Genomic DNA, 57,671 nt, shown 5'->3' on the forward strand with positions numbered 1-57,671 from the left:
GAAGCGCAGAGCCTGCAGCTCGCGAGCGCCGGCGGCATCGACAACCGCGGCGGAACGATGCGCCAGAGCAGCGGCGTGGGCTTGACCTTGACCGCGCCTGTCTTGAGCAACACCGCCGGCGGCCTGATCGGGGCCGAGCCAGTGCCTGAGACGCCCGTACAGCCGGGCACGGGGACCTCCGACTCGACGACGGCCGATGCCGACACGGGCACAGGCACCGGTACAAGCGCGAGCAGCGCGACCGGCACGGGCAGCAGCAGTGGGGGCGCGACAGCATCGCCCGGCTACGTGCCCGCACCCGGCCACATTACCGCCGCCGGCAGCATCCTCAACGAGGGAGGCCACATTTATGCGGGCGGTGCCGTCCAGCTCGACACCCCGCAGGTCAACAACAACGGCGGCACACTCAGCACGACCAGCCTCGCCGCGAGCGGCCCGAGCTTCAGCAACGCGGGCGGCACGCTCGACGTCGCCGGCAGCTTCAGCGCCCGGGTCGATCGCTTCGACAACACCGGCGGCACGGTGCGCGCCGCCAGCCTGCAGATCGCGAGTACGGGCGACCTGGTCAACCAGGATGGCCAGCTCGAGAGCCGCGGAGATGCGCACCTGAGCGCGGGCAGTGCGCTGAGCGCCCTCCGCGGCACGCTGCGCGCCGCCGGCGATGCCACGCTGCAGGGCGCGAGCGTCGATCTGTCCTCGAGCGCCACCATCGCGGCCAACATCGCGCTGAGTGCCACGCAGGACGACGTCCTCACCAGCGGCGCGACGATCGCCACGCCCGGCACCCTGAGCGTGACGGCTCGCAACCAGGACCGCCAGAGCCTCGTCAACCAGGGCGGCAAGCTCAACGCCGGGCAGTTGAACCTGAACGTCTCCAACCTCGCCAACACACAGGGCGGCGAGATCGTGCAGACCGGCACAGGCGCCATGAACCTCGTCACCAGCGGCACCATCGACAACAGCGGCGGACGCATCGCCACCAATGGCCAGGGCCTCACGCTTCGCGCCACCGGTATCGACAACCCGGGCGGCAAGATCGAACACGCAGGCGCGGGCACGCTCACCATCGCGGGCGGCAGCTACAGCGGCGCCCACGGCGAGATCATCGGCAGCGGCGCCTTGATCGCCGATGTCGCCGGCAGCTTCAACCAGGACGGCGGCAGCACCTCTGCGCGGCAGATCAACGTCCATGCGGCCAGCCTCAGCAACGATGCAGGACGTATCACGGCCGCGGAAGACCTGAGCGCCATCGTCACCGGTGCCGCCAGCAATCGGTCCGGCACCCTCGCCGCCAACGGCAATACCACGCTGAACGCCGCCAGCTTCGACAACAACGGCGGCACGGTGGCGGCGGTCAACGGCCAGCTGAACCTCGCCACCAACGGAACCACTACCAACATCGGCGGCAGCCTGCAGGCCGGCGGCGCCACGTCCCTGCGCAATGGGGGCCTGGACAACACGGTGGGCAAGGTCTTCGGCGACCGCGTGGAAATCGACACCCGCGGCCAGGCGCTGACCAACGCCCAGGGCACGATCGCCGGATTCGCCACCGTCAATGTGGCCTCCGGCGTGCTGAACAACAACGCCGGGCTGATCCAGTCCGGCGCGGCGATGGTGATCGACACCCACGGCGCCGGCTACGACAACCGCGGCGGCCAGACCCAGGCGGCAGGCGATCTGCGCATCGATGCCGGGACCGTCGACAACACGGGGGGCTTGGTCCGTTCCTCGGCCACCACCACCCTGAGCGTGAGCGCCGGCAGCCTGGCCAATACCGCGACCATGGGTTCGGACCAAGGCATCGAGGGCCGGCATGTCGCAATCTCGACACGCCATCTCGTCAATACATCTGGCGCGATCCGCGCCGATATCGATACAGCCATCACCAGCACCGGGCGCGTCGACAACATGTCGGGCCTGATCTCCGCAGGCGACACCCTGTCCATCGCCGACCCGAACGCGGCGACTCCTGCCGCCAAGACCCTGGCCGTCGAGAACACCGCCGGCACGCTGCTGGCCGGCAAGGCACTCGTGGTCGATGCCGGAGCGCTCACTTTGGGCGGCAAGCTCCTCTCCCAGGGCGACATGCACCTCGCGCTCGTGCAGAATGTGGTCATCGCCGCGGGCAGCGAAACCCTCGCCAATCGCGACTTGAGCCTCGACACCCATGGAGACATCAGTAACAAGGGCAAGCTCGCCGCCGGCAACGCCCTGTTGCTCGGGGCGCGCAACATCGACAACGCCGCCACGGGCGACCTCCGGGGCTCCACCACCCGCCTGAACGCGAGTGGCACCGTGACCAACCGCGGCATCATCGATGGCGCCGTCACGCGCATCGACGCGAATACGCTGACCAACATCGGCACGGGCCGAATCTACGGCGACAGGATCTCGATCGGCGCGGGCACCCTCAACAACCTCTCGGAGACTGGCAACGGCCTGGGCAGCGCCGCCACCCTCGCCGCGCGCGAACGCCTGGACATCGGCGCCCAGGCGATCAACAACCGCGACGCCGCGCTGATCTTCAGCGATGGCGATCTCGCCATCGGCGGCAGCCTGGATGCCAACGGGCGGGCGACTGGCGTAGCCGCCACCCTGAACAACCATGCCGCAACCATCGAAGCGACCGGCAACGCCGAGATCACGACCAACCTCCTGAACAACACCAACGGCGGCGTCACCTGGACCCTGCAACCCGGCACGCGCCAGCACATCGTCGAGTACGCGCTGCCCGGCGGCAGCCAGCGCTGGAAGGACAGCGAAGTCCTTTTCGGCGCCGGCGGCACCATCCAGTTTCCCGACACCGGCTGGAACAGCTGGACGGCCATTCCCGCCTCTGACCCGCTCCTGCCGGGCAGCAACGCGGGCGCCCGCTTGCTGGTGCCTTCGCCGGACTACCCGCTGGAGCGCTTTCGCAGCTACTACCTCCGGAGCCCCGCCAACAGCGCGGATCGCAGCCATCAGAACTGCACGGGCGGCAATGCCACTGTCTGCGAGACGACCGCCTCGCCTGGCGCCTGGTATGCGCGTACCGATACGATCTGGGCCACCTTCGGCCTCACCCCTCCCGAGCAGGACCTGCCGGCCGATTTCATCGGCCGGAAGCATCCCGACATCACGGTCGGCCAGGAGGGCATCACGGTCACGGTGGACGGCCCCTCGGGTCCGACCTCCATCCTCCAGCCCTTCGACCATCCGGTCACCCAGGCCGAATACGACCAGTGGCAGGCCTATCGTCAGGCCCACCAGAAGCTTGACGAGGCCACGGTCGCTTTCATCACCACCATGACCGGCGTCGTCAACGGCCCGACTGGCGAGTCCAAGCCGCCGCGCTTCTCTTCCCTCTACGACGCCTACGACTACACCGTCGCTTCCTCCCAGCCCGTGCTGCAGAGTTCCGCACCCGCGAAGATCCTCGCCGGCGGCGCGATGAAAATCCAGGTGGCCAGCGGCGTCAACGACATGAGCCAGATCCTCGCGGGCGGCGCGCTCATCGTCACCGGCGGGCAGATCGCCAATCGGGCCCTTACCGTCGACGCACCGACCGAGCAGACCGGCATTGCGATCCACAGCTACATCAAGGAGCACACCAGCAGCGATGACGAACGGCTCTACCAGATCGCACCCTACGACCTCACGACGCATTCGACCGTCACGCTGGCAGCGGCGCGCCAGGAGGGCTATGCGGCGGTCGCGGGAAGCGGTGCCGGAATCGGCACATTGACTGTGGGCCGGACCGGCGCGGCAGCACAAGGCAGCGGCGCCGTGCAGGCCGGCTCTCACACCAACGCGATCGTGCAGGTGCCCTCGGCGGCCGGTGGCGCTGCCGTCGCTGCCAGCAGGGCCTCCCTGGTCGTGCGCACCAGCGCGCCCGACCCCACACTGCCTGCTGCCAGCCTGTTCGCTAGCCGACCGGAGGCGGGCAGCCGCTACCTGGTCGAGACCGATCCGCGCTTTGCCAACCATCGGCAGTGGCTGTCCAGCGATTACTTGCTCGATAACCTCGGGCTTGACCCGAACATCACCCAGAAGCGCTTGGGCGATGGCTTCTACGAGCAGCGCCTGATTCGCGAGCAGGTGGCGCAGCTGACCGGCCATCGCTTTCTGGACGGCTTCCAGGACGATGACGCGCAGTACGCGGCGCTGATGAACGCTGGCGCGACCTTTGCCGGGCAATACGATTTGCGCGTGGGCATCGCGCTCACTGACGCGCAGATGGCGCAGCTCACCAGCGATATCGTCTGGCTGATCGAGCGGGAGGTGAGGCTGCCGGACGGCAGCACGCAGAGGGTCCTCGTGCCCCAGGTCTATGTGCGCGTGAAGGAGGACGACCTCGACGGTTCGGGGGCGTTGCTCGCCGGCAGCAGCCTGGACATGCGGCTCACGGGCGACCTGATCAACGCCGGCGGCACCATCGCCGGGCGCCGGCTGGTGAGGATTGACGCTGGCAACGTGAGCAATCTGGGCGGGCGCATTCACGGTGACGACGTCGGCATCCAGGCCCGGACCGATCTCGACAATATCGCCGGCGTGATCGACGCCCGAAGCAGTCTGGACCTGATGGCCGGTCGCGACCTCAATGTGCTGACCACCACGCGCGATTCGCGTAGCGGCGCCAGAGGGCTGCCGGGCCTGGATGCGGCCAGCGGCGTGAAGCTGGCTGCCGTCACCGTCGACCGCGTGGCGGGGTTGTACGTCACCGACCCTGGCGGCAGCCTCCTGGCCGAGGCCGGGCGCGACGTGAACCTTATCGGTGCCGAGGTCGACAGCGCGGGCGATGCGCGCCTGTCCGCCGGACGAGATATGAACATCGCTGCGGTCATCACCGGCCGCAGCGAGGACATCCGCTGGAGCGCCAGGAACTCGCGCCGGGAAACGCAGAGCCAGGAGACGGGGAGTACCGTCAGAGCCATCGGCAACGTGAGCCTGACCGCAGGGCGTGACCTGAGCGCGCGCGCTGCCACATTGCGTGCCGGTAAGAACTTGAGCCTCGATGCCGGCAACCAGCTGAGTCTGCTCGCCGGCGAGAACACCCTCTCGGCCGAGACGCACCACGCCTCCAAGGAGGGCATGGCCCAGTACAGCCTGGATGCCGACAGCCGGGTCACGGCGCTGTCGCGCACCACCCTGAATGCAGCGGATATCCGACTCGGCAGCGGCGCCGACATGACGCTCGGCGCCATCGAGGCCGACGCCAGGCGCCTGGACATGGAGGCCGGCGGGCAGCTCAACCTGCCGGTGCAGTCCACCACCCAAGCCGCAAGCCGCCGGGAGAACGACAGCGACGCGGCCTTCGCCTCGGCCTCGGGCAGCGGCATGGCGGACGAGACGAGCCGGTACAGCCGCTTCAACGTCCTGGCGTTGACGATCAAGGCCGCGGGCGGGGTGAACGCCCAGATCGGCCAGCGCGACAGCTTCGCCACGCTGGGACAGCAGCCGGGCATGGGCTGGGTGAACCAGCTCACGAGCGATCCCGCGTTGATCGACAGCACGGCCTGGCAGCGGGTGAAGGAGGCGCATGAGCGATGGGCGTATCACCAGAGCGGCATGGGGCCGGTGACCGCGGCGGTCGTCAGCCTGGTGGCGGGCGTGGCGACGGCGGGCGCGGGCACGGCGGCGGTGGGCTCGAGCTTCGCTGCCGCTTACCCGGCAACCACGGCGGCCGTGCAGGCGGGCATCACCAGCATGGCCAGCCAGGCCGCCGTGAGCCTCGCGAACAATGGCGGCGACATCGGCAGGGTGCTCCAGGAGCTCGGAAGCTCCGACGGCGTCAGGAGCATCGCCACATCGATCGTCACCGCGGAACTCATCCAGGGGCTGGGCACGTCAGGCGTGCTGCCGGCCCCTCTAGCGAATGCGACCAATGGCTCGGCGCTGTTCACGGACCAACTGCAGCGGCAGTTGATCGATGGGGCCGCGAGCGCGATGGTGCGCAGTGCGATCAACGGCACGAGCCTGGAAGGGGAGCTGCGCGATGGGCTGGCGAGTGCGCTGCTCAATACTGCGGCGGCGCAGGGCGCGTTCGAGATCGGCGAGAGCGGCCCGCAAGGCAGCCAGCGGCTCAACGCCTTCGCGGCCGAGGTGGCGCATGCGATCGTCGGGTGCGCGGTGGGGGCGGGGAGAACGGGCAGCGACGACGGGTGCGCCCCCGGCGCCCTGGGTGCGGTGGCGGGACACCTCGTGGCGCAGTACGTCAATCCGACGGGCGATCCGAGCCGTTCGGCACAGACTATCGAGGCATCGCGGCTCTTCGGCGGCATTGCGGCGGCCATTGCGGGCGGGGATGAGCGGGCCATCTACATCGCGACCGGGTCTGCGACCACTGCGGTGGAAAACAATGAACTATTGCACTTGGGTTCTCATGTTGCGGCAATGACAAGAAGCGGCTACACCTTGGAGCGTATTGCGCTTCCAGGATACGGTGATGCATACGTGGACCCGCGCTTGGCAACAGCCCTACAAGACTGGATTGATCAGGCAGCTGCGGCGGGCGTCAGCATTCATTTTAATAGCGCGTTTCGCATTTCCGGACAGCCTGTCGCTGGGGCGGTATATCCGCCCGCGGGCGGAAGCAGCCTTCACAATGCTGGCCTTGCGGTTGATATTAGATACGACAGACTCCAGGACATCCCCGGAGGCTTGACAGGCGACCAGCAAAGGGCAATTCTTCGATCAACGGCAGCCAGCGCAGGGTTGTCGTGGGGTGGAAATTTTGCAAATCCTGACAACGTCCATTTCTTTATAGACCCGTATGGGTCACCGAACCCCGGGAGAGGGAGTCTTATAAACATCCAGCAGGATGCTTATCAATATCTGAACCCCAAAAGATGAAATACAGTTGGCTTCTCGTTTTGATGCTCTTTGCCTTTTCTGCAGATGGCGCGCAGCGGGATTGGGGTAATCGCGTCTATTCAAATGTGCGGCTTCACGAAATGGAAGGCGATTTAACTGGATGGAGAATTCAGATCATTCAGTCCGAGAAAGAGGATTACGCATTGATTCAAGCCTTCGAAGGTGTTCCATCTTCTCCTTGTCTGGTTAGAATCGAATGGCAGGGGAATAAATTCAGATCGAGTCCTCCGCAGACATGTGATTTTCAATCTGAGATAAGAGGGAAGATTGAGAAAAATAGATTAATTATTGAGTTCCCAGCTGGTGTCCAAGGCGCACCCAATCAGAAAAAGGCAGTGCTGCCTCTTATCAGGTAGCCGAAATCTCCGTTCTCGATGCAAGGGCTGAGGCGCTGGTGCTGACATCCTGACTCCGCTGAGCTGGAAGGCGAATCGCGTGATCGCCTTCCAGCGCACGCCGACCCACTGCCCGCGGCAACAGGCGCACCGCGCAAGCAGGCGCGCTCAGTCGCCCGGCGCCAGCGTCATGCTGGTGCGCAACCCGCCGGTCGCCGAAGGCCCGACCCAAAGATCGAACTGGCCCGGCTCCACGGTCGGCGTCATTTGCTGCCCGATGAACGTCAGGTCGGCGCGCGTGAGCGTGAATTCGACCGTGGCCGTCTGCCCCGCGGGAATGCGCAGCTTGCGGAACCCCTTGAGCTCGCGCACCGGCCGCGTGACGCTGGCCGCCCGGTTGCCGATGTAGAGCTGCGCCACCTCCTCGGCGTCGCGCTGGCCGGTATTGGTGATGCGCGCGCGCACGGTCGTCTTGCCATTCCAGTCCATGCGTGCGGGACTGATCTCGAGCGCGTCGTAGCGCACTCGCGCATAGCCGAGGCCCTGGCCGAAGGCGAAGGCCGGGTCGTTGGTCGCGTCCAGGTAGCGCGCCTTGTAGAAGGTGGCCGGCGCGTCGGCAAGCTGCGGCCGGCCCGTGCGCTTGTGGGCGTAGTAGTAGGGCACCTGGCCGGGCGTCTGCGGAAAGCTCACTGGCAGCCGGCCGGAGGGATTGATGTCGCCGAAGAGCACGTCGGCGATGGCGGGCCCGGTCTGCGAACCGAGGAACCAGGTGACCAGGATCGCTCGCGCGTTGCGCACTGCGCCGCGCAGCGCCAGCGCGCGGCCATTGCGCAGCAACACCACCACCGGCTTGCCGGTGGCGGCCACGGCCTCGGCCAGCGCCTGCTGCGCGTCGGGAATCTCGATGTCGCTGCGCGAGCGCGCCTCGCCCGACATCTGCTCGTTCTCGCCGATGGACAGCAGCACCACGTCGGCCTCGCGCGCAGCCGCGACCGCCGCATCGATGCCGCCGGGGATGGGCGTCTCGACGTTGCTGCCGCGCACCACCGTCAGCAGGTCCGGCGAGGCCAGCGATTGGCGCACTGCCTGTTCGATGCCCATGGGCGCCTGCTGGCCGGGAAAGATGCGCCACGGGCCGAACAGGTCCTCGGTGCCGGCAAAGGGCCCGATCAGGGCGATGCGCTTGCCCGACTTCTGCAGGGGCAGCACGTCGTTGTCGTTGCGCAGCATGACGATCGCGCGGCCCGCCGCCTCGCGCGCGAGCCCCTGGTGCGCGGCGGCGTCGAAGCGCGGGCCGGGCGTGTCCTCGAGGCCGCGGAAGGGATGGTCGAAGAGTCCGAGGCGCTGCTTCACGCGCAGCACGCGCCGCACGGCATCGTCGAGCCGCGACATCGGCACCTCGCCCGATGCCACAAGGCCGGGCAGGTACTTCATGTACAGCCCGCTCTGCATGCTGACGTCGGTGCCGGCCATGAAGGCGCGCCTCGCGGCCTCGCGGCCATCGGCCGCAAAGCCGTGCGCGATCAGCTCCTCGTCGGCGGTGTAGTCCGAGACCACGAAGCCCTGGTAGTCCCATTCGTCGCGCAGCACGCCGGTCAGCAGCGCGCGGTTGGCATTGGAGGGAATGCCGCCGATCTCGTTGAAGGCGCTCATGATCGACAGCGCGCCGGCATCGATGGCCGCGCGGAAGGGCGGGAAGTACACCTCGCGCAGCGTGCGCTCCGAGAGATCGACGGCGTTGTAGTCCAGCCCGCCCTCGGCCGCGCCGTAACCGGCGAAGTGCTTGGGGGTGGCCAGCATCGCGTCGGCGCGCCCGAGCTCCGGACCCTGAAAGCCGCGCACGCGCGCGGCGGCGAACTGCCGGCCCAGGTAGACGTCTTCGCCCGCGCCCTCGATGCCGCGGCCCCAGCGTGCGTCGCGCGCGATGTCCACCATCGGCGCAAAGGTCCAGCGGAAGCCGTCGGCCGTGGCTTCGACCGCGGAGGCGTGCGCAGTGCGCTCGGCCAGCGCCGGCTCCCAGCTCGCGGCTTCGGCCAGCGGCACCGGAAAGACGGTGCGAAAGCCATGGATGATGTCCGCGCCGAAGATGAGCGGGATGCCCAGGCGCGATCCCTTCACCGCCGCCTGCTGGGCGCGGCGCTTGCCTTCGAGGCCCTCGTTGTTGAAGAGGCCCGTCACGCGGCCGGCGCGGATCTCCGCGAGCTGCTCCTCCTCGCTCTGGCGCGCGCCCTGCGGGTTGCCCACCGTGTCGACGGCGGCAGGGGCATAGAGGCTCAGCTGGCCCACCTTTTCCTCCACCGTCATGCGCGCGATCAGCGACTCGATGCGCGTGAGCGACACCGGGTCCAGCCCGCCGGGAGACTGACGGGTGGCGCAGGCGCTGAGAAGGGAGAGGAGAAGAAGGGCGAGGGCGAGGCGAGGGAATCTGCTGCTGCGAACGCTCATCGGCGCCATTGTCGCGCGGCCTGTTAATACACCCGCGCTTGCGTCGGGCTTCGCCGGGCCATTGCGTCAAATCAAAGTGACCCGGCGGTGTTTGATATGCGAACAGGTCTCTCGCCTCGGGGACAATGGGCGGATTCGACGAGGAGGTCCGCCCGATGTACATGCCGCTCCATTTCGATAGCCAGGATCGCGGCATCGCCGCGGAGCTGATGCGCGCCCATCCCTTCGCCAGCCTGATCTCGACCGACGACGAGGGCCTTCCCTTCGTCACGCACCTGCCGCTGGTGCTGGACGACCGGGGCGAAGAGGGCGGCTTTGCGCTATTGGGCCATTGCGCCAAGCCCAATCCCCAGTGGCGCTACCTGCAGGCGCGGCCCAGGGCCGTCGCGGCCTTTCTCGGGCCGCATGCCTACATGTCGCCGTCGGTCTACCCCGACCTGGCGCGCGTGCCGACCTGGAACTACCTGGCCGTGCACTGCACGGTCGAAGCACGGCTGATCGAAACGCCGGTCGAGAAGGATGCGCTGCTGAAGCGGCTGATCGGGGAGCACGAGCCGGCTTATGTGCAGCAGTGGCGCGACCTGGGGGAGGAATTCCAGCTCAAGATGCTCAACGGCATCGTCGGCTTCGAGCTGCAGGTGACGGCGCTGCAATGCAAGCTCAAGCTCAACCAGCACCGCCGCGAGGCGCATGGCGCGATGTACGCGCGCTACAGCGCGGGCACGCCGGACGAGCAGGCACTGGCCGTCTGGATGCAGCGGCTCGGCATGAAGACCGATGCGTCGCACGCGCAGGAGAATTGAACGATGCGCGCACTCGGTTTGATTGGACTGGTGCTCACCCTCGTGATCGTCGGCCTGATGGTCAGGAAGCAGATGGGCAGCATGGCGGGCGCCTCGGCCGCTGCCGATGGGCGCGCACCGGTGTCGCAGCCCCGGCAGGTCCAGCAGCAGTTCCAGCAATCGCTGGACGCCGCGATGCGGCAGCAGCGCCCGGTCCCCGATGATGCCCAATGACGAGCACTGGATGCGCCTCGCGCTGGCCGAGGCACGTGCAGCGGCAGAGGCCGGCGAGGTGCCCGTCGGCGCCGTGCTGGTAAAGGGGGGGCGGCTGGTCGCCACCGGGCGCAACGCCCCGGTCGCACTGCACGACCCCAGCGCGCATGCCGAGATGAATGCGTTGCGTGCCGGCGGCGCGGCGCTCGGCAACTATCGTCTCGACGGCTGCGAGCTCTACGTGACACTGGAGCCTTGCGCGATGTGCGCCGGCGCCATGCTTCACGCCCGGCTGTCGCGCGTGGTGTTCGGCGCCGCGGACCCAAAGACAGGCGCGGCAGGTTCGGTGCTCGACCTGTTCGCGCAGCGTGAGCTCAACCATCGCACGTTGGTACAGGGCGGGGTGCTGGCGGCCGACTGCCAGGACCTGCTGCAGGACTTTTTCAAGGGGCGGCGCAGCGCGGCGCGGGAGGCGGCCGAGCCGCTGCGCGACGATGCGCTGCGCACCCCGGCCGAGCGCTTCGAGGCGCTGGCCGACTACCCCTTCGAGCCGCACTACGTGAACGATCTGCCGAGTCAGCGCGGCTGGCGCATGCATTACCTCGACGAAGGGCGAGCCACGGCATCCCCGGCCTGCCTGTGCCTGCACGGGCCCGGTGAGTGGAGCTACTTTTTCCGGCATCTCGCGCGCGTGCCGGGATGGCGGGTGCTGGTGCCGGACCTGATCGGCTTCGGCCGCAGCGACAAGCCCAAGCGCGAGGCGGCGCATACGTGGGGCTGGCACCGCGACCTGCTGCTCGAATGGCTGGACCGGCTGCAGCCCGGGCCGCTCGTGCTGGTGCACAGCGCCGGGGCGATCCCGCTTGCCTCCCTGCTTGCGAGCGCGGCGCCCGCACGTTTCCAACGGGTGATGGAAGCGACCGATGCAGGCGAGGATGCAACCGTCGCTTGGCGCGCGCCCTTTCCCGATCGCGGCTACGAGGCCGCATTGCGGGCCCTGGGCGCCGTTCCATCGGGCGTCTCCGGTCCCAGCGCAGCGCAGGCGGCGCGGCTCGCGAAGGAGGCGATGGGATACTCCGGCCCGTGAAGAAGAAACACATCTACATCTATTCCCCCTCGAGCGCCGTGCGCGACAAGGCGGCCTTCCGGCGTGGCGTGAAGAGGCTGCAGGCGCTGGGCCACGAGGTCGAGGTCGACGAGGCCGCGCTAGACACCCATCAGCGCTTCGCCGGCGACGATGCCACCCGCCTCGCGGCCATCGGCCGGGCCGCTGCCAGCCGGGCCGACGTGGCCCTGATCTCGCGCGGCGGTTATGGCCTCACGCGCATCCTCGACGCCATCCCCTACAAAGCAGTCGCCAAGGCCATCGAGCGCGGTACCGAGTTCGTCGGCCTGAGCGACTTCACCGCGCTGCAGAGCGCGCTGCTGGCGAAGACGGGCGCCGTGAGCTGGCAGGGGCCCGCCGTGGGCGAGGACTTCGGTGCCGAGGATGGCCCAGACGACATCATGGAAGCCTGCTTCGACGACCTGCTGCATGGCCAGGGAGAAGGCAGCGGATGGCGCGTGCCCAAGCGCGATGCCGAATCGCTGTCCGGCTTTCGCGGCCTGCATGGCGCGACGCTGTGGGGCGGCAATCTCTGCGTGCTCGCGAGCCTGCTGGGCACGCCTTACTTTCCGGCGATCGACAAGGGCGTGCTCTTCCTGGAAGACGTGAACGAGCACCCGTACCGGGTCGAGCGCATGCTCGACCAGCTGCGCCATGCCGGCGTGCTGGCGCGCCAGAAGGCCGTGCTCCTCGGCCATTTCACCGGTGCGCGCAAGGTGCCGCACGACCGGGGCTTCGACATGCAGACGGTGGCCGCGCGGCTGCGCACGCTGATCAAGGCGCCGGTGCTCACCGGGCTCCCCTTCGGTCATGTGCCAACGAAGGTGCTGCTGCCTGTCGGGGCCCAGGTCGAGGTCGCGGCCGACGGGCGCGACGTCTTCATGGTGTGGGGCCACCGGCACGCCCACTGACCGTAGCGCCCAAGAAAAAGCCGCTGCACGGGGCAGCGGCTTCGACGGAGGGGAGGAGCCCTCAGGTGGTGATGCGGTGATGCGGCCGCGGCACCATCGCGCCGGGCAAGCCACCCTTGAACAGGCGGTTGATCTGGCGCATCTGGCGCCGGGCGGCCACCTCGCCGTCGACCGCGCTCAGCGCGGTCAGCACGTCCTGGCGCAGGTACCAGAGCGCTTCCATGTCGCCGGCAAACCGCACGCGCTGGGCCACGCGCTGGGCGGAATGGCCGCCATGGGTCTGCAGCAACGACAGCATGGCATTGCGAATCTGCCCCATCTGCCGGTCCGACGATCGGCGCAAGCTGACGAGCGGGGACGACAGAACTCGAATAAAACTTTGTAGTACGGCCATGTGACAAAGGCGGGTGCCAGGAGCCCAGAGGATTACAACGTTAAGCCTGTGCATCGTGCCAGACAAGACTCCGCGCAAACTTTCATGTTCAAAAACAACATACTTCACAAATATCTTCAAGCATCAGGCGAAGAAGTGATACGTAAGTTGTACTGCCAAGATTCCTTCGCTGTACAACATTGTTTCCGAATGAAAATGCGATGAGCTCGGCGCGGTGGAAGGCTTGGATTTGAATCCTCCTTGGGGCGTTTGAGCCTCGCCTTGCCATAATCCTTTGGGGCGAGCTACCAAAAACTGCACAAATGACCAGTCATCCCACTGTCGTTTTCGCTGATCTGACCGGGAGTACGCGGGTCTTCGAGGCCATGGGCAACGCCCGGGCCACGGAAACCGTGACCCGGCTGATCCAGTGGATCGGCGGCGTCTGCGAGGCTCACGGTGGGCGTGTTGTCAAATCGCTGGGTGATGGCGTGTTTGCAATATTTGGCAGCGGCTTCAACGCCACCCGGGCCGTGCTCGAGCTCCAGCGCAACCACCAGAAGCGACTGCAGACCTGGCCGGCGCCGCTGCGCATGGAGTTGCAGATCGGGGTCGCGAGCGGCGAGGTGGTGGAGGTCGATGGCGACTGCTATGGCGATGCCGTCAACCTGGCTTCTCGCCTCAGCGATCTGGCCGGTCCCAGCCAGATCTGGGCCACCGAATCGGTCATCGACCAATTGCAGGGTGGCGAGGTGCGGCATCGCAGCCTCGGCCCGATCAATATCCGAGGCAAGAACGAGATGCCGGTGGTCCATCGCATCGACTGGCAGGACGAGATCACCGAATTCCTCACCATGCCGGCCACGCTCGCGGTATCGGCGCGCCCGGTCGACTCCTCCTTCGGGCAGATCGAACTCGCCTGGCTCGATGTGCGCTCCATGTTCCGAGCCGCCGAGCTGCCCATCCACCTCGGGCGGGTGGACGAGGCGCAGTTCGTGGTCAACGATCCGCGCGTGTCGCGGCTGCATGCGCGCATCGAGGCCCGACACGGCAGCTGCGTGCTGGTCGACATCAGCACCTACGGGACCTGGGTTCGCTTCCACGGCACCGCCGGGGCCAGCGGCGAGATCGCCTTGCGGCGCGACGAATGCGTGCTGCATGGCAGCGGGGAAATCGGGCTGGGCGCGCCGCTAAGCGACTTCAGCGCGCCGACCATCTCCTTCAACACCACCGGCGGCAACGTTCTCCTTGCGCGGCGCGAAGCGCGCTGAGGCCGGGCGCGGTGGCCGATCGCCCGCCGCGCTGCGCTGATATTCCTTGGCAAGCCGGGCGGCTGCGTCCACCATCGCGGGTTCTGCCCTTCGCCGCCTTATGCTGCCGCCCTTCGATCCATGGCTGACGAGCCGCATCGCCCTCGATGCGGCCGCGGTCGCGCATGCCGGCGTGCAGGGGCTGGCCGAGCGGCAGTCGAGGCGGCTGGGCGAGCTCCTGCGCGCGGCCGTGCGCGGATCGGCCTTCTATCGCCGGCGCTTCCAAGGGCTCGACCTCGCCCGCGTCAAGCTGGACGAACTGCCGGCGGTGCGCAAGGCCGAACTGATGCACGCCTTCGACGACTGGGTCGTCGACCCGGCGTTGCGCCTCGATGCGCTGCGCCGCTTCACCGCCGACCGTTCCCGCATCGCCGATCCCTTCGCCGGCCGCTATGTGGTCTGGGAGAGCTCAGGCAGCAGCGGCGAGCCGGGCATCTTCGTGCAGGACGCCCATGCCATGGCGGTCTACGACGCCCTCGAGTACCTGCGCCGGCCGGCGGCGCGCTCGCTGGAGCGGCTGATGAACCCCTGGGGTCTGGGCCAGCGCTTCGTTTTCGTCGGAGCGACAGACGGGCATTTCGCGAGCACGGTCTCGATCGAGCGCCTGCGGCGGCTCAACCCGACGCTATCGCTGAGCCTGCGCAGCGTGTCTTTCCTGCAGTCCTCCGAGGCGCTGGCGGCACAGCTCGACGCCCTGCGTCCCACCGTCGTGGCCACCTATCCCAGCGTGGCGCTGCTGCTGGCCGAGGAGCGCCTGGCGGGCCGGCTGCATGCGGTACCGCAGGAGATATGGACCGGCGGCGAGGAGCTGTCGGCGACGCGGCGCGGCTTCGTGCAGCAGGCCCTGGGCTGCCCCGTGGTCGACAACTACGGCGCCTCCGAATTCCTGACCCTGGCCAGCGAATGCCGCCACGGCCGGCTTCATCTGAACAGCGACTGGGCGATCCTCGAATCGGTGGATGCCGAGGGGCGTGCGGTCCCGCCGGGCGAGCGCGGCGCCAGCTCGTTGCTGACCAACCTCGCCAATCATGTGCAGCCGCTGATCCGCTATGACCTGGGGGACCGCGTGCGGCAGGACCCCGATGCCTGCCCCTGCGGCTCCGCGCTGCCCGTGATCGAAGTGGAAGGCCGCAATGACGATGCCCTGCGTCTCGGCCGGCCGGGCGCACGCGCCGTGTACGTGCCTCCGCTGGCGGTGAGCACGATCCTGGAGGACGACGCCGGCCTCTTCGACTTCCAACTCGTGCAGCAGGGCCCCTGCGAGCTGTTGCTGCGCACGGGCCTGCAAGGCAAGGCGGCAGTCGACGGCCTGCGACGCGCGCGCCTCGCGCTGTCCGCCTACCTGCAGCACCTGGGGGCCGAAGGTGTGCATATTCACTGCAAGAGCGGCGAACGCGAATGCCGGGGCGCCAGCGGCAAGGTGCAGCGCGTGCTTGTAGAACCGACTTGAAGCGCCGGAGGGCTTCCACTAGGCTTCACCCTTCGACCGCCACAAGGCGCAGCGGCCTTGCGAGCTACTTCCATGACTCGAATTCCTTGGAGACCCTGCCATGTCCTACGCTTCCGCCGCCGACCTGTCGAGTGCGCCTTACGGCAGCTTCCAGCCGGTCCTCGACTGGCAGACCGCCATCATCCAGAGCTTGATGCAGGCACAGCAGATGCAGCTGCAAATGCTGGCGGCGTGGCAGCAGCCCTTCGCCACGGTCAATCGGGAGCTCTGGGACCAGTGGGTCTGCCGCTTCGGCGGTGGCGTGCCGCTGGACGGTTAGCCCCGCGCAATTGCCGGTTGCCCATTCGTCTCCCCGGGGTTAACACCTAGATCTCGCCCTGAAGTTCCGCGGGTTGCTTGCCGATAGACCTCATGATCAGGCCCCGCATCGGCGGCCGTCGAGGAACAAGCATGCGGAACATGAAGATCGCGACCCGCCTCGGGTGGGGTTTCGGGATCGTCCTGCTGTTGATGGCAGTGTCGATCACGATGGGGCTGGTGCGCCTGCGCGCGGTGGCCGAGATCCAGGGACGCGCCGGGGCCGCGCAGCAGGCGGCGCTGCAGGGCGGTATCCGGCAGATCGCGCAGGGTGCCGCAGCGCCGGACGCGGTGCAGAAGCAGCTTGCGGCCTTCGCCGAGCTGCAAGACCAGCAGGCCCGAGCCACGGCCGCAGAGACAGAGCAGGCCGTCGACGGCGCGCGCTGGCTCCTGCTCGGCCTGGGCCTGCTTGCGCTGGCCACCGGCATCGGGTGGACCGTCGGGCTGGTGAGAAGCATCGTCCGCCCGTTGGACGAGGCCATCTTCATCGCCGAGACGGTGGCGGCCGGCGACCTCAGCAAGGAATTCGAAACCGAGCGCGGCGGCGAGTTCGGCCGCCTGCTGCGGGGCATGGGCGAGATGGAGGACACGCTGACCGAGGTTGTGACGCGGATCAAGGAGTCGACCGATTCGATCGTCACGGCGTCCGGGCAAATTGCCGCGGGCAATCAGGACTTGTCCTCGCGCACCGAGGAGCAGGCCAGCGCGTTGCAGCAGACCGCGGCCTCGATGGAAGAGCTGACCTCCACCGTCAAGCAGAACGCCGACAACGCGCGTCAGGCCAACCAGCTGGCGCTGTCGGCCTCCGAGGTGGCGGTCAAGGGCGGCGATGTGGTCAGCCAGGTGGTGGACACCATGGCCTCGATCCACGCCTCGTCGAAGAAGATCGTCGACATCATCGGCGTGATCGACGGCATTGCCTTCCAGACCAACATCCTCGCGCTCAACGCGGCGGTGGAAGCCGCGCGCGCCGGCGAGCAGGGCCGGGGCTTCGCGGTGGTGGCCTCCGAAGTGCGCAACCTGGCCCAGCGCTCCGCGGCGGCGGCCAAGGAGATCAAGGGCCTGATCGACGATTCGGTGGGCAAGGTCGATGCCGGCACCACGCTGGTGGGCGAAGCGGGCAAGACCATGGAGGAGATCGTGGGCAGCATCCGCCGTGTGACCGACATCGTCGGGGAGATCAGCGCGGCGAGCCACGAGCAGACCCAGGGCATCGAGCAGATCAACCAGGCGATCACGCAGATGGACCAGGTCACGCAGCAGAACGCCGCGCTGGTGGAAGAGGCTGCCGCCGCGGCGCAATCGATGCAGGAGCAGGCCGGCAAGCTTTCCCAGGTGGTGGGCACCTTCAAGCTCGACGACGACGAAGCGCCGGCCGCGCCTGCGCCGGTCGTTCCGGTGCAGGTGCGCCCGGCTCCCCAGGTCGCTGCGCGCGCGAAGCCACCCGTCCGCCGCGCGATGGCCGCGGCGCCTCGCAAGGCAGCGGCGCTGCCTGTCGGGGGCGAGTGGGAGAGCTTCTAGGCACTTTCGACCGGCCAAGAAAAAACCCGCCGAAGCGGGTTAAGGACAGCCCTGATTGAGGGAGGAGGGAGGAGAAGAACGGGCTGCCGGTACGCAGTGTCTGACCCCCGCCTTAGGGGAAACTTAAGTTGGCATTCGTTGGCGATGCGGCGGCTCTACCCGCCTTCGGGCGGAAGTCGAGCAGCTTCATCGCCGCCGCGAGCGGCTGCCGGCACTTCCAGTAGCCCGTCCACGGGTCGGATGTCTGGAACGACAGGTGCTCGCGCGCCGTGCCGATGTTCCATTGGGCCCCGCTCTTGAGCTTCGGGATGTCCTCCCAGGCAACCGGCATGGAGACGCCCAGGCCGGGCCGGGCTCGCGCGGAGAAGGCGGCGACGGTCGTTGCGCCGTGTCCGTTGCGCAGGTAGTCGACGAAGAGCTTGCCGACCCGGTTGGCCGCGCCGCTGCGAGCCACGAAGCGCGAGGGGATGACGAGCGCCAGGTGCTGGGCGACAGCCAGCGAAAAGGCCTTGACGGTGTCGTAGTCGTAGCGCGCGGCAATGGGCACGACCACGTGCATCCCCTTGCCGCCGCTCGTCTTGACCCAGGCTTCGAGGCCCAGCTCCGTCAGCAGCGTCCTCACCAGCAGGGCGGCCTCCTGGACCTGCGGCCAGGCCGTGCCCTCGCCGGGGTCGAGGTCGAACACCATCCGATCGGGCCGGTCGATGGTCCTGGCCTTTGAATTCCAGGTGTGAAATTCGATGACGTTCATCTGGGCCGCGCCCAGCAGGGCCTGGGCCGTCGCCACCTCGAGCAGCGCCTGGTGGCCGGGCCACAGTGCCGGGTCGAGTTCGCGCACGCCGGGGATGCCGATCTTCTCCCCGTGCTTCTGGAAGAAGAGCTGGCCGCCCACGCCGTCCGGGCCGCGGACGAAGGAGCAGGGCCGGCCCGCCACGTGCGGCAGCATCCACTCGGCCACCGAGGCGTAGTAGCGCGCCAGGTCCAGCTTGGTGAGGCCGGTGCTCGGGTCGATGACGCGGTCCGCATTGCTGACCTGGATGTCGCCGATGACCGTCTTGCCTGGCGCGCGGATGGGCCCGCCGGCGGCGAACGGCCGGGCGCTCTCGCGCATCACTGTGGCCGCCGGCTTGTCGCTTCGCAGCGAGATGAAGGAGGCATGGCGGATCTGGCCGTCCGGCGTCCAGGCCGCGAACTCGACCTCCGCGACGAGGCGCGGCTCGACCCACTTCTCGCTGCCGAGGGTGCGCCGCGACCATCGCCCCGCCTCGGGTGCGCCGGCAGGGAAGGGCGGATGCGGCCGTTCGAGCCTTGCCAGCTTCTGTTTCATGTGCTGCGCTTCCTCGACGCTCCATCCGGTGCCCACGCTGCCCACCGACAGCAGCGTGCCATGGCCATCGTGGACGCCGAGCAGCAGGCTGCCGACGCGGTTCCGGTCCTCGCTGTTCTCGACATAGCCGCAGACCACGAATTCCTGGCGCAGCCTGCACTTGAGCTTCAGCCAGGTGTCCGTGCGCCGCGACGAATAGGGGGCGTCGCAGCGCTTGGCGATCACGCCTTCGAGATTCATGCGCGCGGCCGAATCGAGGATGGATGCCGGGTCGGCGTCGAAGTCGGCGCTGTAGCGCACGTGCTCGCTGCCACGCTCATCCAGCAGCGCCTGGAGCAGCTGGCGCCGCGCGACGAGCTCGACGCCGCGCAGGTCGTAGCCTTCGAAAAAGGGAAGGTCGAACAGGAAGTACACGATATCGGCCTTGGCCACCCGGCTCTCCAGCGCGTTCTGCAAGGCATTGAAGCTGGGCAGGCCGTCGCTGCCCAGGACCACGATCTCGCCGTCCAGCCAAGCGGACTTGAGCCCCAGCTCACCGACCTCGCGCACCAGGTCCGGCATCTTCGACGACCAGTCGTGGCCGTTGCGGGTAATGAGCGCCGGCTTGCCACCGTCGATGCGCGCCAGGAGCCGGTAGCCGTCGAACTTGATCTCGTAGAGCCAGCGGCCGCTGGCCGGCACCCCGGTGGCGAGCGTGGCGAGCTGGGGCGCGAGCCGCGCCGGCAAGGCGGCCTTGACGGCGCCGGGCACAGGCGCTTCCGCGGTGCTCTTCCGGGCCGTGGCGCGCCGCGCCTTCGCAGGCGGTGAAGTCTCCGGACCTCGCTCGGCAGGCGGCCTCAATGGCTTCGCGATGACGCTGTCCGGCAGCGCGCTGACGACGTCGTACTCGGACCTCGGCCGCGCAAAGGCATCGCGCTTCTTGAACAGGATCCAGGGCTCCTGCCGCTCGCCGCCCTTGGCGATCTTCACCAGTTCCCAGAGGCCTGCCATCTTCTGGCCGTGCAGGTGAAACACCAGCTTGCCCTTCGCCAGCCCCTCGCGGGGATCGCCCACCGGCTCCCAGCTGCCGCGGTCCCACACGATGATCGTGCCGGCGCCGTATTGCTTGGGCGGGATGGTGCCCTCGAACGAGGCGTAGGACAGCGGATGGTCCTCGACGTGGATGGCCATGCGCTTGTCCGTCGGGTCGTAGCTCGGGCCCTTCGGCACGGCCCAGGAGAGCAGGACGCCGTCGAGCTCCAGGCGGAAGTCGTAGTGCAGCCGGGTCGCGGCGTGCTTCTGGATGACGAAGGAAAGGGCCTGCGCGGCGGCCTCGGCACGCTGGCCGCGCGGCTCGGAAGTCTTCGAGAAGTCGCGCTTGGCCCAGTACCGGGCCAGGGGATCGGCTTCACGGGCAGGCATGGCGGCTGGCCGGGGCGCTCAATGGGTCAATCGCCGGTACGCATTGAGGTGGCGCAGTGCGCCGCGGGCATCGCCGAACAGCTCCTGCAGGCGGCCCAGGTTGTAGTGCGCATCGGCAAAATCCGGATCGAGCTGCAGGCTGCGCTCGTAGTTCAGCGCAGCGACCCGCAGGCGCCCGAGCTCCTCGAGCGCGATCGCGTGATTGAAGAACAGCAGCGCCGATGGCGGGCAGCGGGGCAGCGCCTCTTCATGGAGCTGGACGGCGTCTTCGTAGCGCTGCAGATCGCAAAGCAGCGCGCCGAGATTGACGTAGGCATCGACGTGTTCGGGCACCGCGGCGATCAGCGCGCGGTAGGCCGCTTCGGCGCCTGCCGGATCGGTGCGCTCCAGCGTCTCTGCGTGGGCGAACAGCCGCTGCGCGTCGGGATCGCCAGCCGTTGGAGCCGGGCTCGGCGCCAGGAAGGCCACGCTGCCGTCGACCGGCGCGACCTCGAAATCCAGCAGCAGTTGCCCCGAACCCGCTTCCCAGGTGCTGTGGCGATCGCGCACGGCCACGTCGGCACCCACGGCGGTGATGCGCATGCCTGTCAGCGGCAGCTCGCCCGGCAGCGTCTCGCGCAACCGGCGCAGCGAGCGGAGGATCTTGCGCGGCGGGATCTGCGCCTCCTGCAGGCCGTGGGCGGTGCGCAGCAGCATGAGGTCCTGGAAACTGAAGCGGAACTCGTTGCGCGCGCCGCGCGTCGGCGTGACGAAGCCGGCGCTCACGAGGCGCTGGATCGCGAGGCGCGAGATGCCGAGCATCTGCTGCACGCGCCGAATGGTGTACGGCGAAGCGGCACCGCCAGCGCTCATGAGGCGACGCTCCCGAGGCTTGTCGCTGGGTGTCCTGCGCGCATCCCCGCCCGAGCGAGGGGGCGATCGCCATCGGACGGGCGGGCGGCGCTCACCCTTTCCTGGCCCGCGCACGCACGGGCGTCGCGGCGGTTTCGTCGCTCTTGGCGGCCCGCTTGGCCGTCTTTCTTGCACCGGCCTCGAACATCGGGGAGACGTTCTCGCGGGTCGCCTTGGCGGCCGTCTTGCCGCCCGTGGCGGGCGTGGCAGGGGTGGCGGGGGTGGCGGGGGCCGCGCGCGGCTTCTTGCCGAGGCTGGCCTTGAGCGCATCCATCAGGTCGATGACCTGGCCGCCGCCGCCCGTTTCTTCGGCGCGGGCGGAGGCGACGATGTGCTTGCCGGCGATCTTTTCGTCGATCGCCGCGAGCACGCGTTTCTTTTCCTCGTCCTGGTACTGGCTCGGGTCGTAGGCGTCTTCCGAGATCTGATCGATCAGCTGAAGCGCGAGCTGCAGCTCGGCCTGGGAGACGCTGACCTTCTCGATGTCGAGCTCCTTCATCGAGCGCACCTCGTCGGCATAGAGAAGCTGCTGCAGGATCAGGCCATCTTCCGCGGGCCGGATCTGCACCACGTATTGCTTTGCCTTCCACGACCACTTCGCGAGGGCGCAGCGCCCGCTCTTGCGCATGGCTTCGGTGAGGAGGGCGTAGGGCTTGCCGCCGCGCTTGTCCGGCGCCAGGAAATACGCCTTGTCATAGTAGATGGGGTCGACGGCACTTTCGGGAATGAAGGCCGTGATCTCGACGACGTGGCTGCTGCCTTCTTCGAGCGCCTTGAGCTCGTCGGGCGTGAAGAGCACGAAGCGGTCCTTTTCGAATTCGTAGCCCTTCACCATCTCGGAGCGCGGCACCACGCGCTGGTCCTTCTCGGACACGTACTGCTGCTTGACGCGCGACCCGTCCTTGGCGAGAAGGTTGAACCTGACGGTGGCGGCGCTTTCGGTGGCCGAGTAGAGGCGCACCGGGATGGAGACCAACCCGAAACTCAGCGTCAGCGAGGCAATGGAACGTGCGGCCATGGTGTTGTCCTTCGCGCCCGGATGGCGGGTGACGCGGTCAGGGTGCCGCGACATCGCGAAATCCTATGCGCTGGCCGGCAGGCTGTCACGTAGGACGTTCCTGCGTCACGCGAGCGCAAGCGCGGATTCCGTGCCCGAGTTCGGCTGGCTACCGCAGCACGCGTCCGTCCGCGGTGATGCTGATCAGGTCGATGGTGCGTTGCGGATCGCGCAGGCCCGGCCGCAGGTTGATGCGAAAGCCGCCGACGTCGTAGTCGGTCATGCTCGCCATCACGCGCTGCAGGCTGGCCGCCGTGAAGGCGCGGCCCGCGCGGCGCACCGCCTCGCCGGCGGCCTTGGCGGCGATGAAGCCTTCGAGGCCTTCGTAGGAGGAGGTCTGGTCCGAATTGTCGACGGCCGCGAGGTATTCCTTGACGATCGGGATCGCCGGGGAGCGCGGCGAGGGCACGACCTGCGAGATCACGATGCCGCTGATGTCCTTGCCCAGCGTCGCGTAGAGCGGGTCGATGCCGACGATCGAGAAGGCCATGAAGCTTCCGGCGTAGCCGCTCTTGCGCAGCTTGCGGATGGCCTCGGCCGTGGTGCCCGAGAGCGACACCAGCACGATTGCCTGCGGAGAGGCCTTCAGCACGTCCGCCAGCGCGGCGTCGAGCTTGACGCCGGCGGCCGGCACCAGCACGCTGGCCACCATCGCGCCGAGCTTCTGTTCGCCCATGGCCTGCTGGACCGCGGCCAGGCCGGCGCGGCCCATGGCGTCGTCGTCGCCGACCAGTGCGATGCGGTTTTGCCCCACGGTCGCGCACTGGCGCACGATCTTGATGGCCTCGTCGGCCATGCTGGGGCGCACATGGAACACATTCGGATGGGCCGCCGTGCGCAGGTTGTCCGCGGCAGCGAAGGGCGCGAACAGCACCGTGCCCTGCTGGGCCGCGGCGTTGGCGCCGGCCTCGCTGCTGGCGGTGCCTACGAAGCCGAACAGCAGGTCGGCCTTGTCGTCGACCAGCAGCGTGCGCGCGTTGGCGGCAGCGCGCTGGGCGTCATAGCCGTCGTCGAGTTGCACCAGCTTGAGCTGGAGGCCGCTGGCCGCATTGGCGTCGTTGAACTGGGTCGCATAGAGCCGGCATCCGGCCGCGAAGGCCAGGCCGATCTCGCTGGCGGCGCCGGTCAGCGGGACCGACTGGCCGAGGATCACGGTGCGGGCCGCGGCGCGGGCGGTCTGCGACTGCGCGAGACTGCTGCCGGTCCATCCACTGCCCAGCAGCAGCGCCGCACCCGCCTTGCTCATCAAGAGCCTGCGTGACCGATCCATGGAAACCTTTCGATACATCGATCGCAAAATGTAGCAACTTCGATGCCTTTGTACGAAGGTAGTAAGTCACGCTCGACCCGGACTTGCGCGGGCCGCCGTGCCCGATTCCCGCAGCGCCTAGACGCGGCTGAACACGAGGTCCCACACGCCGTGGCCCAACTTGAGGCCCCGGTTCTCGAACTTGGTGAGCGGCCGGTAGTCCGGTTTGGGCACGTAGGCCGCGGCCGTGTTGCGCAGCAGCGGCTCCTGCGACAGCACTTCCAGCATCTGCTCGGCATAGGGCTGCCAATCGGTAGCGCAATGCAAGTAGCCGCCCGGTGCCAGCCGATCGGCCAGCTTGCGCACCAAGGGAGGCTGAATCAACCGGCGCTTGTTGTGCCGCTTCTTGTGCCAGGGATCGGGGAAGAACACATGGACGCCTGCCAGCATGCCGGGCCGCAGCATGTGGTCGAGCACGTCGACGGCGTCGTGCGCGCAGATGCGGATGTTGGCCAGCTGCTGCTCGCCGATGCGCTTGAGCAGTGCACCCACGCCTGGTTCGTGGACTTCGCAGCAGAGGAAATTGATCTCCGGCTTCAGCGCGGCGATGTGGGCGGTGGCCTCGCCCATGCCAAAGCCGATCTCCAGCACGGTGGGGGCGGCGCGGCCGAACGCGGCCTCGAGGTTCAGCGGCTCGGCCTGGTAGGGCAGCAGGAAGATCGGACCCAGCTCGGCGAAGGCGCGTGCCTGGCCATCGGTGGTGCGGCCCGGGCGCCGGACGAAGCTCTTCAGGCGGCGGTGCAGGGGGTGTGGCGGGGAATCGTCGGAGGACGGGTCCCCATCGTGCGTGGGGTCATTGGCGGGCAGGGTCATCACGGGCGCGGATTGTAAAGAGCGCGCCAGCCCTCGACCCATCCGCTCAAGGCCTCTGCGGGGGTCGACGCATTCGACGCAGGCAGGCCCAGCACCTGCGCGGCGGCATTCAGCGCGCGCACGGCAGCAGCGGGCGTGGCGGTGTCGATCGGTGCGGCGCCGTTCTGCTTCGACAGCTTTTCGCCATCACTGCCGAGGACCAGCGGCGTATGCAGGTAACGCGGTTGCGGCAGCCCCAGCGCGCGCTGCAGCAGGATCTGGCGCGCGGTGTTGTCGGCGAGATCCACGCCGCGCACCACGTCGGTCACGCCCTGGTCGGCATCGTCCACCACGACGGCCAGCTGGTAGGCCCAGGGGCCGTCGGCACGCTTGAGCACGAAGTCGCCGACCTCGTGCGCAACGTCCTGGTACTGGCAGCCGAGCCGGCGGTCGGACCAGCAGAGCCTCTTCGACGTGCGCGCCGCTTCGTATTGCTCGGCAGCGAAGCGCCAGGCCCGCGGCGGCTTGCCATGCAGGCCGTCGCGGCAGGTGCCCGGGTAGACGCGTTCGCCGTGCCGGTGGTGCGGCTCGCCGCGCTGGGCGAGTGCCTCGTCGATGTCCTTGCGCGAGCAGCCGCAGGGGTAGGCCAGCTGCAGGGCCTTCAGATGCTCGAGGGCGCGCGCGTAGAGCGCGCCGCGCTGCGTCTGCCAGACCGGCGGCACATCAGGCAGCAGGGAGCAATCGGCCAGCTGCGACAGGATGTGCTCGCCCATGCCGGGCAGGCAGCGCTCGGTGTCGGCGTCCTCGATGCGCACCAGCCAGCGCGCCTGCGAGCCGCGGGCGCGCACGTCGAGCCAACTCGCCAGCGCCGCGACCAGCGAACCGGCATGCAGGGGACCGGTGGGCGAGGGCGCGAATCGCCCGATGGCGTTCATGGCGCGCGCCTCCGCTTCAAGCCACCTTCAACGCCAGGGTGAGTCCGGACAAAAAGGCATCCTCCACGCGATGCCCCGTGCACCAGTCGCCGGCCACACCCAGGCGGGCCTTGGCGTCCCACAGGTGCGGCGCGCCGACCGGCACCTGCGTCTGCGCCTCCGGCCAGCAGCGCGCCTGCGCATGCGAAGGCGTCGCGCGGATGCCGGTGATCTCGGAGAAAGCGCGCAGCAACTTGGCCTCGACGCGCGCGGGGTCATCGCGCAGGTGCTCCTTGGACCAGGCGGGGCTGGCCTGCAGGGTCCAGCGCTCGATGCGTTCTCGTCCCGGCTTGGAGGACTCGCGCGCCAGCCAGGCCACCCGATGGTGGTTGCTGCGCGCGGCGTTCCACTGCGGACCCAGGTGCGAGAGCGTCGGCTGGTTGGCCTGCGGGAAGGCGATCATCAATGTCCAGCAGGGCGCGATGCGCACGGACTCGGTCCGTTCGCGCAGCATCGCCATCGGCGCGCTGCCATCGAGCAGGGCGCGGGCGCCGCCGGGGGGCACGGCCAGCAGGACGGCGTCGAAGCCCGAATACACGTGCTGTGCATCTTCCGCGCCCTCGGTGCGCAACTGCCAGCGCTTCGCATCGAGCGCATCGGGCTCGATGGACGTCACCCGGGTGCGGGTGATGAGGGCATCGCCGAGAGGCGCAGCCCAGTGCGCGACCAGCGCGTCCATGCCGGGCTGTGCCACCCAGTGCTGCTCCCGTCCGGGCAGGGCAGCCTCGGCCACGCGGCCATGGGCGTCGAGCACGCGCACGAGGTTGGCGCTCCAGGGACGGCAGCAGCCGTTCGCGGTCTCGAGGGCGCGTGCGAATCGCGGGTCGCGCACGGTGAAGTACTGGGTGCCGCTGTCGAAGCTGCCGAAGGGCGTGGACTCGCTCGCCATGCGCCCACCGGGCGCAGCCTCGCGCTCGAAGACGCTGACGCGATGCCCGGCCTGGACCAGGGTGCGGGCGCAGGCCACGCCGGCCATGCCTGCGCCGACGATGGCGTAGTGGCGCGGAGCGGAGGATCGGTGGCGGTCGGCGGGCGGGCGAAGCGTCATGGTGCTGTCTCGGGTCGGTGGTTGGCGGGGCAGGGTTGACTCTAACCGGCCCGGCGAGGCTGCTCTCGCGCCGGCTCGCTCATCGCCCACGATGGCGTTCCAGCAGGGCCCGGCGCGTGCCCTCGTGCTCGAACTGCGCGAGCCACCATTTCAGCGCGCGCCCGGGCTGCCCCGCGGTGGGCTCGCGCCAGGCGCAATGCATCGTGGCCGTCGGCGGCGCGCGCTCGGTCTTGCGCTCGACCAGGTGGCCGGCTTCGATGTAGGGCCGCGCCATGGGTTCGGGCAGGAAGCCGCCGCCGAGACCATGCAACTGGGCGGCGAGCTTGGCCTGCGTCGAAGGCACCGTGAGCACGTCCTGGCCGCTGACGAGGTTGACCGTCATGCCCGGGCCCAGGCGCGAGGAGTCGGCGGCGGCCACCGCGCGATGCTGGCGCAGCATGGCATCGGAGAGCGGGACCTCGATGCGCGCGAGCGGATGGTGCGGCGCGACGGCGTAGACGAAGCGCAGGTTGCCCAGCGGCCGGCTGCGGATGCCCGTGGTGCCGAAGGCCAGGCTGGATGCATCCAGCACGGCACCGACCGCGAGATCGGCCAGGCCGCTGCTCACCGCCTCGATGGTGCCCAGCAGGGTTTCATCGCGCAGCTTGAGGCGCGTCGGCGGATCGAGGGCAAAGAAGGCCGTGGCGAGGTCGAGCATCGGATCGCGCGCGATCACACTGTCGATCGCGATGGTCAGCATCGGCTCCCAGCCGGTGGCGACCCGCTTGACCCGGTTGGCCACCGCATCGATCTCGTTCAGGAGCCAAGCGGCCTCGCGCAGCAGCTCGGCGCCGGCCTCGGTGAGGCGCGCCTGCCGCGCGCTGCGGTCGAAGAGCAGCACGTCGAGCGCGTCCTCGATCTGGCGCACACGGTAGCTGAGAGCGCTGGGGACCAGATCGAGCCTGCGCGCGGCGGCGGCGAAGCTGCCGGCTTCGACCACGGTCTGCAGCATCGCGAGGGCATCGGGGGTGAGGACGTCGCGGGCACTGTGCATGGCGCAAGAAATCGTTCAAACAATTTGAATGATGCCATCAAATCACGGCGCTTTCGAGGGCATGGTCCGGGCCTAAAGTTCAGCCTATCCGCTGCGCATACGGCGTGGCATACGAAAGCTTCGCGCAAAAAGGCGCCGGAGCAGGAGGTTCAGAGATGTTGAAGGTTCGTAAATCCCAGGAGCGTGGTTATGCCGATCATGGCTGGCTGCGTTCCTTCCATAGCTTTTCCTTCGCGGGGTACTACGACCCGGCCTACATGGGCTGGGGCAACCTGCGGGTGATCAATGAGGACCGCGTGGCCGCAGGGGCCGGCTTCGGCACGCACGGCCACCGGGACATGGAGATCATCAGCTACGTGCTCTCGGGCGAGCTGGCGCACAAGGACAGCATGGGCAATGTCGAGTCGATACCGCCGGGTGACGTGCAGCGCATGAGCGCGGGCCGCGGCGTGATGCACAGCGAGTTCAACCACAAGCCCGACCAGACTACGCATTTTCTGCAAATCTGGATCGAGCCCAACGTGCGTGGCATCGCGCCGGGCTACGAGCAGAAGGCTTTCGCGGATGCAGACAAGCGCGGCCGCCTGCGTCTTGTTGCTTCGCCCGATGGGGCCGAGGGTTCGGTGCTGGTGCATGCCGATGCGCGGCTGTACGCCGGCCTGCTGGACGGGGACGAAAAGGCCGGCCTGGCACTCGACCCCACGCGCAAGAGCTACGTGCATCTCGTGAAGGGCGAGCTGGAGGTCAACGGCACGAAGCTTGCGACCGGCGATGCCGCGCTGATCGAGCACGAATCGCAGCTCACGCTCGGCGCCGGCAAGGACGCCGAGGTGCTCGTGTTCGATCTGGCAGCCTGAAGTTCTTATTGTTTTTATTCATCAACCAAAGGAGTCTTTACCAATGTCCACCACCACCACCGCATCCCGCCTTGCCGCACCGGCCACCGCCAGCAGCGCCCAGGACACGCTGGCGCTGATCGGCCGCGTGCTGGTCGCGCTGCTGTTCGTGCCGGCCGGCTTCGGCAAGCTCATGGGCTTCGCCGGCGTCGTCGGGTACATCAGTTCGGTCGGGCTGCCGCTGCCGCAGGTGGGCGCCGTCATCGCGATCGTCGTGGAGCTCGGTGTCGGCCTGATGTTCCTCGTGGGCTACAAGACGCGCTTCGCCGCCATCGTGCTCGCGCTGTTCACCATCGCGGCCAGCTTCTTCTTCCACAACTACTGGTCCCTGCCGGCCGACAAGGCCTATGTGAACCAGCTGATGTTCTTCAAGAACATCGCAGTGGCGGGCGGGCTGCTGGCCTTCCTCGCCCTGGGTGCCGGCCGCTTCAGCATCGACAAGCGCTGAGCGCAGCGGCGATCGCCGATCGCCAATAATCCCGCATGACCGACATCGTTGTTGTTTTTCATTCGGGATACGGCCACACGCAGCGTATTGCGCAGGCGGTGGCCGATGGCGCGCAGGCCCGTCTGCTGCAGATCGACGGCGACGGCAATCTGCCCTCCGAAGGCTGGGCACTGCTCGCGGCGGCCGACGCGATCATCATGGGCTCGCCCACCTACATGGGCGGCGTGAGCTGGCAGTTCAAGAAGTTCGCCGATGCCTCCTCCAAGGTCTGGTACGTCCAGGGCTGGAAGAACAAGTTCTTCGCGGGCTTCACCAACAGCGCCGGCATGAACGGCGACAAGGACGCGACGCTGACCTACCTGTGGCACCTGGCCAGCCAGCACGGCGGGCTGTGGGTGCCGATCGGCATGAAGCCGAGCAGCGACAAGGCGGCGCGGCGCGATGCGATCAATTACGTCGGCGGCTACAACGGCCTGCTGACCACTTCCCCCACCGATGCCAGCCCGGCCGAGACAAGCAAGGGCGACCTCGAGACCGCCATCGCCTTCGGCGAGCATGTGGCCGAGGTGGCAAAGTCACGCGGCCCGACGCCGGCCTAACCCATGGAGAAACCACGATGACCGAAGCAGTGCTCCTGCAACCCCATGACAAGGACCTGGGCGGAGGCTTCAAGGTCCGCCGCCTGCTGCCCGCGGCCAGGCGCCGCTCGGTCGGCCCTTTCGTCTTCTTCGACCATTTCGGCCCGGCCACCGAAACGCCGGGCAAGGAGCACGACGTGCGGCCGCATCCGCACATCGGCCTGGCCACGGTGACCTACCTGTTCGAGGGCGCGATGATGCACCGCGACAGCCTGGGCGTGGTGCAGGAGATCCGCCCCGGTGCGATCAACTGGATGACCGCAGGCCGCGGCATCGTGCATTCGGAGCGCAAGCCCGAGCCTCTGCTCGATGCGACCTACGTCAACCACGGCCTGCAGCTCTGGGCCGCGCTGCCGCAGGCCTTCGAGGAGGTCGAGCCCAGCTTCTCCCACACCGCAGCCGACCAGATTCCGGCCATGGAGGTGCAGGGCATTCCGGTACGCGTGCTGGTCGGCGAGGCCTTCGGCGCGCGTTCGCCGGTCAAGACCTATTCGAAGACCCTTTACCTCGACCTGGCCTTGCCGGCCGGCGCACGTTTCGAACTGCCGGCGCTGGCCGACGAAATGGCCGTCTATGCCATCGATGGCCCCCTCCGGCTCGATGGCTCGCCGGTAGCGCAGCACCAGATGGCCACGCTGCCTGACCGCCAGGGCGGCGTGCTCGAGGCGGACGATGCCGTGCGCGTCGTGATCATCGGCGGCGAGCCGCTCGACGGGCCTCGCTACATCACCTGGAACTTCGTCTCCAGCCGCCGCGAGCGCATCCTGGAAGCCGGCGAAGCCTGGGCCGCACAGCGCATGGGCCACGTGCCGGGCGAAACCGAGTTCATCCCGTTGCCGGGCCATCCGTTCGTGGTGCAGGGGCAGGAGCCGGACGTGAAGACGACGCCGGTTTGAAAGCTGTGCAAGCGGACCGCCGGAACGCGAAGGGCTTACGGAGCCCGCTTGCTCACCCCTTGATCATCAGATCCGGATCCTCGGCAGCGCGCGCACTCGCCCCGTTCGAGCGCGCGCTCAGATCCGGCGCGAGGGTCTCGCGCCCGTCGAACACGAAGCACTCGCCGCGGTAGTGCGCTCCGCCGACCTCCTCGAAATACTTGAGGATGCCGCCCTCGAGCTGAAGCACGTCGGCCAGGCCTTCCTCGCGCATCAGGATCGCGGCCTTCTCACAGCGAATGCCCCCGGTGCAGAAGCTCACCACCGTCTTGCCTGCAAGCTGCTCGCGGTGCGAGCGCAAGGCCTTCGGAAATTCGGTGAACTTGCGGATGCGCCAGTCGATGGCGCCTTCGAAGCTGCCGTGGTCGACCTCGAAGGCGTTGCGCGTGTCGAGCAGCGCGATCGACTTGCCCGCATCGTCATGGCCCTGGTCCAGCCAGCGCTTGAGCGTGGCCGCGTCGATGCTGGGGGCGCGGCCGTCGGCGGGCTGGATGGCGGGGTGGTCCATGCGGATGATCTCTCGCTTCAGCTTGACCAGCATGCGGCGGAAAGGCTGGGCCGCGGACCAGCTCTTCTTGGCTTCGAGGTCAGCGAAGCGCGCATCCGCGCGCAGCCCATCGAGGAAGGACTCCACCGCAGCTTCGGTGCCGGCGACGAACAGGTTGATGCCCTCCGGCGCCAGCAGGATGGTGCCCTTGAGCGCGAGCGCATGGGTGCGCGTGCGCAGGGCCTCGCGCAGCGTCGCACTGTCTTCGATCGGCACGAACTTGTAGGCCGCGATATTCAAAATCTCTTGCACGGGGGCGGATTGTAGGGATTGAACTCACAGGGTGGGAGAGCGGCTTTCTACAATCGAGCCCATGTTCGTTCACCTGCGCCTGCACACCGAGTTTTCCGTCGTCGACGGCACCAACCGAATCGACGAAGCCGTCAAGGCGGCCGCCACCGACAAGCAGCCCGCGTTGGCGATCACCGACCTCAACAACCTCTTCGGCGGCGTCAAGTTCTACAAGGAAGCGCGCGGCAAGGGCGTCAAGCCGGTGCTGGGCGCCGAGGTCTTCGTCGACGGCCTGGGGGCAGAGCCCGGTGTGCTCAGCCGCATGGTGCTGCTGGTTCAGAACTTCGAGGGCTATCTTCATCTGTCCGAGTTGCTGGCGCGGGCCTGGACGCAGAACGTGGGCCGCGGCCAGGCGCAGGCGGTCTGCAAGCTGGCCTGGATCGAAGAGCTCCAGGGCGGCCTGATCGCGCTGTCGGGGGCGCAGGCGGGCCCGCTGGGCGCGCCGCTGCTGCAGGGTCAGGCCGAGCGCGCGGCCCAGGTCGCGCTGCAGCTCGCGGGCCTGTTCCCGCACCGCTTCTACATCGAGCTGCAGCGTGCCGGGCGTCCGGAAGACGAGCCGCACGTGGTGGCCGCGGTGCAGTTGGCAGCCCGCCTGAGCCTCCCGGTGGTCGCGACCCATCCGGTGCAGTTCGCGACGGCCGAGGACTTCGAGGCACACGAGGCACGCGTGTGCATCTCCGAGGGAGAGATCCTCGGCAACGCACGCCGGGTGCGCCGCTTCACGCCGCAGCAGTACTTCAAGTCCTCGGCCGAGATGGAGCAGCTCTTCGCCGACGTGCCGAGCGCCATCGCCAACACGGTGGAGATCGCCAAGCGCTGCAACCTCACGCTCACGCTGGGCAAGCCGAGGCTGCCCGACTTTCCGACGCCCAACGGCATGCCGATCGAGGAGTACTTCCGCCACGCTTCTTTCGACGGCCTGGAACAACGCCTCGCGCACCTGTACCCCGATGCGGCCAGGCGCGATGCGGAGCGCCCGCGCTACGTGGAACGCCTGGAGTTCGAGATCAACACCATCCTCAAGATGGGCTTCCCGGGCTACTTCCTGATCGTGGGCGACTTCATCAATTGGGCCAAGAAGAACGGCTGCCCGGTGGGACCGGGCCGGGGCTCGGGCGCCGGCTCGCTGGTGGCGTATGCGCTGAAGATCACCGACCTGGACCCGTTGGAATACAAGCTGCTGTTCGAGCGCTTCCTGAATCCGGAGCGCGTCTCGATGCCCGACTTCGACATCGACTTCTGCCAGAGCAACCGCGACCGGGTGATCGATTACGTGAAGGACAAGTACGGGCGCGATGCGGTGAGCCAGATCGCGACCTTCGGCACCATGGCCGCGCGCGCCGCCATCCGCGACGTGGGTCGGGTGCTGGACATGAGCTACACCTTCTGCGACGGCATCAGCAAGCTGATTCCGAACAAGCCGGGCATGTCGGTCACGCTGCAGTATCCGCCGGTGCCGAAGATCGAGGGCGACAAGAACAACTACGCGATCGAGATGGAGCCGCAGCTGGCGGCGCGCATCGAAAAGGAGGAAGAGGTCCGCATGCTGGTCGAGCTGGCGCAGAAGCTCGAAGGCATGACGCGCAACATCGGCATGCACGCCGGCGGCGTGCTCATCGCGCCGGGCAAGCTGACCGACTTCTGCCCGCTCTACCAGCAGCCCGGCAGCGACTCTGCCGTGAGCCAGTACGACAAGGACGACGTCGAGGCCATCGGCCTGGTCAAGTTCGACTTCCTGGGGCTGGCGACGCTGACCATCCTGGAGATCGCCAAGGAGTTCATCGTCAAGCGCCACAAGGGCCAGGAGAACTTCGCCTACGAGAACATCCGGCTCGACGACACGGCCACCTACAAGCTCTTCTCCGAGGGAAAGACCGAGGCGGTGTTCCAGTTCGAATCGCGCGGCATGCAGGGCATGCTGAAGGACGCGCGGCCGACGCGACTGGAAGATCTGATCGCGCTGAACGCGCTGTACCGCCCGGGCCCGATGGACCTGATCCCCAGCTTCGTCGCGCGCAAGCACGGTCGCGAGCCGGTGGAGTACCCGCACCCGCTGGTGGAAGAAATGCTCTCCGAGACCTACGGGATCATGGTCTACCAGGAGCAGGTGATGCAGACCGCGCAGATCCTGGGCGGCTACTCGCTCGGTGGCGCCGACCTGCTGCGCCGCGCGATGGGCAAGAAGAAGGCCGAGGAGATGGCCGAGCACCGCTTGACGTTCCGTGCCGGTGCAGCCAAGAACGGCATCAGCCAGGACAAGGCCGACGAGATCTTCGACTTGATGGAGAAGTTCGCGGGCTACGGCTTCAACAAGTCGCACGCCGCTGCCTACTCGCTGCTGGCCTATCACACGGGATGGCTCAAGGTCCACTACACGGCCGAGTTCTTCTGCGCCAACATGACCGTGGAAATGGACGACACCGACAAGCTCAAGGTGTTGTTCGAGGACGCGCAGAAGAACTTCGGCATGACTTTCGAGCCGCCGGATGTGAACCGCGGCAACTACCGCTTCGAGCCGGTCACCGACAAGGTGATCCGCTACGGGTTGGGCGCGGTCAAGGGCACCGGTCAGCTCGCGGTGGAGGCGGTGGTGCGGGCGCGGGAGGAGGGCGGCCCCTTCAAGAGCCTGTTCGACTTCTGCGTGCGGGTGGACCGCCAGCGCATCAACAAGCGAACGGTGGAGGCGCTGATCAAGGCCGGCGCCTTCGATGCCCTGCAGCAGAACCGTGCATCGCTGGTCGCCTCCATCGATCGCGCCTTCGAATTCGCGAGCGCCACCGAGGCCAATGCGGCGCAGGCCGATATCTTCGGTGACTTCGAGCACGGCTCGGCGACGCAGGAGCCCGAGCTGGTCGATGCCACGCCCTGGGGCGTGAAGGAGCGCCTGACGCTGGAGAAGACAGCCATCGGCTTTTACCTCTCCGGCCACCTTTTCGACGAGGTGGCGCACGAGGTGCGGCGCTTCTGCAAGCGCCAGATCGACGACCTGATCGACAGCCGCGAGCAGCAGGTCATCGCGGGCATCGTGAGCGACATGCGCGTGATCAACGGCCAGCGCGGCCGGCTGGCGATCTTCAAGCTGGACGACAAGTCCGCCTCCATCGAGGCCACCGCCGACGAGGCGCTGATCAACAACAACCGCAACACGCTGAAAGACGACGAGCTGGTGATCGTGAGCGGGCGCCTGCAGCCGGGCCGCGGCGGCTTCGAGGCGCGCTTCCAGGTGCAGCAGGTGTGGGACCTCGCCAGCGCCCGCTGCCGCTTCGGCAAGTTCCTGCGGGTGGCGGTCAATGGCAAGGCACCCGACATCGCGCGCCTGGTGCGCGAGTTCCCGCCGCGCACCGAGCAGAGCGAGCACGGCGAACTGCTGCAGGGCTTGCCGGTGCGGCTATCGATGGCGCGCGGCGGCGCGCAAGTGGAACTGCAGCTGGGCGAGCGGGCGAAGTTCTTCCCGACCGATGCGGCGCTGGCGAGCTGGATGGCGCAGGCCGAGGCGGGCAAGGCTGCGGTGGTGTACGAATAGGGCGGGGTCGGACACCTGAACGCGAAGGCCGCGAAGGCCGCGAAGGCCGCGAACGATCGCGAAGGACGAAGCGTCCTGAGCGGTATCAGCGCTTCGGACGCAGCGTCACGATCAGGCGCGGCGGCACGGTGCCGTCGATGTCGCGCGGCAGCTTCTCGGTCTTCTGCAGCGCGCGCAGGGCGGCCTCGTCCCAGTTGGGGAGGCCGCTGGTCTTGACCAGCGCGGGCGTGCCGACGATGGTGCCGTCGGGCGCAAGTCGCACGTCGAACTCTGCGCCCGGATTGCCGCTGACCAGATCCGCCTCGGGGAACACCACATTGGGCCGCACCGCCGCGGCGACCTTGCCGCCGTAGCTGCCCGACGGACCCGAGGAGCGTGCGGCATTGCCTTCGCCGCCGGTGCCGGCCAGGGCCTGCATGCGCTTGAGCGTGGCCGCGCGGTCGGCCGCGGCGACGGCGGCAGCCTTCGCTTCGGCCTCTTTCTTCTTGGCCGCTTCGGCTTCCTGCTTCTTCTTCGCCTCGGCCAGCTTCTGCTGCTGTTCCTTCTTGCGCTCGGCCTCTTCTTCGGCGCGCTCGCGCTCTTTCGCTTCCTGTTCCTTCTTTTCCTGCGCGGCCTTGCGGGCGGCTTCGAGCTTTTTCTGCTGTTGCTGCCGGGCCTGTTCTTCTTCGCGCTCGCGCTCCTTCTGCTCCTTGAGCTTCTTCTCGCGTTCGAGCGCGATGTCGGGCTGCTTGGGCGGGGGAGGCGCAGGTTCCGGTGGGCGCGCGGCCTGGGGCGGCGGCGGAGGAGGCGGTGGCGGCGGTGCCGGCGTGGGAGCGGGAGCCGGCGCCGGCGGCGTGGGCGCGACCGCGCGCGGTGCCGCCTGCTGGATGGTCGAGGACCACAGCTCGGCTTCGACCGCGTCGTTCTCGGCCTCGCGCCGCCAGTTCACGCCCCAGGTCAGGGCGATGATCAGCAGCGCGTGCGCGAACAGCGCCAGCAGCAGTGCGCGGAAGGTGCCGCGCTGCGGCGGCGGCGCGAACTCGGGGCGGTCGGCGGCCAGCGACATGGCTTACTTGGCGCCCGTGGTTTGCACCGAGAGTCCGACGCGCTCGATGCCGCTCGACTTGAGCTGGTTCATCGCCTTCACCACGGTCTCGTACTTGACCGACTTGTCGGCGCTGATGACCACCGGGCGCTGCGCATCGCCGCTCTGCGCGGTGCGCGCAGCGCTGCCGATCTGGGTCATGGGGATGGACAAGGCGCCGGTGCCGGTGGACGGGTCCTTCTTGATCTGGACCTCGTCGTCGCTTTTGATCACGATCTCGACCGGCCGGTCGGGCTGCTTGTTGGCGCGGTCCACCGTGGGCAGATTGATCACGCTGGGCGTGATCAACGGCGCCGTGACCATGAAGATGATCAGCAGCACCAGCATCACGTCGATGAACGGGACCATGTTGATCTCGTTGATCGTTCGGCGGCCGCGGCCGCGGGAGGACATGGCAGGCATGGTGCTTTCTCCTAGCGCACCGTGGCCGGGCCCATCGACGAGGGGTTGACGATGTGGGCCGTCAGGTTGCGCTGCAGGATGTTCGAGAACTCCTCGATGAAGGTCTCCAGGCCGATCGCGATCTTGTCGATCTCGCGGGCGAAGCGGTTGTAGGCGACCACGGCGGGGATGGCTGCGAACAGGCCGATGGCCGTGGCGACCAGCGCCTCGGCGATGCCGGGTGCGACGGTGGACAGCGTGACCTGCGCCAGCGCGGCCAGTCCCGTGAAGGCATGCATGATCCCCCAGACCGTGCCGAACAGGCCGACGTAGGGCGAGACCGAGCCGACCGTGGCGAGGAAGGAGAGGTTCTGCTCCACGGCGTCGAGTTCGCGCTGGAAGCTCGCGCGCATGGCGCGGCGGGCGCCGTCGAGCAGCGTGACGGCATCGGACACATGGCGCTCGCGCAGCTTCTGGTATTCGCGCATGCCGGAGGCGAAGATGCGCTCCATCGGCCCGGCGAACTTGGCGTGTTGGGCGGCCGAGGAGAACAGCTCGTTCAGGCTGGTGCCCGACCAGAACTCGCGCTCGAAGTCTTCGTTGAGCGAACGGGTGCGCTTGAGCGAGAAGTACTTGCGGAAGATGGCCGCCCAGCTGGCGATCGAGACCACGATCAGGAGCAGCACGACGAGCTGCACCGGAAGGCTGGCATGAAGCAGGAGGGAAAGGATCGAGAGGTCTTGATTCATGGCTTCTGAGGTTGAGACATGGAGCCCGCGTAGCGCGCAAGGGTTCCCGAAACCTGCGCCGGGATGCGCGCGGGCCGCAGTGTGTCGGCATGGACCCAGCCGATGCGGATGCTGGCTTCGCAGAGCACGGGGGCATCGGCCGTCGGATCGGCGGCGGGGGCGCGGGCCGGCCGGGCCAGCACGCGCTGGTCGATTATCAGGGACGCCGAGCCGATCTGGCGCAGCTCGGCGGTCACCAGCAGTTCGTCGTCCAGGCGAGCCGGACGGTGGTACTTCAGCCGGGTCTCGCTGACCACGAAGATGCCGCCCGTTTCCTCGCGCAGCGCGCGCTGTGCGATGCCCAGGGAGCGCAGCCACTCGGTGCGGGCCCGCTCCATGTACTTGAGGTAGTTGGCGTAGAACACGATGCCGCCGGCATCGGTGTCCTCCCAGTAGACGCGGATCGGAAGGGCAAAGCTCATGCGGGAACGCCGGCACCCGCCCAGGCCCGCAGGCGCTCCACCGACTCCTGCAGGTGTGCCATCGAGCTGGCGGTCGAGAAGCGGACGAAGCGCGAGGTCTCCGCCGTGCCGAAGTCGCGGCCGGGGGTGACCGCGAGATGGGCCTTCTTCATCGCCTCGAAGGCGAAGTCCCAGCTGTTGGCGATGCCCAGCTTTTCGCCGAAGGCGGAGCAGTCGGCCCAGGCGTAGAAGGCGCCGTCGGGCACCACCGGCACCTCGAGGCCCAGCGCCTGGAGCTGGGGGATGAACCAGTCGCGCCGGGCCTTGAACTCGGCGCGGCGGCGCTCGTATTCGGCGATGCTCTCGGGTTCGAAGCAGGCCAGGGCCGCGTACTGCGACACCGTGCTGGCGCAAATGAAGAGGTTCTGCGCGAGCCGCTCGATCACCGGCACCAGCGCCTCCGGCACCACCAGCCACCCCAGGCGCCAGCCGGTCATGCTGAAGTACTTGCTGAAGCTGTTGACGCTGATGATCTGGTCGTCGATGCCGAGCGCGCTCTGGCCGAACGCGTCGTCGTAGGAGAGCCCCAGGTAGATCTCGTCGATGAGCGTGATGCCGCCGCGCCGCGTCACCACCTCGTGGATGCGGCGCAGTTCCCCCGGCTCGATCGAGGTGCCGGTGGGGTTGGAGGGCGATGCCAGCAGCACGCCGCGCGTGCGCTCGGTCCAGGCGGCCTCGACCTTGGCGGCGCTGAGCTGGAAGCGTTCCCCGGCCGTGGTCGGGATCAACACCGCACGGCCGTCGGCGGCGCTCACGAAGTGGCGATTGCAGGGGTAGCTGGGGTCGGGCAGAAGGATCTCGTCGCCGGCCTCGATCAGTGCAAGGCAGGCCAGCTGCAGTGCGGCCGAGGCGCCGGCCGTGACGACGATGCGGCGCGCCGGCACGTCGACGCCGAAGCGCTCGCTGTACCAGGCGCTGATGCGCTCGCGCAGCACATCGAGGCCGGTGGCATGGGTGTATTGCGTGGCACCGGCACGCACGGCGCGCAGCGCGGCCTCCTGCACCGGCAGCGGCGCAGTGAAATCGGGCTCGCCGATGTTGAGGAAGATCATCGGCCGGTCCGTGTGCGCCACATTGCGTGCCACGGCCGAAGCCGCCTTGGCGACCTCCATCACGTAGAAAGGTTCGATGCGCTCGGCGCGCTTCGAAATTCTCATGGCCGCGCCTTGCCGCTGGCGCGATCGGCTTCCACCTCGGCGGGGCGCAGCTGCGGCGCAAGCCCGTTGAGCACCGCGTTCACGTACTTGTGACCGTCCGTGCCGCCGAACTCCTTGGCCAGCTCGATGCATTCGTTGAGCACCACGCGCCAAGGCACGTCGGGGCAGTTCTGGAATTCGTAGACGCCGATCCACATCACGGCGTGCTCGATGGGCGAGATCTCTTCGAGCTTGCGGTCGAGCAGGGGCAGGATCAGCGCATCGAGCGCCTGCGCAGTGGCGATGGCGCCGTGCAGCAGGGCGTCGTAGTGCGCGGCGTCGGCCTTGTGGAAGCCGGCGAGGTCGCGGGTGAACTGGTCGATGGATGTGGCGTCGTTGCGCCCCACCAGGTGCTGGTAGAGCGCCTGCAGCGCGAACTCGCGCGCGCGGCTGCGCGTCGATTTGGCGGAGGCCTTGCGTGCGCCGGTGCTGGTGAGCCCGGTGCGCGACTGGCGCGGCCGCTCGCCGCTGGTCTTGGTGTCGTCGGTCATGAAAGAAAGGTTCAGGGCCTGTTGGCCGACCCGATCAGACGCGCCATCTCGACCGCCACGCGCGCCGCGTCGCGGCCCTTGTCGGTCTGGCGCGCGAGCGCCTGTTCGAGGTTCTCGGTGGTGAGGATGGCATTGGCGACCGGCATGCGGTAGTCGAGCGCGATGCGGCTCACGCCGGCGCCGGATTCGTTGGCCACCAGCTCGAAGTGGTAGGTCTCGCCGCGGATGATGCAGCCCAGTGCGATCAATGCGTGATAGCGGTTGCGCTCGGCGAGGGCCTGCAGGGCGATGGGCACCTCCAGCGCGCCCGGCACGCTCAGGTGGTCGATGTCCTCGGCTGCCACGCCGAGCTGTTCGAGCTCGCCCAGGCAGGCCTTGGCGAGCGCGTCGGTGATGTCCTCGTTGAAGCGCGCCTGCACGATGCCGATGCGCAGGCCCCTCCCATCGAGGTTGGCAGCGTCGCCCTTGTTTGCGTTTTTCATCGTTCCTCCTTCGTGATGTAGCCGGCGATCTCCAGGCCGAAGCCGGCCGCCATGCTGGGCATGCGGCGCGGGGTGCCCAGCAGGTTCATGCGGTGCACGCCGCATTCGCGCAGGATCTGCGCACCGATGCCATAGCTGCGCAGGTCCATGCGGCCGCGCTCGGGCGCCTGCGCCGGGCGCGCGGTGCCGTCGAACTGCGCCAGCAGCTCGGCACCGGTCTCGCCGCAATTGAGGAACACGGCCACGCCCTTGCCCTGGGCCGCCATGTGCGCCAGGCTGGCATCGAGGCTCCAGGAGTGCAGCGAGCGGTTGACCTCGAGCGCGTCCAGCACCGACAGCGGCTCGTGCACGCGCACGTCGACCGTATCGCTCGTGTCCCATTGGCCGCGCACCAGCGCCAAATGCACGCCCTTGCTGGGCTTGTCCTTGAAGGCGTGGACGGTGAACCAGCCCCAGGCGGTCTGGATTTCGCGGCAGCCCACCTTCTCGATCAGCGACTCGGTGCGGCTGCGGTGCTCGATGAGCGCGGCGATGGTGCCGATCTTGATGCCGTGCTCGGCCGCGAAGAGCTGCAGGTCGGGCAGGCGCGCCATGGTGCCGTCCTCGTTCATGACCTCGCAGATCACGGACGCGGGCGAGCAGCCGGCCATGGCGGCGAGGTCGCAGCCGGCCTCGGTATGGCCCGCGCGCATCAGCACGCCGCCATCGACCGCCTGCAGCGGGAAGATGTGGCCGGGCTGCACCAGGTCGGCCGCCACGGCGTGGGGCGCGACGGCGGCCTGCACGGTTCGGGCGCGGTCAGCGGCGGAGATGCCGGTGGTCACGCCTTCGGCGGCCTCGATCGAGACGGTGAACGCGGTCGAATGCTTGGCACCGTTGCGTGCCACCATCGGCGGCAACCGCAGCCGCTCGCACATCTCGCGCGACAAGGTGAGGCAGATCAGGCCGCGTGCATGGCGCGCCATGAAGTTGATGGCCTCGGGCGTGATGTGGTCGGCCGCGATCACGATGTCGCCTTCGTTCTCGCGGTCTTCCTCGTCGACCAGGATGACCATGCGGCCGGCGCGCAGCTCGTCCACGATCTCCTCGATGGGGGAGACGGGCACGGGTGTCAGGCTGCTGCGCGGGGCGGCGATGGGCGTGACGGTGGCGTTCATGGCGTGGGGTCCTTGGGGATGGAGGGCAGGGCGCCGGCCTGGAGCATGCGCTCCACGTACCGCGCGACGGTGTCGATCTCGAGGTTCACGCGGCTGCCTGCTTCGAGGTTGCCGAGGGCGGTGTTCTCGACGGTGTGGGGAATGAGGTTGATGCTGATCTCGCTGCCATCCGGGCCGTCGCTCACGCTGTTGACGGTGAGGCTCACGCCGTTGACCGTGATCGAGCCCTTGTAGGCGAGGAAGCGGGCGAGCGATGCGGGGGCGAGTATGCGCAGCTCCCAGCTTTCGCCCACCGGGGCGAACCGGCTGACGGTGCCGATGCCGTCCACATGGCCGGACACGATGTGGCCGCCCAGGCGATCGCCGGCGCGCAGGGCCTTCTCGAGGTTGACGCCGGCGCCGCTCTCGGCGAGGCCGGCGGTCTTGTCCAGTGATTCGGCCGAAATGTCGACGGTGAAGCGCTGCTGCGCGGGATCGAGGGAGGTGACCGTCATGCAGGCGCCGTTGAGCGCGATGCTGTCGCCGAGGCCCACGTCGTCGAGATAGCCGGCGGGCGCCGCGATGCCGAGCCGCTTGCCGTGGGATGAAGAGCTGCCGAGGTCGTGGACGGCGGCGATGCGCCCCACGCCGGTGATGATTCCGGTGAACATCGCGGCATTTTCGCAGAGATGCGAGGCCGCCTTGGGAAGCTCAAGCTAAAAGCGGTCGCGACCCGCGACGCGGGCGAGGATGCGCAGGTCCGGGCCGAGGGCTTCGACCGACTTGAATTCAAGCGCGAGAGCCTGGTCCAGCCGGGTCAGGTTGCCTGCGGGATTCGGCAGGTGCGCGATCCCGAGGCCTTCGCCAATGAACTTCGGGGCGAGATAGAGCAGCAATTCGTCCACCAGGCCTTCGCGGAGCAGGGAGCCGTTGAGCTTGTGGCCGGCTTCGACGTGCAGCTCATTGACTTCGCGCAGCGCGAGGTCGCGCAGCATGGCCGCGAGGTCCACTTTGCCTTGCGGGTTGGCGACATAGCGGACGATGGCGCCTCGCGCTTCAAGGGCTGACTGGGCGAATGCGTTGGGAGTCGCGGCATAGATCCACACCGGCCTGGCAGGCGCGAAAAGCCGTGCGGTGGGCGGCGTCTGCAACTGGCTGTCGACCACCACCAGTGGCGGCTGGCGTGGCGCCGCGACCAGGCGCACGTCGAGCCGCGGATCGTCCTCGAGCACGGTGCCGACACCAGTGAGCAGGGCGCCGGCACGAGCGCGCCAGGCATGGCCATCGGTGCGGGCAGCTTCGGAGGTGATCCATTGGCTGGTCCCGTCAGCCAGGGCGGTCTTTCCATCCAGCGAGGCAGCGGCCTTGAGCCGGACCCAGGGGGTCTTGCGGATCATGCGGCTGAAGAAGCCGATGTTGAGTTCGCGCGCCTCCTCGGCGCCGAGGCCCACCTCGACTTCGATTCCGGCCGCGCGCAGGCGCTCGAAGCCCTGGCCGGCGACCAGCGGGTTGGGGTCGCTGAGCGAGGCGACGACCTTGCGGATGCCGGCGGCGATCAGGGCGTCGCAGCAGGGACCGGTGCGGCCATGGTGGGAGCAAGGTTCGAGGGTGACGTAGGCCGTGGCGCCGGCGACGGAATGGCCTTGGGCCGCGGCGTCCAGCAGAGCCATGACCTCTGCGTGGGGGCCGCCAGGGGGTTGGGTGTAGCCCTGACCTAGATGTTGCCCGTCCGGTGCCAGGATGAGACAGCCGACGTGCGGGTTCGGCGGGGAGATCGTGCGGGCTGAAGCGCCCAAGTCCAACGCCAGCCGCATAGGGGCATCAGGCGGGAAGCGGTCTGTGGGTCCGGAGTTACTCGTCGGTGGTGGGGGCACGGCACTTGGGGTCCGAATCGCTGGCCGGTTTACAGGAGCGAATGAGGCCAGCAACTGAAATCATAACGTTCCGGCTCTGTTCAGGGCGTGCCGAATCGGCGACGTCGGAGCGTGCGATGCTGAAGGTCAGTGCACCGAATCCGGTGGATATGGTCTTCGGATAGCCTGAGCCGTCGAACATGATGTACGGCGGGGTGGCGCTTGCCGAGCCCGTGGTGCTCACTGTGAGGTAGCTGGGGAGTGCCGGCTGTCTTGAGATCACTGGATCCGTGCTGCTCAAGGTGCGGTCCCCATCCTTGTCGATGAATCCCACCCATCCGCTGCTCCATGCCGCTCCATCTGCCGGGACGATCATTGCGTACATCCCGGTCTTCATGGCCTCGCCTCGGGCTGAAGCGACGGACGCAACCAAACCGTTGACGGCCGAGGTGAGCTCGGAGTTGCGTTGGAATGCGACAAAGCTGGGCGCCGCGATCATCAGCAGGATTGCCGCGACCGCCAGCGTCACCATCAATTCGATCAGTGTGAAGCCGCGGGTTGGCGCGTGGACTTGAGCACTCATGGCCAGCACACTTTCGGTGGGGCGGCAGGCGGGGTCGTGCCCGCTATTCCGGTGCAGTTTCTGCTGCCGTCGCTGGTTGCCCACAGCGAGGAGACCTCGGCATCGCTGAAGGTGGGCTTGGCCGTGACTCGCACACATTCGGTGATCGTGCTGTCGGTGCTGCATGCCGCAGCCGACAAGTGGTAAGGCGTGTCGCTCGGGCTGTCGCCGGCAAAAGTCTTGAAAGGGACGCTTGCCGGAGTGGTCACGCCATTGGTATTGGTGAACGCCACGTAGGTGTTGTTCTGCGTCATGAAGCGCTCCTGCTGCTGCAGCAGATCCAGGATGGCCGTTCGCGCTTGCGCACGCCGACCCTTGCGCACTGCCCACCCATAGGACGGATACGCGATGCTCGCCAGGATCGCGACGATCGCAACCACGATCATCAATTCGATGAGCGTGAAGCCTTTTTGAAAGCGTTGTCTCATTTGACTTTCAGGTCCTGGTAGTTGTGAATCTGACGCCAGCTGAGGCGGCCGGCGATCTCCTCCTGCGTGACAGTGCTGGAGGTGGCAAGACCTGTCGTTCCTTGGCTGATGCTCTGCGTGGTGATGATTCGGTGCCGGCGGCCCGTGCTGTCCGTGGTGGTCGAGGTGGTGGCCGAGCCAATCCTCATGGCCATGCTTTCACCCATAAGGCCGACTGTCGACTTGGTCGAGCCGCCGTCACCGGTATCCACATTCAGGTGGTACTCGCGTCCTGTGCCACCGTTGGATTCGCACGCGGTGGCACTGGTGCTGGGATTCGGAGTGAGACTGCTGAATATCAGGGTGTCTCCCGCCAGCGAAGTACCGGTGACGTGGCGCTCGCCAGCGCTCGGAAAGTCGAGATACCACCCGGATCGCTGCGTCGTGTCGTCATCGCTGGTGGCGCGGCCCCAGACAAAGGCCGATACGTCGACGGCGCCGGTCGTGCTGTTGAAAGTGCCGGGCTGCAAGCGTCCCCGGCCTGTGATCGCGCTTGCGGGGGAGCTCGAAGTGCTGTCGGCCGTGGCCGTTCCGTTGTCATGCACCACATAGAACGAGTTGGCGACGTCAGATGCGCCGTCCGTAGCCTCCAGGTATTTGCCGGTGCCGAAGGCAACATAGATGGACTGCTGGCCTTCGCCGCGGATCAGCAGGGGGGCGGCACTGATCGGTTGCACTTGGCCAGTCGCACTCCGGGCGATGTAGAGGGGGTACGGTTGGGTGCCCGTATGGAAAGCCGAAAGTTCGGCCATGTTCCAGTGCTCCGTTCCCCAGGGACTGAAGTCCAGCTTCCAGAGCTTTCCGTGCAGGTCGCCCACGAACAGCTTCGTTACCTCCTGCTGAGTGCCCAGTGCTACCTTGAAGTTCAGGGCGCCCGTGGGTTGGGTGCTGCTCAAGGTGCTGTCCACAGGAATAGAGATCTTGTAGTAGTTGGTGCCAAGCGACCAAGCTTGGTTCGCAGGCTTGGCAAGATCCAGCAGGTAGATGGCGGGCCTGCCCGTCGTGCTGAAGTGGCCCGCCGCGTCGGGAACATAGTTGTTCACGCCGCTGGCTACCACGGCGAACCACTTGTAGGTCGGTGCAGCATCCTTGGCACTGGTGCGGAACTTCAGGATCTGCGGACGCCCGACGACGTAGCCAAGGCTGTAGTTGCTGTCGCCAGAATCGATATCGGCGGCTGGAGTGAATTCCCACATCACCTTCGATGCGGAAAACGCCGTGGGGTCGGTCACGTCGAGTGCATAGACACCGCGACCGCCAGCGCCTGTGCCTCCGACGAGAACTGTCTTCCAGTTTGTACCGACCTGCGCGTCGGCCACCACTGGAGTGGCATCAACGTAGCTCTGGTGGGTAGCAACGAAGTCTTTGCTGGTGAGCGCCGACAGCTTGGAGCCCAACCAACTTGGGATGTAGCCGAACAGCTCGTCGCCCGTAGTCGCGTTGAAGGCATGCATCATTCCGTCATTGGCACCGACGAATACTGCCGGTGTGCGGTTCTTGTTGTCCTCGCGGAACTGCGGATAGGTGCTCGAGTTGATTGCGCTGCTGGGCGGGCCGGAATATGCGACGCCCGAATTGATGATGTCCCCGAGGCGTTTGCCTTCGCGGTTGCGGAACAAGCCGCCTTCCTGCGAGGAGTCCCCGCGGATGAATTTGAGCCGATCCTCTCCCAGACCGTCGGCCGCCGACGATGAATCCGGCCTGTTGAGCGCTTGTTGAATGTCGCTGCTGACCTCGTTCCACTTGAACGCGAAAGCGATCGGATTGCCTGTCGCGCCGGCGTTTCCGATCACGATATTTCGGTTGCTTACCGGATCTGCAAGGTTCTTGAGGCGTTCTGCGGCACTCCATTGAGGAGTCTGCGAGATCGACACCTGGTTCGAGGTGTCTACCGAAACGTTCTTCGCAATAACATCGCCCGACCAGTCGGTGGAGTCGAACTGGGCTTGGTAGATCATGTTGTTCGTGCCTTGTGTCAACACGCCTGCCTGCGCCGCGGCGCCGGCAATATTGAAGGTCCGCTCCCCAGCTTTTTCGAAGATCTTGTCGAAGGCGGCCAACTCGGCACGCGCACTGCTTTGCAATGCATATGCAGCGGCTTCGCCGGGATGGGCGGGGTCCTGCCAGACATTGTTGTCCGGGGTGCCATCTTCCTTCAGGAACGGATTGCCCCAGGTGTTGAAAGGCCGGGTTGGATCGTCCTTGGAGAACTTCGACTCGAAGCCTCCGTATTTGGCTGCCATAAAGAACTGGTTCTGGTAGCGGCGGCTGGTGTCGATGTTCTGATTGCCGTACGCGTTCACGTCGAAAACGAAGGTCTTCACGCGTAGCCCTGGCCGCTGCTTGGCAGGTTCGGCGGTCCAGTTGGACCCACGAATATCATGTGTGTGCGCCCAGTACGCGGTCCCTGCGATCCCCATCTGGCCCCCGAAGGTGTAGGGGTTGGGGGCATTCGGGTTGCTTGTTGTCCGGGTCACACCCTGCCCATCCACGTAAGGCGTAGCGGTGCCTTTTTCAAAGCTGGCTACAGTGGCGAGCGAGGCTGCGAAGTCGGGCACATTGGCTGCCAGGTTGACAGCCGGGAAACGTCCGTAGTTGGGGGTGTCGTGGGTTCCGGTGTCGCCGATCGCGACAATGTTGCTCTTCAGGCAGGCATAGCTGCTGGTGGGGGAGCGATTGGCGAAGGGGTCGAGCCCAGACCAATTCGTGTAGATGGGAAATCCGTCGTACATGACCGGCGTCAGATTGCTGACGGCGTCCGGGCTCGGAGGCAATCCCTGCAGATACCGCAATGTTTCGTAGTAAAGCTCGCCTACAGGGTCCCAATCCTTGTAGCGTCCGGGGGTGACAGTACTGGTGCGACCAAACTTGTTGAGATAGTTGATTACGCCGCTGATGCCCGGGGTCTGCGTTGTGTCGTTGTCAGGGTTGGGATAGAAAACACCAGTTCTAGCGTCCCATTCGGCAGCAGGATTGCCGCCAGCGGGCGTGTTGTTTTGCCCGTAGACATCGAAGGTCTTGCTCCCAACGTATTTCATGGGCGCGCGCAGTACCCCACCATAGCGGCCACCATCGGGGCTGCGGGTCTGGTCCAGCGCGTAGCCGAAGGCTGCCAACCTAAGCGAGTTGGCATTCTTCTGAATAGTGCCGATGGGCTTGTACTTCTTGCTGGGGTAAACGACACAGAAGTCGTGGTGGGCTCCGTAGTGGCGGACGTCCAGCAAGGCGCCGGATGCATCCTGGTCGCAGACCTTGACGCGGGCATAGAAGAAGCCGTCGCTGTTGAGCGCTGTGCCGGAGCCTGGGCCGGGCGACCATGTACCAGAATAGGGGCGCGTATAGCATGCCTTTGCAGTACCGGAGATGGGATCGCCGAATACGCCATTGCTGCAATCAACCGCTACCGAAACCGGCGCCACGGCCCATTTCGTCCCTGCGCCGTACCAAACCTCCTTGATGCCGGAGAAGGCACAGGCGCCGCCCTCCGAGGCACATGCCGCAGAGGAATCGCTCGGCAGAGACTCGGTCCTGTTGACGACCGGTCCCACACCGGTTCGCACGCTGGAGCCAAGCGTGTAGGCAGCGTTGCCTGCACCACAACCCCCGCCCATAGACGTTCCAAAGAAGATCTGGTTAAGCGTATTGGCGACCCAGACATCATTGGTTCCCGCGGCCTGGCGCATGGCAACGGGAATTGCACCCCAATAGCTCCCGTTGCCGCCCCCATCGCGCTTCAGTTGCTTGGCAGGAAAAGTGGTGGTGTTCCACAGGCAGTGCGGATCACCGTTGGGAACGAGTGCACGTTGGAGGATGGTCAAGTCTTCCCGGTCAATATACCGATCACCTCCGGAAAGGGCGAGACGCAGCATGTCGATAGCCGAGGAACTGGCCCAGTTCAGAAAGTTGCCGCTGAACCCGTCGCCGCACTTGCGGTCTGCCGCCGGGCCGGTGCGATCGAATCGCTTGTAGTCGGCGGTTGTCTGGCCAGGCTGAGGCGTTTCCGAAGGACTGTTGTTGTAGGCGTAGCAGGACTCTGAATCGAAGTAGCCAATGTACTCATTGACATTGCTGTAGGAGTCGTCGATCACGTTGTCGGGCCCCTTGAGGTACTGCGCTCCTGCCGTGGGCCATTCGACGGAAAGCGCCAATGCCATGACGGGTTTGTCGCCCGAGCCGGTTGCATACAGCGGGTCGGCGGACAGCGAGATCGGCGGGATTGCGGGCGCTGCAGTCTGGCTTTGGACCGCGAGCGAAACGACGACTGCCAAGGCAGGCAGGACGAATCCCACGAGCAAACGCTGCGCTCGGCTCCAGGAGTCGGGGCGCAAGAGGTCTTTGAACCAGGGTGCAGAGGTGCGAACAAGTTCGAACATGGCTTCGTCACGTTAGTTTCTGTAGATGATTTGTGTCACTGCCTGGATGTCCTTGCGCGGCCCGAACCCCATGGCGGTCACACGATAGACATAGCTGCCAGTCGCCGAAGCGTCTCGATTGCCGGGATCAGGAATCGGCTCGATCACGTAGCGTGGAGCCTGGTAAGGCTCGATGCCATGGGTCGCACCGGAGTCGCTGGCGGCGAAGCTTCTGCCGGTGAAGGTGCCGAACTTGACAGTGCGTGCGGCTGTGCCTGTTACCGTGAAATCGACTTTCAGCCACGCCGGCGTTCCGCTCGTGACCATTGCGCAAAGTCCAAGGCTCTTGGAGGAAGGGCCCGAGTTCTGGTCTCCACAGTCCGTGATGAAGCTGCTTGTGTCTTGCAGACCGCCGAAGAGTGCGCTGCGATTGCCGGTTCCTGGCCCGTGAATATCGAACTCCGCATCCTGAAGGGCTGCTTCTGCCGCTTGCCACGCCAATTGCATGTCACGGTCGTTGCGCGCGCCGTGTTCGCCCTGCAAGGCGATTTGCGCGCTGCCCACCCCAAGGATCGATACCACGACGAGGATAAGAAGAACCACGATCAGGGAAACACCCTTTTCGCGTTGGGCGGGTCCGGCATAGAACAGATGCGGCATATCTTCACAACCCCTGGTCGTTGCGCAGATGCACAGTGAAAGTCACGACTTGCCGCAAGCGGCCATCGGCCGGCGCCGTGTAGATCGTGCCCACGTCCTCTGTCGAACTGAAGCCCGGGCCACCCAGGGGGTACAGCGTCTTGGCCTTCGACTCCTGCGCGGCGCCGATATCGCTGCGCAGGACCATGCCGATGCGCAGGCTGCGGACGCGACGCCAGTTGGCACGCGTGGCTGCATCGTCGCCAGTCACCGTCAGCTGGTCGGCGCGCAAATAGCTATCAGGCACCGTATCGGGTTTCAAGGTGGCATTCGTGGGGTCGATGGCCGTTTTGGCTACCACGCCATCAACGCCGTACAGCACCTGGAAGTTTTCCACGCCGCGGATCAGCGGCACCGCTGAGGCAAAGGGCACCGTGCCAGTTTCCGATCGGTAGCACTTCAGCGTCGGCTCACCGTCCACGGACGATTCGGAGACGAAAAGGACGCTTGCGCGGGTGTCGTCACGGTTGGCAGGTGGCGTCTCGGTCGAGAAGCCGGAGCAATCGATCATTCCTTTGTCGGCCTTGCCAGAGCCGGGAAATGTTTCGGTGGGTTGGCTGCGCAGGATCAGCACATCGCCGAAATAGCTGCTGCGCGAACTTGCGGCAGTGACTGACGTCCTAGAGGCAACAGCGTTGTCGAAGCCGTATACATAGGGATCAGGATCGGCACTGATGCCGACCGTATTACCTCGCTTGCTTGCTGCAATGGATACGTCCTTGTATCCGGACTGGACTGCCAGACGCTGGATAAGATCGGTTGCGAAGCGCGCGTTGTCGCGAAGCTGAGAAGCGGCATCGACGGTGGTGAATCCGCGGCGCGCCGCGATCAGCGATGCGGTTGCCGCGAGTGTGATCAACAACCCCAGCGTCATGGCCACGAGCAGTTCCACGAGCGTCATGCCGCTGGAGCGGCGGCGTATGCGCGTTTCTCGTGGGGGTGAAGGATGCTTCATAGCGTCGTGCTTCCCGCGGTCACCGGCAGGATCACGCGCGGCAGGTTGTCGGAACTTGTGGAGTTGCTCCGGACATTCCGATCCTGCAGCGACGCGTTTGTAGACAGGTGGGTCCATCCGATCTTGACGACGATCACATCAGTGGTCGTGGCCGCAGTGCAGTCCCACTGCGGCAGGCCAGCGGTGGAGTAGGGGGCCGAATCGGGGCAGATCTTCACCCGCGCTCCGGGGAGACTTGCAGACACGCGCGCCAGCCAATCAGTCAGCTCGGCGTTTGCCACCGCAGTGGCGTTGGCACAGGAAAGTCCGGTAGATAGGCAAGAAGAAGGTGAAGCAGGCGAGGCGGGCGTTTCGCCGATGGCGGAAAAATCCCCGACATACGGGTTTGCAGTCGCGAGCATCGCCACGTCCTTGTTGCCTCGCATCATTTCGGCCAGCTCACGCGCCAAATTGACTGCCACTGATTGCAGACGGGCTTCGCGATTGTTCTGCAAGGCCGTCGCCTGCAACCCAACCATGCCGAGCAAACCAAATGAAAGCACCAGCAGTGCGACGAGCACTTCGATGAGAGAAAAGCCCGATGCTCGCCTACGCCGACGAATACTCGACTGCACCATTACCTCCAGCAAAGAGTCGCCGGGACGGCGACTTAGCGGGAGATTCTGGGAGTCAGTAGGGAATGAGACGGGGCCGCTGGGCGGCGTTGCGGAGCCGTTGAACCGGGAACTCTGGCGCCATCTGACAATGGCGGAGAGCTTTTGTCAGAAAGTCAGATATCCCGCAGCAACTGCCTGAACTCATCCAGGTCCTCGAAGCTGCGATAGACCGAGGCAAAGCGCACGTAGGCCACCTTGTCCATGCGCTTGAGCTCTCGCATCACGAGCTCGCCGACCTTGGTCGACTCGATCTCGCGCAATCCGCTCGACAGCAGCTTCTGCTCGATGCGCAGCAGCGCGTGGTCGATCTGCTCGATGCTCACGGGGCGCTTGCGCAGCGCCAGCATCATCGAGGCGCGGACCTTCTTGGCTTCGAAATCGGCGCGGCTGCCGTCCTTCTTGACCACCACCGGGAAGTTGACGTCCGCCCGCTCGTAGGTGGTGAAGCGCTTTTCGCAAGTCCCGCATTGACGGCGGCGCCGCACGAAGTCGCCATCTTCCGACACGCGGGTCTCGACGACCTGCGTTTCGAGGTGGCCGCAAAAGGGGCACTTCATGCGGGCGCCGCGCGTGTGATCAGCGGTAGACCGGGAAGCGGCTGGTCAGCGCGTGCACCTTGGCGCGCACCGCCTCGATGGTGGCGGCGTCGCGCGGGTTGTCCAGCACGTCGGCAATGAGGTTGGCGGTGATGCGTGCCTCCTCGTCCTTGAATCCGCGCGTCGTCAGGGCGGGTGTGCCGATGCGCACCCCGCTGGTCACCATCGGCTTCTCGGGATCGTTGGGAATGGCATTCTTGTTGATGGTCATGTGGGCGCTGCCCAGCACGGCCTCGGCTTCCTTGCCGGTGATGCCTTTGGCGCGCAGATCGACGAGCATCACGTGGCTCTCGGTGCGGCCGCTGACGATGCGCAGGCCGCGCGCGCTCAGCGTCTCGGCCACGATCTGCGCGTTCTTCACGACCTGCTGCTGGTAGGCCTTGAATTCAGGCGACAGCGCCTCCTTGAAGGCAACGGCCTTGGCCGCGATGACGTGCATCAGCGGGCCGCCCTGCAAGCCCGGGAAGATCGCGCTGTTGATCGCCTTCTCGTGCTGCGACTTCATCAGGATGATGCCGCCGCGCGGGCCGCGCAGGCTCTTGTGGGTGGTGGAGGTCACCACGTCGGCGTGCGGTACGGGGTTGGGGTAGACGCCCGCGGCGACCAGGCCGGCGTAGTGCGCGATGTCGACCATGAAGATCGCACCGACGTCTTTCGCGACCTTGGCAAAGCGTTCGAAGTCGATGCGCAGCGAGTACGCGGAGGCGCCCGCGATGATCAGCTTGGGCATGGCGTCGTGCGCCTTGCGCTCCATCGCGTCGTAGTCGATCTCTTCCTTGTCGTTGAGGCCGTAGCTCACGACGTTGAACCACTTGCCACTCATGTTGAGCGGCATGCCATGGGTCAGGTGGCCGCCTTCGGCGAGGCTCATGCCCATGATCGTGTCGCCGGGCTTGAGGAAGGCGAGCATCACGGCTTCGTTCGCCGAGGCGCCGCAATGGGCCTGCACGTTGGCTGCATCGGCGCCGAAGAGCTGCTTGACGCGATCGATGGCCAGCTGCTCGGCCACGTCGACATGCTCGCAGCCGCCGTAGTAACGCTTGCCGGGATAGCCCTCGGCGTACTTGTTGGTGAGCTGCGAGCCCTGCGCGGCCATGACGGCCGGGGAGGCGTAGTTCTCGCTCGCGATCAGCTCGATGTGCTGTTCCTGGCGGGCGTTCTCGGCCTGGATGGCGGCCCAGATTTCGGGATCGGTCTGTTCGACCAAATTCTGGCGGTGGTACATGGCAGTCCTTTAAGACGGATGGTCCTTGTTCTTCAACCAAACAAGGGCTGCCCAGGCGAACGGCGGAACGTCTGCAAAGCGCCGCAGGCGGCACGCTTCCCAGTGGTCATCCACGTCAGCGCCAGCACCTGAAAAGGGCCGCGCCTATCGCCAGTCGCGTGCCGTGCGAGTGTAGCCGACGGCTTCAGCCGGCGCCGCAAAAAGCCTATAGATCCGATGCCAGGGCGACGTTCTGCGGGCTGTTGGCTTCCGGCTTGGCTGGCGCCACCACCGGCATAGGCTGCACCCGCATGCCGGGCGGCGTGGGGCTCGTGGAAGGTGCACGGCCGGCGATCACCTGCTGCAGGCGCACATGCTCGGCCATCACCTTGCCTGCATAGCCGCCGTCGTCCGGCAGGTTGGCCGCGCCCACGTAGAACTTGAGCCCGCCTTCGAGCGAACCCGCCCGCGCGATGCATTCCTGCAGCACCTTGACGCCGACGCGCATGTTGGTCACCGGATCGAAGGCGGTCAGGGTGCCGCCGGCGCTTTCGTACTTTTCGCCATGGACGCGGGTCATCACCTGCATCAGGCCCTGGGCGCCAACCTGGCTCTGCGCGAAGGGGTTGAAGCTGGACTCGACCGCCATGATGGCCAGGATCAGCGTCGGATCGAGCTTGTTGCGCTTGCCGAGATCGAAAGCCTCGGACACCAGGACGCTCAGGGGCTCGACCGCCACGCGGTACTTCTTGCTCAGCCAATAGGCGACCGCGGCCTGCGGCTTGGGCAGCTCTTGCGGACTGGCGGCGGTTGTCCGGTCGATCGCCGTGGGCTCGAGATCGGTGACTTCGACTTCGGGCACGGGCTTGCGAGATTGCAGCCAGCCCATGAGCTGATCCTCGCCCGACTGGCGCAGGTCCGGACGCGCGGCCAGCGCCAGCACGGCGAACACGATGGCCAGCCCGAGCAGGGCAAAGCCGTTGTGGGTCACTTCGAAAAAACCTTCGGCGACATCGGACATGAAAGTCCGCAGCCCTCGGGCTGAGGCGGCAAACGCCTGTTTCATCGCTCTTCCTCCTTCTGTGCGGCACCTGGGTCGCAACGCCGAGAGGGCGATGGTCGAAGGCGGCGGCGCTTGTGGATTGGTACGAGTCAGGTACCGCGCGAGAGGGGTTAGGGCGCGGCCGCCTGATTAAGCCGAAAGAATTCGGCAGCGGATGTAAGACAGATCCGGGCGGGCAGATGGGCGCTCGGGTAGCGCGGATTTTAGGAGGGCCTTAATACCCGGTCAAGCATAAAGAAACGAAAAATCATGCTATTTGTAAGCTTAGGAAAGAGTGAATCGGTCGCGCCTGGTTCATTGAAAAGCTCATTTGCAATCCTCAGGTGGCAGGCCTAGGCTGAGGTGGCCTGAGTATTCAGGCGTTCAACCGAGGTCCGGCAACCGCGAGAGATCCATCGAACGGTTCAGCGGCCGAGGCCCCACGGTGGCAATCTCTTGCTGCCAGCGCGATCGGGACGATTCAACTTCCGGTCGAGCGAAGAGATGGCATGGGCGTCGCGCCCGCCATCGAGCCCGGAGGCCAGGCGTCAAAGTCAGGCCGCCGGGCTTTCTACTTTCTGCGATGCTCCATTGGTTTGGGGCACACTCGCGCTCCGATGAATGCTGCTTCGCTGAAACAAAACAAGTGGGTGCGGCGAGCAGTGCTGGCCTTGCTGGCGTTACTCGCGTTCTGGCTCCTCGCCTGGCTGGCCGTGCCACCGATCGCCAAGAGCCAGATCCAGCGGATCGCGAGCGAGAAGCTGGGGCGCCAGGTCACGGTCGGCAAGATCGACTTCAAGCCTTGGACCCTGGAGCTCACGCTCGATGACCTGCGCATCGCCACTGCCGACGGCAGCCGACCGCAACTGGCCATCGCGCGCATCTATGCCGATGCCGAACTTCAGTCGATCCTGCGTCTGGCGCCGGTGATCGACGCGGTCAGTGTCGATGCGCCTGCCGTCCTGCTGACCCACCGGACGGATGGCAAGTACGACATCGACGACATCCTGGCCAAGCTGGCCAGCGCGCCCGACGCGCCGAAAAGCGAGCCGCCGCGCTTCGCGATCTACAACATTGCCATCACCAACGGGTCGGTCGAGTTCGACGACCAGGCCGTCAAGCGCAAGCATGAGTTGCGCGACTTCGTGCTCAAGGTGCCGTTCCTGAGCAACCTCCCTTCGCAACGCACGATCAAGACAGAGCCCAAGCTGGCCTTCGTGCTCAACGGAAGCGCCTTCGATTCTGCTGCGGCGACCACGCCCTTCGCAGACGATCGCAAGACCGACGCCCAGATCAGCTTCAAGAACCTGGACCTGGTGCCCTACCTGGGCTACATCCCCGGTGGCCTGCCGGTTGCGCTGCGGGGCGGCAAGCTCGACGCCGACTTGAAGATCGATTTTGTGCAGGCGGCCACCGCCGGCCTCAAGATCACCGGAACGGTCGCGGCGCACAGCATCCAGCTCGCCGATTCGAAGGCGCGCGATCTGCTTCGCTTCGACTCTCTCAAGCTGGTGCTGGCCGATGTGCGTCCGCTGGAGCGCGTGGTGCATCTGGGCGAGGTGTCGCTGGCCGCGCCGCAGCTGGTGGTGGCGCGCGACGCCGCCGGCCGGCTCAACCTGCTGCCGGCGGGCGAGGGCGCGGCCGAGAAAGCGCCGCCCGCCGCCCGTCAAAACGGCGAGGCTGGTGCGAAGCCCGCGGCGGCGGCGCCCCCCTGGCGCTTGCAGGTCGACAAGCTGGCCTTGTCCGGCGGCGAAATCGGATGGCGCGACCAAAGCATCCAGCCCGCGGCGGCGGTCGACCTGAAGCAGTTGCAGATCGACGCCACCGCCATCGTCTGGCCGATGGAGAAGCCGGCCGTCTTCAGCGGCTCCAGCGTCGTGGGCGGCGCCGCGCTCAAATTCGGCGGCGAGGCTACGGACAAGGTCGCCAAGGTGCAGGCCGAGGTCGAGGCCCTGCCGCTGTCGCTGGCGGCGCCCTACCTGGCGCAGAGCCTGGAGCCCACGCTCGACGGCAAGCTCAGCGGCCAGATCGACGTCGCCTGGAACCAGCCGGAGTTGAAGTTCAAGGCCAGGCGAGTCGCGGTCGACGGGCTGGCACTGACGCAGGCAAAGGCGGCGCTGGCCAGCGTGGGACGCTTCGAGCTGGCCGATGCCGAAGCCGACATGACGAACCACACGCTGAGCATCGCTTCGTTCAGCGCCAGCAGTCCCAAGATCCTGGTCGAACGAGACAAGGAAAAGCGCTGGATGTTCGAGCGCTGGCTCAAGGCGCCCTCGAGCGCCGGCCAGGACGCAAGCGGGGATCCGAAGATCGCCGCCCCCAAGAATCCGAGCACAGCAGGCACGCCCGCAGCCGGGGCCAACGCAAAGCCATGGGAGCTTTCCATCGGTACCCTGGCGGTGGAGAACGGCGCGCTGTCCTATTCCGACAAGGCCGATGCGACGCCGGTGGCTTTCGAGATCAGCGCCCTGAAGCTCAACGCTCAGAAGATATCGCCCAATTCGGCCATGGCCTCGCCGCTGCAACTGTCCGGGCGCATCGCCGCTGGCCGGGCGGAGCCGGGGCGCTTCGACTACAAGGGCACCGTGGCACTCAAGCCGCTGGCGGCCGAGGGCCGGCTGGACGTGGCCTCCGTCCCGGCGCATGCCTTCAAGGCCTACTACGCCGATGCACTCAACATCGACATCCGGCGTGCTTTTGCCAGTTATCGCGGCACGGTCAAGTACACGACCACGCCTGCTGGCATGAGCGTGAAGCTGGCGGGCGATACGTCGCTGGAAGACTTCCGCGCCAACAGCGCGACGCTGACCCAATCGCCCGGCCAGGCCAATCGCAGCAACCAGTTGCTGAGCTGGAAGAGCCTGACCCTCCGGGGGCTGCAGGTCAACATGGTTCCCCGGGCGCCGCTGGCAGTGGACGTGGCCGGAACCACGCTGACCGACTTCTTCGCGCGCGTGATCATCGACCCGACCGGTCGACTCAATCTGCAGGACCTGACCAGGAAGCCCGGGCAGACGCCGCCGGCGCCGGCAGGCGAGACGAGCACGCGGCGCAGCCTCGGCGGCACCACCACGACCACCCGAAAGCCGGCGCCGCCCTCCGGCGGCGCCCCGACCTCCGCCGAAGCGATGGCCGGCGGCACTGCCGCGCCGCCCTCAGCCGCGGCGCCTGCCTCGACGGCGAAGGCAGCAGAGCCCGCGAACGGCGGACCTGCACCGGTCATCAACTTCGGCCCCATGAACCTGGTCAATGGGCGCATCGACTTCAGCGACCTGTTCGTCAAGCCCAACTACTCGGCCGACCTGACCGAGCTGAGCGGCAAGCTCAGCGCCTTCTCCTCCAAGCCGCAGGGTGATCGGCCTGCGTTGGCGGACCTCGAGCTGCGCGGCAAGGCCCAGCAGACGGCGGCGCTGGAGATCACCGGCAAGCTCAACCCGCTGGCCAAGCCGCTGGAACTCGACATCACGGCGAAGATGCGCGAGCTCGACCTGCCGCCGCTGTCGCCGTACTCGGTGCGCTATGCCGGCCACGGTATCGAGCGCGGCAAGCTCAGCATGGACGTGAGCTACAGGATCACGCCTGATGGCCAGCTCACCGCCACCAACAAGCTGGTGCTGAACCAGCTGCAATTCGGCGAGGAAGTGCAAGGCGCGCCCAACAGCCTGCCGGTGCGCCTCGCCGTCGCCTTGCTGGCCGATCGCAACGGCGTGATCGACATCGACTTCCCCATCCGTGGCTCCCTGAACGACCCGCAGTTCAGCCTGGGCCCGCTCATCCTGAAGGCGATCGTCAACCTGATCGCCAAGGCCGCGACCGCGCCGTTCGCGCTGCTGACGGGCGGCCTCGGCAGCGGCAGCGGTGATTCGAGCACCATCGCCTTCGCGCCCGGCAGCGCGGCGCTGTCGGCCGAGGCGAAGCAGAGCCTGGACAAGGTCGCGAAGGCACTCGCCGACCGGCCCGCTCTGCGCATGACCGTGGTGGGCACTTCCAGCCTCGAGCAGGAACGCGAGGCCTACCAGCGCCAGCGCGTGCGCGAACTCGCCCAGTCCGAGAAGCGCCGTGCGGCGGTGCGCAGCAACCAGAACGCGGCCGACGTGGCACCGGTCACCGATGCCGAGTACCCCGAGCTCCTGGCCGCGGTCTACCAGCGCTCCGACCTCAAGACCAAGCCCCGCAACATGATCGGTTTGGCCAAGGATGTCCCCGTCAAGGAAATGGAAGACCTGCTGATGGCCAGCATCCCGGTCGACGAGGAGTCGATGCGCCAGCTCGCCATCGAGCGCGGCGCCGCCGTGCGCGACTACCTGCTGGCACAGAAGGTGCCCAGCGAGCGGCTGTTCCTCGGCGCGGTACGCACCAAGGCCGGCGATCCCAACTGGAAACCGGGCGCGGAGCTGAATCTGTCCACCCGCTGACCCCAGGCGCCGCAAGTCGGCGAAAAT

46 protein-coding genes and 1 riboswitch are annotated in these 57,671 nt (G+C 67.0%); of the genes, 16 read left to right on the forward strand and 30 right to left on the reverse strand.

Annotated features, from left to right (window positions below; translation table 11 throughout):
* Positions 1-102: 102 nt before the first annotated feature.
* Both J2739_RS16745 and J2739_RS16750 read left to right on the forward strand, forming a co-directional pair.
* A complete protein-coding gene (locus J2739_RS16745; RefSeq protein ID WP_309903626.1) occupies positions 103-6,831 on the forward strand; it encodes a DUF637 domain-containing protein in 6,729 nt (2,242 codons plus the stop codon).
* Positions 6,828-7,208: a hypothetical protein gene (locus J2739_RS16750; protein WP_309903627.1), complete on the forward strand. Its 381-nt coding sequence runs from the start codon at positions 6,828-6,830 to the stop codon at positions 7,206-7,208. Before J2739_RS16745 ends, J2739_RS16750 begins: the two co-directional genes overlap by 4 nt.
* 147 nt (positions 7,209-7,355) lie before the next feature.
* On the opposite strand, the gene J2739_RS16755 is transcribed toward J2739_RS16750, so the two are convergent.
* The gene (locus J2739_RS16755) at positions 7,356-9,527 is read right to left on the reverse strand and encodes a glycoside hydrolase family 3 N-terminal domain-containing protein (protein WP_309903628.1); all 2,172 of its coding nucleotides are present in this window, start codon (positions 9,525-9,527) and stop codon (positions 7,356-7,358) included.
* 260 nt (positions 9,528-9,787) lie between these two features.
* Here J2739_RS16755 and J2739_RS16760 point away from each other — a divergent pair, with 260 nt between their 5' ends.
* The 4 genes from J2739_RS16760 to J2739_RS16775 are packed head-to-tail and all read left to right on the forward strand — an operon-like array spanning position 9,788 to position 12,643.
* Positions 9,788-10,435 carry an FMN-binding negative transcriptional regulator gene (locus J2739_RS16760; RefSeq protein ID WP_309903629.1) on the forward strand — a complete coding sequence of 216 codons (648 nt, stop codon included), beginning with the start codon at positions 9,788-9,790 and terminating at the stop codon, positions 10,433-10,435.
* A 3-nt stretch (positions 10,436-10,438) separates the two neighbouring features.
* The gene (locus J2739_RS16765; RefSeq protein ID WP_309903630.1) at positions 10,439-10,648 is read left to right on the forward strand and encodes a hypothetical protein; all 210 of its coding nucleotides are present in this window, start codon (positions 10,439-10,441) and stop codon (positions 10,646-10,648) included.
* Complete coding sequence (gene tadA, locus J2739_RS16770) at positions 10,635-11,714, forward strand: tRNA adenosine(34) deaminase TadA (protein ID WP_309903631.1); 1,080 nt, start codon at positions 10,635-10,637, stop codon at positions 11,712-11,714. The genes J2739_RS16765 and tadA overlap by 14 nt, the downstream gene beginning before the upstream one ends.
* Complete coding sequence (locus tag J2739_RS16775) at positions 11,711-12,643, forward strand: LD-carboxypeptidase (protein ID WP_309903632.1); 933 nt, start codon at positions 11,711-11,713, stop codon at positions 12,641-12,643. The genes tadA and J2739_RS16775 overlap by 4 nt, the downstream gene beginning before the upstream one ends.
* 61 nt (positions 12,644-12,704) lie before the next feature.
* Here the strand turns inward: J2739_RS16775 and J2739_RS16780 are convergent, their stop codons facing one another.
* On the reverse strand, positions 12,705-12,962 hold the full coding sequence (locus tag J2739_RS16780) for a hypothetical protein (RefSeq protein WP_309903633.1): 258 nt from the start codon (positions 12,960-12,962) through the stop codon (positions 12,705-12,707).
* A 377-nt stretch (positions 12,963-13,339) separates the two neighbouring features.
* On the opposite strand from J2739_RS16780, the gene J2739_RS16785 reads away from it, so the two are divergent.
* The 4 genes from J2739_RS16785 (at position 13,340) to J2739_RS16800 (ending at position 17,654) form a co-directional block, all read left to right on the forward strand.
* On the forward strand, positions 13,340-14,287 hold the full coding sequence (locus J2739_RS16785; protein WP_309903634.1) for an adenylate/guanylate cyclase domain-containing protein: 948 nt from the start codon (positions 13,340-13,342) through the stop codon (positions 14,285-14,287).
* Between the two features lie 100 nt (positions 14,288-14,387).
* On the forward strand, positions 14,388-15,776 hold the full coding sequence (locus tag J2739_RS16790) for a phenylacetate--CoA ligase family protein (protein ID WP_309903635.1): 1,389 nt from the start codon (positions 14,388-14,390) through the stop codon (positions 15,774-15,776).
* Between the two features lie 100 nt (positions 15,777-15,876).
* Positions 15,877-16,095, forward strand: a complete 219-nt coding sequence (locus J2739_RS16795; protein WP_309903636.1) for a hypothetical protein — start codon at positions 15,877-15,879, stop codon at positions 16,093-16,095.
* A gap of 140 nt (positions 16,096-16,235) precedes the next feature.
* Positions 16,236-17,654 carry a methyl-accepting chemotaxis protein gene (locus tag J2739_RS16800; RefSeq protein WP_309903637.1) on the forward strand — a complete coding sequence of 473 codons (1,419 nt, stop codon included), beginning with the start codon at positions 16,236-16,238 and terminating at the stop codon, positions 17,652-17,654.
* Positions 17,655-17,766: 112 nt separating this feature from the next.
* Here the strand turns inward: J2739_RS16800 and ligD are convergent, their stop codons facing one another.
* The 8 genes from ligD to J2739_RS16840 all read right to left on the reverse strand — a co-directional run bounded on the left by ligD (position 17,767) and on the right by J2739_RS16840 (position 27,486).
* Positions 17,767-20,382: a DNA ligase D gene (ligD, locus tag J2739_RS16805; protein WP_309903638.1), complete on the reverse strand. Its 2,616-nt coding sequence runs from the start codon at positions 20,380-20,382 to the stop codon at positions 17,767-17,769.
* A gap of 18 nt (positions 20,383-20,400) precedes the next feature.
* Positions 20,401-21,234, reverse strand: a complete 834-nt coding sequence (locus tag J2739_RS16810; RefSeq protein ID WP_309903639.1) for a tetratricopeptide repeat protein — start codon at positions 21,232-21,234, stop codon at positions 20,401-20,403.
* A 91-nt stretch (positions 21,235-21,325) separates the two neighbouring features.
* The gene (ku, locus tag J2739_RS16815) at positions 21,326-22,291 is read right to left on the reverse strand and encodes a non-homologous end joining protein Ku (RefSeq protein WP_309903640.1); all 966 of its coding nucleotides are present in this window, start codon (positions 22,289-22,291) and stop codon (positions 21,326-21,328) included.
* A gap of 148 nt (positions 22,292-22,439) precedes the next feature.
* Positions 22,440-23,600 carry an ABC transporter substrate-binding protein gene (locus tag J2739_RS16820; protein WP_405053901.1) on the reverse strand — a complete coding sequence of 387 codons (1,161 nt, stop codon included), beginning with the start codon at positions 23,598-23,600 and terminating at the stop codon, positions 22,440-22,442.
* A gap of 117 nt (positions 23,601-23,717) precedes the next feature.
* Entirely contained in the window at positions 23,718-24,452 is a 735-nt protein-coding gene (trmB, locus tag J2739_RS16825; protein WP_309904057.1) for a tRNA (guanosine(46)-N7)-methyltransferase TrmB, read from the reverse strand.
* Positions 24,452-25,366 carry a tRNA glutamyl-Q(34) synthetase GluQRS gene (gluQRS, locus tag J2739_RS16830; RefSeq protein WP_309903642.1) on the reverse strand — a complete coding sequence of 305 codons (915 nt, stop codon included), beginning with the start codon at positions 25,364-25,366 and terminating at the stop codon, positions 24,452-24,454. The genes trmB and gluQRS overlap by 1 nt, the downstream gene beginning before the upstream one ends.
* 16 nt (positions 25,367-25,382) lie before the next feature.
* On the reverse strand, positions 25,383-26,453 hold the full coding sequence (locus tag J2739_RS16835; RefSeq protein WP_309903643.1) for an NAD(P)/FAD-dependent oxidoreductase: 1,071 nt from the start codon (positions 26,451-26,453) through the stop codon (positions 25,383-25,385).
* Between the two features lie 79 nt (positions 26,454-26,532).
* A complete protein-coding gene (locus tag J2739_RS16840) occupies positions 26,533-27,486 on the reverse strand; it encodes a LysR family transcriptional regulator (protein ID WP_309903644.1) in 954 nt (317 codons plus the stop codon).
* 155 nt (positions 27,487-27,641) lie between these two features.
* Here J2739_RS16840 and J2739_RS16845 point away from each other — a divergent pair, with 155 nt between their 5' ends.
* Genes J2739_RS16845 through J2739_RS16860 form a run of 4 tightly spaced genes read left to right on the forward strand, consistent with a single transcriptional unit; the run spans position 27,642 to position 30,364 of the window.
* Positions 27,642-28,343, forward strand: coding sequence for a pirin family protein (locus J2739_RS16845; RefSeq protein ID WP_309903645.1), 702 nt, complete (start codon positions 27,642-27,644; stop codon positions 28,341-28,343).
* A gap of 43 nt (positions 28,344-28,386) precedes the next feature.
* On the forward strand, positions 28,387-28,830 hold the full coding sequence (locus tag J2739_RS16850) for a DoxX family protein (protein WP_309903646.1): 444 nt from the start codon (positions 28,387-28,389) through the stop codon (positions 28,828-28,830).
* 35 nt (positions 28,831-28,865) lie between these two features.
* A complete protein-coding gene (locus J2739_RS16855) occupies positions 28,866-29,429 on the forward strand; it encodes a flavodoxin family protein (protein WP_309903647.1) in 564 nt (187 codons plus the stop codon).
* A gap of 17 nt (positions 29,430-29,446) precedes the next feature.
* Positions 29,447-30,364 (forward strand): pirin family protein, encoded by a 918-nt coding sequence (locus J2739_RS16860; RefSeq protein WP_309903648.1) that lies wholly within the window; start codon positions 29,447-29,449, stop codon positions 30,362-30,364.
* A gap of 52 nt (positions 30,365-30,416) precedes the next feature.
* On the opposite strand, the gene J2739_RS16865 is transcribed toward J2739_RS16860, so the two are convergent.
* Positions 30,417-31,202: a sulfurtransferase gene (locus tag J2739_RS16865; RefSeq protein WP_309903649.1), complete on the reverse strand. Its 786-nt coding sequence runs from the start codon at positions 31,200-31,202 to the stop codon at positions 30,417-30,419.
* 61 nt (positions 31,203-31,263) lie between these two features.
* Here J2739_RS16865 and dnaE point away from each other — a divergent pair, with 61 nt between their 5' ends.
* Positions 31,264-34,764 (forward strand): DNA polymerase III subunit alpha, encoded by a 3,501-nt coding sequence (dnaE, locus tag J2739_RS16870; RefSeq protein ID WP_309903650.1) that lies wholly within the window; start codon positions 31,264-31,266, stop codon positions 34,762-34,764.
* 85 nt (positions 34,765-34,849) lie between these two features.
* Here the strand turns inward: dnaE and tolA are convergent, their stop codons facing one another.
* The 19 genes from tolA to J2739_RS16965 form a co-directional block, all read right to left on the reverse strand.
* A complete protein-coding gene (gene tolA / locus J2739_RS16875) occupies positions 34,850-35,809 on the reverse strand; it encodes a cell envelope integrity protein TolA (protein WP_309903651.1) in 960 nt (319 codons plus the stop codon).
* A 3-nt stretch (positions 35,810-35,812) separates the two neighbouring features.
* On the reverse strand, positions 35,813-36,250 hold the full coding sequence (locus tag J2739_RS16880) for a biopolymer transporter ExbD (RefSeq protein ID WP_309903652.1): 438 nt from the start codon (positions 36,248-36,250) through the stop codon (positions 35,813-35,815).
* A gap of 11 nt (positions 36,251-36,261) precedes the next feature.
* Positions 36,262-36,978 carry a protein TolQ gene (gene tolQ, locus J2739_RS16885; protein WP_309903653.1) on the reverse strand — a complete coding sequence of 239 codons (717 nt, stop codon included), beginning with the start codon at positions 36,976-36,978 and terminating at the stop codon, positions 36,262-36,264.
* Positions 36,975-37,439 carry a tol-pal system-associated acyl-CoA thioesterase gene (gene ybgC / locus J2739_RS16890; RefSeq protein WP_309903654.1) on the reverse strand — a complete coding sequence of 155 codons (465 nt, stop codon included), beginning with the start codon at positions 37,437-37,439 and terminating at the stop codon, positions 36,975-36,977. Before ybgC ends, tolQ begins: the two co-directional genes overlap by 4 nt.
* Positions 37,436-38,635: a pyridoxal phosphate-dependent aminotransferase gene (locus J2739_RS16895; protein ID WP_309903655.1), complete on the reverse strand. Its 1,200-nt coding sequence runs from the start codon at positions 38,633-38,635 to the stop codon at positions 37,436-37,438. The genes ybgC and J2739_RS16895 overlap by 4 nt, the downstream gene beginning before the upstream one ends.
* Positions 38,632-39,165 (reverse strand): transcription antitermination factor NusB, encoded by a 534-nt coding sequence (gene nusB, locus J2739_RS16900; protein WP_309903656.1) that lies wholly within the window; start codon positions 39,163-39,165, stop codon positions 38,632-38,634. The genes J2739_RS16895 and nusB overlap by 4 nt, the downstream gene beginning before the upstream one ends.
* A gap of 11 nt (positions 39,166-39,176) precedes the next feature.
* Positions 39,177-39,647, reverse strand: coding sequence for a 6,7-dimethyl-8-ribityllumazine synthase (gene ribH, locus J2739_RS16905; RefSeq protein ID WP_309903657.1), 471 nt, complete (start codon positions 39,645-39,647; stop codon positions 39,177-39,179).
* Positions 39,644-40,804, reverse strand: coding sequence for a bifunctional 3,4-dihydroxy-2-butanone-4-phosphate synthase/GTP cyclohydrolase II (gene ribBA / locus J2739_RS16910; protein ID WP_309903658.1), 1,161 nt, complete (start codon positions 40,802-40,804; stop codon positions 39,644-39,646). Before ribBA ends, ribH begins: the two co-directional genes overlap by 4 nt.
* Positions 40,801-41,454 carry a riboflavin synthase gene (locus J2739_RS16915; RefSeq protein ID WP_309903659.1) on the reverse strand — a complete coding sequence of 218 codons (654 nt, stop codon included), beginning with the start codon at positions 41,452-41,454 and terminating at the stop codon, positions 40,801-40,803. Before J2739_RS16915 ends, ribBA begins: the two co-directional genes overlap by 4 nt.
* A 45-nt stretch (positions 41,455-41,499) precedes the next feature.
* The gene (gene ribD, locus J2739_RS16920) at positions 41,500-42,597 is read right to left on the reverse strand and encodes a bifunctional diaminohydroxyphosphoribosylaminopyrimidine deaminase/5-amino-6-(5-phosphoribosylamino)uracil reductase RibD (protein ID WP_309904059.1); all 1,098 of its coding nucleotides are present in this window, start codon (positions 42,595-42,597) and stop codon (positions 41,500-41,502) included.
* Positions 42,598-42,634: 37 nt separating this feature from the next.
* Positions 42,635-43,219, reverse strand: coding sequence for a GspH/FimT family pseudopilin (locus J2739_RS16925; RefSeq protein ID WP_309903660.1), 585 nt, complete (start codon positions 43,217-43,219; stop codon positions 42,635-42,637).
* A complete protein-coding gene (locus J2739_RS16930; RefSeq protein WP_309903661.1) occupies positions 43,216-43,686 on the reverse strand; it encodes a type IV pilin protein in 471 nt (156 codons plus the stop codon). Before J2739_RS16930 ends, J2739_RS16925 begins: the two co-directional genes overlap by 4 nt.
* Entirely contained in the window at positions 43,683-48,098 is a 4,416-nt protein-coding gene (locus J2739_RS16935; RefSeq protein WP_309903662.1) for a pilus assembly protein, read from the reverse strand. The genes J2739_RS16930 and J2739_RS16935 overlap by 4 nt, the downstream gene beginning before the upstream one ends.
* Before the next feature lie 12 nt (positions 48,099-48,110).
* Complete coding sequence (locus J2739_RS16940; RefSeq protein ID WP_309903663.1) at positions 48,111-48,737, reverse strand: pilus assembly PilX family protein; 627 nt, start codon at positions 48,735-48,737, stop codon at positions 48,111-48,113.
* Between the two features lie 4 nt (positions 48,738-48,741).
* On the reverse strand, positions 48,742-49,731 hold the full coding sequence (locus J2739_RS16945; protein ID WP_309903664.1) for a PilW family protein: 990 nt from the start codon (positions 49,729-49,731) through the stop codon (positions 48,742-48,744).
* The gene (pilV, locus tag J2739_RS16950) at positions 49,728-50,348 is read right to left on the reverse strand and encodes a type IV pilus modification protein PilV (RefSeq protein ID WP_309903666.1); all 621 of its coding nucleotides are present in this window, start codon (positions 50,346-50,348) and stop codon (positions 49,728-49,730) included. Before pilV ends, J2739_RS16945 begins: the two co-directional genes overlap by 4 nt.
* A 152-nt stretch (positions 50,349-50,500) precedes the next feature.
* Positions 50,501-50,944, reverse strand: coding sequence for a transcriptional regulator NrdR (gene nrdR / locus J2739_RS16955; RefSeq protein WP_309903668.1), 444 nt, complete (start codon positions 50,942-50,944; stop codon positions 50,501-50,503).
* A 19-nt stretch (positions 50,945-50,963) separates the two neighbouring features.
* Positions 50,964-52,208, reverse strand: a complete 1,245-nt coding sequence (gene glyA, locus J2739_RS16960) for a serine hydroxymethyltransferase (RefSeq protein ID WP_309903670.1) — start codon at positions 52,206-52,208, stop codon at positions 50,964-50,966.
* Positions 52,209-52,250: 42 nt separating this feature from the next.
* Positions 52,251-52,376, reverse strand: a riboswitch (ZMP/ZTP riboswitch).
* Positions 52,377-52,413: 37 nt separating this feature from the next.
* The gene (locus tag J2739_RS16965; RefSeq protein WP_309903672.1) at positions 52,414-53,253 is read right to left on the reverse strand and encodes a lytic transglycosylase domain-containing protein; all 840 of its coding nucleotides are present in this window, start codon (positions 53,251-53,253) and stop codon (positions 52,414-52,416) included.
* Positions 53,254-53,846: 593 nt separating this feature from the next.
* On the opposite strand from J2739_RS16965, the gene J2739_RS16970 reads away from it, so the two are divergent.
* On the forward strand, positions 53,847-57,644 hold the full coding sequence (locus J2739_RS16970; protein WP_309903673.1) for a DUF748 domain-containing protein: 3,798 nt from the start codon (positions 53,847-53,849) through the stop codon (positions 57,642-57,644).
* The last annotated feature ends 27 nt before the right edge of the window (positions 57,645-57,671 follow it).

The sequence above is a fragment of the Variovorax soli genome (assembly GCF_031454625.1).
GTDB classification, from domain to species: Bacteria; Pseudomonadota; Gammaproteobacteria; order Burkholderiales; family Burkholderiaceae_C; genus Variovorax; species Variovorax soli_A.

Excerpts from the sequence above, each read along its gene's own strand:
- J2739_RS16750 (WP_309903627.1), top strand. The coding sequence starts at position 6,828 with ATGAAATACAGTTGGCTTCTCGTTTTGATGCTCTTTGCCTTTTCTGCA.
- J2739_RS16760 (WP_309903629.1), top strand. The coding sequence starts at position 9,788 with ATGTACATGCCGCTCCATTTCGATAGCCAGGATCGCGGCATCGCCGCG.
- J2739_RS16765 (WP_309903630.1), top strand. The coding sequence starts at position 10,439 with ATGCGCGCACTCGGTTTGATTGGACTGGTGCTCACCCTCGTGATCGTC.
- tadA (WP_309903631.1), top strand. The coding sequence starts at position 10,635 with ATGATGCCCAATGACGAGCACTGGATGCGCCTCGCGCTGGCCGAGGCA.
- J2739_RS16780 (WP_309903633.1), bottom strand. The coding sequence starts at position 12,962 with ATGGGGCAGATTCGCAATGCCATGCTGTCGTTGCTGCAGACCCATGGC.
- J2739_RS16785 (WP_309903634.1), top strand. The coding sequence starts at position 13,340 with ATGACCAGTCATCCCACTGTCGTTTTCGCTGATCTGACCGGGAGTACG.
- J2739_RS16790 (WP_309903635.1), top strand. The coding sequence starts at position 14,388 with ATGCTGCCGCCCTTCGATCCATGGCTGACGAGCCGCATCGCCCTCGAT.
- J2739_RS16795 (WP_309903636.1), top strand. The coding sequence starts at position 15,877 with ATGTCCTACGCTTCCGCCGCCGACCTGTCGAGTGCGCCTTACGGCAGC.
- J2739_RS16800 (WP_309903637.1), top strand. The coding sequence starts at position 16,236 with ATGAAGATCGCGACCCGCCTCGGGTGGGGTTTCGGGATCGTCCTGCTG.
- ligD (WP_309903638.1), bottom strand. The coding sequence starts at position 20,382 with ATGCCTGCCCGTGAAGCCGATCCCCTGGCCCGGTACTGGGCCAAGCGC.
- J2739_RS16810 (WP_309903639.1), bottom strand. The coding sequence starts at position 21,234 with ATGAGCGCTGGCGGTGCCGCTTCGCCGTACACCATTCGGCGCGTGCAG.
- ku (WP_309903640.1), bottom strand. The coding sequence starts at position 22,291 with ATGGCCGCACGTTCCATTGCCTCGCTGACGCTGAGTTTCGGGTTGGTC.
- J2739_RS16820 (WP_405053901.1), bottom strand. The coding sequence starts at position 23,600 with ATGGATCGGTCACGCAGGCTCTTGATGAGCAAGGCGGGTGCGGCGCTG.
- trmB (WP_309904057.1), bottom strand. The coding sequence starts at position 24,452 with ATGACCCTGCCCGCCAATGACCCCACGCACGATGGGGACCCGTCCTCC.
- gluQRS (WP_309903642.1), bottom strand. The coding sequence starts at position 25,366 with ATGAACGCCATCGGGCGATTCGCGCCCTCGCCCACCGGTCCCCTGCAT.
- J2739_RS16835 (WP_309903643.1), bottom strand. The coding sequence starts at position 26,453 with ATGACGCTTCGCCCGCCCGCCGACCGCCACCGATCCTCCGCTCCGCGC.
- J2739_RS16840 (WP_309903644.1), bottom strand. The coding sequence starts at position 27,486 with ATGCACAGTGCCCGCGACGTCCTCACCCCCGATGCCCTCGCGATGCTG.
- J2739_RS16845 (WP_309903645.1), top strand. The coding sequence starts at position 27,642 with ATGTTGAAGGTTCGTAAATCCCAGGAGCGTGGTTATGCCGATCATGGC.
- J2739_RS16850 (WP_309903646.1), top strand. The coding sequence starts at position 28,387 with ATGTCCACCACCACCACCGCATCCCGCCTTGCCGCACCGGCCACCGCC.
- J2739_RS16855 (WP_309903647.1), top strand. The coding sequence starts at position 28,866 with ATGACCGACATCGTTGTTGTTTTTCATTCGGGATACGGCCACACGCAG.
- J2739_RS16860 (WP_309903648.1), top strand. The coding sequence starts at position 29,447 with ATGACCGAAGCAGTGCTCCTGCAACCCCATGACAAGGACCTGGGCGGA.
- dnaE (WP_309903650.1), top strand. The coding sequence starts at position 31,264 with ATGTTCGTTCACCTGCGCCTGCACACCGAGTTTTCCGTCGTCGACGGC.
- tolA (WP_309903651.1), bottom strand. The coding sequence starts at position 35,809 with ATGTCGCTGGCCGCCGACCGCCCCGAGTTCGCGCCGCCGCCGCAGCGC.
- J2739_RS16880 (WP_309903652.1), bottom strand. The coding sequence starts at position 36,250 with ATGCCTGCCATGTCCTCCCGCGGCCGCGGCCGCCGAACGATCAACGAG.
- tolQ (WP_309903653.1), bottom strand. The coding sequence starts at position 36,978 with ATGAATCAAGACCTCTCGATCCTTTCCCTCCTGCTTCATGCCAGCCTT.
- ybgC (WP_309903654.1), bottom strand. The coding sequence starts at position 37,439 with ATGAGCTTTGCCCTTCCGATCCGCGTCTACTGGGAGGACACCGATGCC.
- J2739_RS16895 (WP_309903655.1), bottom strand. The coding sequence starts at position 38,635 with ATGAGAATTTCGAAGCGCGCCGAGCGCATCGAACCTTTCTACGTGATG.
- nusB (WP_309903656.1), bottom strand. The coding sequence starts at position 39,165 with ATGACCGACGACACCAAGACCAGCGGCGAGCGGCCGCGCCAGTCGCGC.
- ribH (WP_309903657.1), bottom strand. The coding sequence starts at position 39,647 with ATGAAAAACGCAAACAAGGGCGACGCTGCCAACCTCGATGGGAGGGGC.
- ribBA (WP_309903658.1), bottom strand. The coding sequence starts at position 40,804 with ATGAACGCCACCGTCACGCCCATCGCCGCCCCGCGCAGCAGCCTGACA.
- J2739_RS16915 (WP_309903659.1), bottom strand. The coding sequence starts at position 41,454 with ATGTTCACCGGAATCATCACCGGCGTGGGGCGCATCGCCGCCGTCCAC.
- ribD (WP_309904059.1), bottom strand. The coding sequence starts at position 42,597 with ATGCGGCTGGCGTTGGACTTGGGCGCTTCAGCCCGCACGATCTCCCCG.
- J2739_RS16925 (WP_309903660.1), bottom strand. The coding sequence starts at position 43,219 with ATGAGTGCTCAAGTCCACGCGCCAACCCGCGGCTTCACACTGATCGAA.
- J2739_RS16930 (WP_309903661.1), bottom strand. The coding sequence starts at position 43,686 with ATGAGACAACGCTTTCAAAAAGGCTTCACGCTCATCGAATTGATGATC.
- J2739_RS16935 (WP_309903662.1), bottom strand. The coding sequence starts at position 48,098 with ATGTTCGAACTTGTTCGCACCTCTGCACCCTGGTTCAAAGACCTCTTG.
- J2739_RS16940 (WP_309903663.1), bottom strand. The coding sequence starts at position 48,737 with ATGCCGCATCTGTTCTATGCCGGACCCGCCCAACGCGAAAAGGGTGTT.
- J2739_RS16945 (WP_309903664.1), bottom strand. The coding sequence starts at position 49,731 with ATGAAGCATCCTTCACCCCCACGAGAAACGCGCATACGCCGCCGCTCC.
- pilV (WP_309903666.1), bottom strand. The coding sequence starts at position 50,348 with ATGGTGCAGTCGAGTATTCGTCGGCGTAGGCGAGCATCGGGCTTTTCT.
- nrdR (WP_309903668.1), bottom strand. The coding sequence starts at position 50,944 with ATGAAGTGCCCCTTTTGCGGCCACCTCGAAACGCAGGTCGTCGAGACC.
- glyA (WP_309903670.1), bottom strand. The coding sequence starts at position 52,208 with ATGTACCACCGCCAGAATTTGGTCGAACAGACCGATCCCGAAATCTGG.
- J2739_RS16965 (WP_309903672.1), bottom strand. The coding sequence starts at position 53,253 with ATGAAACAGGCGTTTGCCGCCTCAGCCCGAGGGCTGCGGACTTTCATG.
- J2739_RS16970 (WP_309903673.1), top strand. The coding sequence starts at position 53,847 with ATGAATGCTGCTTCGCTGAAACAAAACAAGTGGGTGCGGCGAGCAGTG.